Source organism: Roseateles puraquae (assembly GCF_002205845.1).
GTDB classification, from domain to species: Bacteria; Pseudomonadota; Gammaproteobacteria; order Burkholderiales; family Burkholderiaceae_C; genus Pelomonas; species Pelomonas puraquae.
The window spans coordinates 280,295-335,285 of record NZ_NISI01000003.1; the positions used below are offsets into that span (position 1 = coordinate 280,295).

Annotated in this window: 54 protein-coding genes (2 of these 54 cut by a window edge); 32 read left to right on the forward strand and 22 right to left on the reverse strand. The window is 69.7% G+C overall.

The annotated features are described in order from the left end of the window. Both CDO81_RS11185 and CDO81_RS11190 read left to right on the forward strand, forming a co-directional pair. Positions 1 to 697: the 3' portion of an AraC family transcriptional regulator gene (locus CDO81_RS11185; protein WP_088483284.1), read on the forward strand. 167 nt of this gene lie to the left of the window's left edge; 697 of the gene's 864 nt are visible here — the last part of the coding sequence; its start codon lies off the left edge, out of view; the stop codon is at positions 695 to 697. Between the two features lie 120 nt (positions 698 to 817). Further along, positions 818 to 1,768 carry a DNAJC11 domain-containing protein gene (locus tag CDO81_RS11190; protein WP_144397215.1) on the forward strand — a complete coding sequence of 317 codons (951 nt, stop codon included), beginning with the start codon at positions 818 to 820 and terminating at the stop codon, positions 1,766 to 1,768. Between the two features lie 27 nt (positions 1,769 to 1,795). On the opposite strand, the gene CDO81_RS11195 is transcribed toward CDO81_RS11190, so the two are convergent. Then, positions 1,796 to 2,572 (reverse strand): substrate-binding periplasmic protein, encoded by a 777-nt coding sequence (locus CDO81_RS11195; protein WP_088483286.1) that lies wholly within the window; start codon positions 2,570 to 2,572, stop codon positions 1,796 to 1,798. A 57-nt stretch (positions 2,573 to 2,629) separates the two neighbouring features. Here CDO81_RS11195 and nadA point away from each other — a divergent pair, with 57 nt between their 5' ends. Both nadA and CDO81_RS11205 read left to right on the forward strand, forming a co-directional pair. Further along, positions 2,630 to 3,730, forward strand: a complete 1,101-nt coding sequence (nadA, locus tag CDO81_RS11200) for a quinolinate synthase NadA (protein WP_088483287.1) — start codon at positions 2,630 to 2,632, stop codon at positions 3,728 to 3,730. Positions 3,731 to 3,802: 72 nt separating this feature from the next. Next, complete coding sequence (locus CDO81_RS11205; RefSeq protein ID WP_088483288.1) at positions 3,803 to 4,096, forward strand: late competence development ComFB family protein; 294 nt, start codon at positions 3,803 to 3,805, stop codon at positions 4,094 to 4,096. Between the two features lie 15 nt (positions 4,097 to 4,111). Here CDO81_RS11205 and nadB read toward each other — a convergent pair whose 3' ends face one another. Then, on the reverse strand, positions 4,112 to 5,725 hold the full coding sequence (gene nadB, locus CDO81_RS11210) for an L-aspartate oxidase (RefSeq protein ID WP_088483289.1): 1,614 nt from the start codon (positions 5,723 to 5,725) through the stop codon (positions 4,112 to 4,114). Positions 5,726 to 5,837: 112 nt separating this feature from the next. Here nadB and CDO81_RS11215 point away from each other — a divergent pair, with 112 nt between their 5' ends. After that, a complete protein-coding gene (locus CDO81_RS11215) occupies positions 5,838 to 7,859 on the forward strand; it encodes a S9 family peptidase (protein WP_158218245.1) in 2,022 nt (673 codons plus the stop codon). On the opposite strand, the gene CDO81_RS11220 is transcribed toward CDO81_RS11215, so the two are convergent. Further along, complete coding sequence (locus CDO81_RS11220; RefSeq protein ID WP_088483291.1) at positions 7,850 to 8,731, reverse strand: sterol desaturase family protein; 882 nt, start codon at positions 8,729 to 8,731, stop codon at positions 7,850 to 7,852. The genes CDO81_RS11215 and CDO81_RS11220 overlap by 10 nt on opposite strands. Before the next feature lie 127 nt (positions 8,732 to 8,858). Here CDO81_RS11220 and CDO81_RS11225 point away from each other — a divergent pair, with 127 nt between their 5' ends. Together CDO81_RS11225 and CDO81_RS11230 are read left to right on the forward strand one after the other, a co-directional pair. Further along, positions 8,859 to 9,845: an AraC family transcriptional regulator gene (locus tag CDO81_RS11225; RefSeq protein WP_088483292.1), complete on the forward strand. Its 987-nt coding sequence runs from the start codon at positions 8,859 to 8,861 to the stop codon at positions 9,843 to 9,845. Then, the gene (locus tag CDO81_RS11230; RefSeq protein WP_088483293.1) at positions 9,842 to 10,825 is read left to right on the forward strand and encodes a DUF2804 domain-containing protein; all 984 of its coding nucleotides are present in this window, start codon (positions 9,842 to 9,844) and stop codon (positions 10,823 to 10,825) included. Before CDO81_RS11225 ends, CDO81_RS11230 begins: the two co-directional genes overlap by 4 nt. Here the strand turns inward: CDO81_RS11230 and CDO81_RS11235 are convergent. From CDO81_RS11235 to CDO81_RS11260, 6 genes are all read right to left on the reverse strand, one after another. Next, complete coding sequence (locus tag CDO81_RS11235) at positions 10,766 to 11,932, reverse strand: PepSY-associated TM helix domain-containing protein (protein ID WP_088483357.1); 1,167 nt, start codon at positions 11,930 to 11,932, stop codon at positions 10,766 to 10,768. The two genes, CDO81_RS11230 and CDO81_RS11235, sit on opposite strands and share 60 nt — an antisense overlap. 13 nt (positions 11,933 to 11,945) lie before the next feature. Then, the gene (locus CDO81_RS11240) at positions 11,946 to 14,069 is read right to left on the reverse strand and encodes a TonB-dependent siderophore receptor (RefSeq protein WP_088483294.1); all 2,124 of its coding nucleotides are present in this window, start codon (positions 14,067 to 14,069) and stop codon (positions 11,946 to 11,948) included. 31 nt (positions 14,070 to 14,100) lie between these two features. Next, positions 14,101 to 14,322, reverse strand: coding sequence for a hypothetical protein (locus CDO81_RS11245; protein WP_241516957.1), 222 nt, complete (start codon positions 14,320 to 14,322; stop codon positions 14,101 to 14,103). A 135-nt stretch (positions 14,323 to 14,457) separates the two neighbouring features. Then, positions 14,458 to 17,052 (reverse strand): ATP-dependent chaperone ClpB, encoded by a 2,595-nt coding sequence (clpB, locus tag CDO81_RS11250; RefSeq protein WP_088483295.1) that lies wholly within the window; start codon positions 17,050 to 17,052, stop codon positions 14,458 to 14,460. 59 nt (positions 17,053 to 17,111) lie between these two features. Further along, positions 17,112 to 17,477 carry a fluoride efflux transporter CrcB gene (gene crcB, locus CDO81_RS11255; RefSeq protein WP_088483296.1) on the reverse strand — a complete coding sequence of 122 codons (366 nt, stop codon included), beginning with the start codon at positions 17,475 to 17,477 and terminating at the stop codon, positions 17,112 to 17,114. After that, entirely contained in the window at positions 17,474 to 17,947 is a 474-nt protein-coding gene (locus tag CDO81_RS11260; protein ID WP_088483297.1) for a molybdenum cofactor biosynthesis protein MoaE, read from the reverse strand. Before CDO81_RS11260 ends, crcB begins: the two co-directional genes overlap by 4 nt. A 114-nt stretch (positions 17,948 to 18,061) precedes the next feature. Between CDO81_RS11260 and CDO81_RS11265 the strand changes: the two genes are divergently transcribed. From CDO81_RS11265 to CDO81_RS11300, 8 genes are all read left to right on the forward strand, one after another. Continuing rightward, positions 18,062 to 19,090, forward strand: a complete 1,029-nt coding sequence (locus tag CDO81_RS11265; protein WP_088483298.1) for an SPFH domain-containing protein — start codon at positions 18,062 to 18,064, stop codon at positions 19,088 to 19,090. 134 nt (positions 19,091 to 19,224) lie between these two features. After that, complete coding sequence (locus CDO81_RS11270) at positions 19,225 to 20,814, forward strand: DUF4178 domain-containing protein (RefSeq protein WP_088483299.1); 1,590 nt, start codon at positions 19,225 to 19,227, stop codon at positions 20,812 to 20,814. A 12-nt stretch (positions 20,815 to 20,826) separates the two neighbouring features. Then, positions 20,827 to 21,048 carry a DUF350 domain-containing protein gene (locus tag CDO81_RS11275; RefSeq protein WP_088483300.1) on the forward strand — a complete coding sequence of 74 codons (222 nt, stop codon included), beginning with the start codon at positions 20,827 to 20,829 and terminating at the stop codon, positions 21,046 to 21,048. Between the two features lie 129 nt (positions 21,049 to 21,177). Continuing rightward, on the forward strand, positions 21,178 to 22,521 hold the full coding sequence (locus CDO81_RS11280) for a M48 family metallopeptidase (protein ID WP_088483301.1): 1,344 nt from the start codon (positions 21,178 to 21,180) through the stop codon (positions 22,519 to 22,521). A 9-nt stretch (positions 22,522 to 22,530) separates the two neighbouring features. Beyond that, on the forward strand, positions 22,531 to 22,875 hold the full coding sequence (locus CDO81_RS11285) for a YciI family protein (RefSeq protein WP_088483302.1): 345 nt from the start codon (positions 22,531 to 22,533) through the stop codon (positions 22,873 to 22,875). Between the two features lie 10 nt (positions 22,876 to 22,885). Beyond that, complete coding sequence (locus tag CDO81_RS11290; RefSeq protein ID WP_088483303.1) at positions 22,886 to 23,851, forward strand: TolB family protein; 966 nt, start codon at positions 22,886 to 22,888, stop codon at positions 23,849 to 23,851. After that, complete coding sequence (locus CDO81_RS11295; RefSeq protein WP_088483304.1) at positions 23,848 to 25,407, forward strand: polyamine aminopropyltransferase; 1,560 nt, start codon at positions 23,848 to 23,850, stop codon at positions 25,405 to 25,407. The genes CDO81_RS11290 and CDO81_RS11295 overlap by 4 nt, the downstream gene beginning before the upstream one ends. Beyond that, positions 25,407 to 26,954, forward strand: coding sequence for a flavin monoamine oxidase family protein (locus tag CDO81_RS11300; RefSeq protein WP_241516958.1), 1,548 nt, complete (start codon positions 25,407 to 25,409; stop codon positions 26,952 to 26,954). Before CDO81_RS11295 ends, CDO81_RS11300 begins: the two co-directional genes overlap by 1 nt. On the opposite strand, the gene speD is transcribed toward CDO81_RS11300, so the two are convergent. The 6 genes from speD to CDO81_RS11330 are packed head-to-tail and all read right to left on the reverse strand — an operon-like array spanning position 26,944 to position 32,743. Next, positions 26,944 to 27,309, reverse strand: coding sequence for an adenosylmethionine decarboxylase (gene speD, locus CDO81_RS11305; RefSeq protein WP_088483306.1), 366 nt, complete (start codon positions 27,307 to 27,309; stop codon positions 26,944 to 26,946). The genes CDO81_RS11300 and speD overlap by 11 nt on opposite strands. 4 nt (positions 27,310 to 27,313) lie before the next feature. Next, positions 27,314 to 27,565: a molybdopterin converting factor subunit 1 gene (gene moaD / locus CDO81_RS11310; protein WP_088483359.1), complete on the reverse strand. Its 252-nt coding sequence runs from the start codon at positions 27,563 to 27,565 to the stop codon at positions 27,314 to 27,316. Between the two features lie 2 nt (positions 27,566 to 27,567). Beyond that, positions 27,568 to 28,776, reverse strand: coding sequence for a molybdopterin molybdotransferase MoeA (locus tag CDO81_RS11315; RefSeq protein WP_088483307.1), 1,209 nt, complete (start codon positions 28,774 to 28,776; stop codon positions 27,568 to 27,570). Then, positions 28,769 to 30,160, reverse strand: coding sequence for a threonine synthase (thrC, locus tag CDO81_RS11320; protein WP_088483308.1), 1,392 nt, complete (start codon positions 30,158 to 30,160; stop codon positions 28,769 to 28,771). Before thrC ends, CDO81_RS11315 begins: the two co-directional genes overlap by 8 nt. Positions 30,161 to 30,164: 4 nt before the next feature. Beyond that, positions 30,165 to 31,484, reverse strand: coding sequence for a homoserine dehydrogenase (locus tag CDO81_RS11325; RefSeq protein ID WP_088483309.1), 1,320 nt, complete (start codon positions 31,482 to 31,484; stop codon positions 30,165 to 30,167). 32 nt (positions 31,485 to 31,516) lie between these two features. Next, entirely contained in the window at positions 31,517 to 32,743 is a 1,227-nt protein-coding gene (locus CDO81_RS11330; protein WP_088483310.1) for a pyridoxal phosphate-dependent aminotransferase, read from the reverse strand. A 132-nt stretch (positions 32,744 to 32,875) separates the two neighbouring features. On the opposite strand from CDO81_RS11330, the gene CDO81_RS11335 reads away from it, so the two are divergent. The 4 genes from CDO81_RS11335 (at position 32,876) to CDO81_RS11350 (ending at position 36,054) form a co-directional block, all read left to right on the forward strand. Then, on the forward strand, positions 32,876 to 33,250 hold the full coding sequence (locus CDO81_RS11335) for an Mth938-like domain-containing protein (RefSeq protein WP_088483311.1): 375 nt from the start codon (positions 32,876 to 32,878) through the stop codon (positions 33,248 to 33,250). A 136-nt stretch (positions 33,251 to 33,386) separates the two neighbouring features. Next, a complete protein-coding gene (locus CDO81_RS11340) occupies positions 33,387 to 33,866 on the forward strand; it encodes a peroxiredoxin (RefSeq protein ID WP_088483312.1) in 480 nt (159 codons plus the stop codon). Positions 33,867 to 34,042: 176 nt separating this feature from the next. Beyond that, entirely contained in the window at positions 34,043 to 35,719 is a 1,677-nt protein-coding gene (locus CDO81_RS11345) for a PhoH family protein (RefSeq protein WP_088483313.1), read from the forward strand. A gap of 14 nt (positions 35,720 to 35,733) precedes the next feature. Continuing rightward, on the forward strand, positions 35,734 to 36,054 hold the full coding sequence (locus tag CDO81_RS11350; RefSeq protein WP_088483360.1) for a high-potential iron-sulfur protein: 321 nt from the start codon (positions 35,734 to 35,736) through the stop codon (positions 36,052 to 36,054). Positions 36,055 to 36,100: 46 nt separating this feature from the next. Here CDO81_RS11350 and CDO81_RS11355 read toward each other — a convergent pair whose 3' ends face one another. Continuing rightward, a complete protein-coding gene (locus CDO81_RS11355) occupies positions 36,101 to 37,474 on the reverse strand; it encodes a patatin-like phospholipase family protein (protein WP_241516959.1) in 1,374 nt (457 codons plus the stop codon). Between the two features lie 89 nt (positions 37,475 to 37,563). Next, positions 37,564 to 38,274, reverse strand: a complete 711-nt coding sequence (locus CDO81_RS11360; protein WP_088483315.1) for a PEP-CTERM sorting domain-containing protein — start codon at positions 38,272 to 38,274, stop codon at positions 37,564 to 37,566. 188 nt (positions 38,275 to 38,462) lie between these two features. Here CDO81_RS11360 and dinB point away from each other — a divergent pair, with 188 nt between their 5' ends. The 3 genes from dinB to CDO81_RS11375 are packed head-to-tail and all read left to right on the forward strand — an operon-like array spanning position 38,463 to position 42,143. Beyond that, positions 38,463 to 39,671 (forward strand): DNA polymerase IV, encoded by a 1,209-nt coding sequence (gene dinB, locus CDO81_RS11365; RefSeq protein ID WP_088483316.1) that lies wholly within the window; start codon positions 38,463 to 38,465, stop codon positions 39,669 to 39,671. Between the two features lie 23 nt (positions 39,672 to 39,694). Next, positions 39,695 to 40,321: a flavin reductase family protein gene (locus CDO81_RS11370; protein ID WP_088483361.1), complete on the forward strand. Its 627-nt coding sequence runs from the start codon at positions 39,695 to 39,697 to the stop codon at positions 40,319 to 40,321. Positions 40,322 to 40,346: 25 nt separating this feature from the next. Then, positions 40,347 to 42,143 carry an amidase gene (locus tag CDO81_RS11375; RefSeq protein ID WP_088483317.1) on the forward strand — a complete coding sequence of 599 codons (1,797 nt, stop codon included), beginning with the start codon at positions 40,347 to 40,349 and terminating at the stop codon, positions 42,141 to 42,143. A gap of 3 nt (positions 42,144 to 42,146) precedes the next feature. Here the strand turns inward: CDO81_RS11375 and CDO81_RS11380 are convergent, their stop codons facing one another. Continuing rightward, positions 42,147 to 42,527 (reverse strand): DUF2237 family protein, encoded by a 381-nt coding sequence (locus CDO81_RS11380; RefSeq protein WP_088483318.1) that lies wholly within the window; start codon positions 42,525 to 42,527, stop codon positions 42,147 to 42,149. Positions 42,528 to 42,614: 87 nt separating this feature from the next. On the opposite strand from CDO81_RS11380, the gene CDO81_RS11385 reads away from it, so the two are divergent. The 9 genes from CDO81_RS11385 (at position 42,615) to CDO81_RS11420 (ending at position 51,225) form a co-directional block, all read left to right on the forward strand. Beyond that, the gene (locus CDO81_RS11385; RefSeq protein ID WP_088483362.1) at positions 42,615 to 44,918 is read left to right on the forward strand and encodes an ATP-dependent DNA helicase; all 2,304 of its coding nucleotides are present in this window, start codon (positions 42,615 to 42,617) and stop codon (positions 44,916 to 44,918) included. Between the two features lie 83 nt (positions 44,919 to 45,001). Continuing rightward, entirely contained in the window at positions 45,002 to 45,409 is a 408-nt protein-coding gene (locus CDO81_RS28065; protein ID WP_158218246.1) for a DUF6249 domain-containing protein, read from the forward strand. Beyond that, a complete protein-coding gene (locus CDO81_RS28070; protein WP_158218247.1) occupies positions 45,406 to 45,951 on the forward strand; it encodes an RNA polymerase sigma factor in 546 nt (181 codons plus the stop codon). Before CDO81_RS28065 ends, CDO81_RS28070 begins: the two co-directional genes overlap by 4 nt. Continuing rightward, positions 45,948 to 46,286, forward strand: a complete 339-nt coding sequence (locus CDO81_RS11395; RefSeq protein ID WP_088483320.1) for a hypothetical protein — start codon at positions 45,948 to 45,950, stop codon at positions 46,284 to 46,286. Before CDO81_RS28070 ends, CDO81_RS11395 begins: the two co-directional genes overlap by 4 nt. 142 nt (positions 46,287 to 46,428) lie before the next feature. Beyond that, on the forward strand, positions 46,429 to 47,220 hold the full coding sequence (locus CDO81_RS11400) for a tetratricopeptide repeat protein (RefSeq protein ID WP_158218248.1): 792 nt from the start codon (positions 46,429 to 46,431) through the stop codon (positions 47,218 to 47,220). Between the two features lie 38 nt (positions 47,221 to 47,258). Then, the gene (locus CDO81_RS11405; RefSeq protein ID WP_088483322.1) at positions 47,259 to 48,176 is read left to right on the forward strand and encodes a LysR substrate-binding domain-containing protein; all 918 of its coding nucleotides are present in this window, start codon (positions 47,259 to 47,261) and stop codon (positions 48,174 to 48,176) included. A 69-nt stretch (positions 48,177 to 48,245) separates the two neighbouring features. Beyond that, a complete protein-coding gene (locus tag CDO81_RS11410) occupies positions 48,246 to 49,400 on the forward strand; it encodes an alpha-hydroxy acid oxidase (RefSeq protein ID WP_088483323.1) in 1,155 nt (384 codons plus the stop codon). Between the two features lie 201 nt (positions 49,401 to 49,601). Further along, positions 49,602 to 49,967 (forward strand): YciI family protein, encoded by a 366-nt coding sequence (locus CDO81_RS11415; protein WP_088483324.1) that lies wholly within the window; start codon positions 49,602 to 49,604, stop codon positions 49,965 to 49,967. A 52-nt stretch (positions 49,968 to 50,019) separates the two neighbouring features. Beyond that, on the forward strand, positions 50,020 to 51,225 hold the full coding sequence (locus CDO81_RS11420) for an RNA polymerase sigma factor (protein ID WP_088483325.1): 1,206 nt from the start codon (positions 50,020 to 50,022) through the stop codon (positions 51,223 to 51,225). Between the two features lie 28 nt (positions 51,226 to 51,253). Here CDO81_RS11420 and CDO81_RS11425 read toward each other — a convergent pair whose 3' ends face one another. From CDO81_RS11425 to CDO81_RS11440, 4 genes are read right to left on the reverse strand one after another with little or no spacing between them, the layout of a single operon-like run. Next, positions 51,254 to 51,784, reverse strand: coding sequence for a GNAT family N-acetyltransferase (locus tag CDO81_RS11425; RefSeq protein WP_088483326.1), 531 nt, complete (start codon positions 51,782 to 51,784; stop codon positions 51,254 to 51,256). Positions 51,785 to 51,815: 31 nt separating this feature from the next. Then, entirely contained in the window at positions 51,816 to 52,379 is a 564-nt protein-coding gene (locus CDO81_RS11430) for an Lcl domain-containing protein (protein ID WP_088483327.1), read from the reverse strand. A gap of 14 nt (positions 52,380 to 52,393) precedes the next feature. Next, a complete protein-coding gene (locus CDO81_RS11435) occupies positions 52,394 to 53,740 on the reverse strand; it encodes a hypothetical protein (RefSeq protein WP_088483328.1) in 1,347 nt (448 codons plus the stop codon). Beyond that, entirely contained in the window at positions 53,737 to 54,534 is a 798-nt protein-coding gene (locus CDO81_RS11440; protein ID WP_088483329.1) for a phosphodiester glycosidase family protein, read from the reverse strand. Before CDO81_RS11440 ends, CDO81_RS11435 begins: the two co-directional genes overlap by 4 nt. A 120-nt stretch (positions 54,535 to 54,654) precedes the next feature. Between CDO81_RS11440 and CDO81_RS11445 the strand changes: the two genes are divergently transcribed. Next, positions 54,655 to 54,991, forward strand: the 5' portion of a protein-coding gene (locus CDO81_RS11445; protein ID WP_088483330.1) for a YceI family protein. The gene runs 236 nt beyond the window's last position; 337 of the gene's 573 nt are visible here — the first part of the coding sequence; it begins with the start codon at positions 54,655 to 54,657; its stop codon lies off the right edge, out of view.

The window sequence follows — 54,991 nt, forward strand, 5'->3', positions numbered from 1 at the left end:
CCACCACCACGCCTGGGCCCAGCTGGTGTTTTCTTTCAGTGGCGCGGTGCGGGTGGGCACGCCGCGGTCGACCTACATCGTGCCGCCATCGCGGGCGGTGTGGATTCCGGCGCGGCTGGAGCACGCCGTCACCGCCATCGAACGGGCCGATCTGCGGACGCTTTACGTGCAGGCCGACCTGCTCCCGGGCGAGGCCTGGCATCACCCCCGGGTGCTGGAGGTGTCGCCCCTGCTGCGCGAGCTCGTGCTGGCCTTGCCGACCGATGCCGACCCCTGTCCGCCCGAGGCGCCCGACGACGAGGCCCGGCGGCATGGCGTCGAGGCGCTGGTGGTGCATGAACTGCGCCGCGCCCGCGCCCTGCCGCTGGGCGTGGCCTTGCCGCATGATGCACGGCTGCGCCGCCTCTGCGAGGCCATGCTGCGCGACCCGGGCCGCCACGCCGGCCTGGACGCCTGGGCCGCCGAGGCCGGTGCCAGCCCGCGCACGCTGAACCGTCTGTTCCGGGAGGAACTCGGGACCAGCTTCCTGCAGTGGCGCTCGCAACTGCTGCTGGCGCACGCGGTCACGCTCGCCGCCCGTGGCCGGCCGATGGGGCATATCGCCGCCGAGCTGGGCTATGCCAGTGCGAGCGCGTTCTCCGCGATGGTCACGCGCACCGTGGGCATGCCACCCAGCCGCTTCTTTGCGGAAGCCTGAGCCAAGGCCCCTGCCCGTCACGCGCGGTTACGAGTTGAGGCCGACCTGCGTCTGGCGAAGCACCGCCACGACGCGTTGAGCGAACGTACGATGCCTCAAACGACAACAAGGACAAGCACCATGCAACGCCGCCACCTGACCCTGGGCCTCTTCAGCAGCCTCACCGCGGGCCTGCTCTCCACGCTGGCGCTGCCGGCCCGTGCGGACGATGAAGGCGACTTCGTCATCCTGCGCGCGCGCTACGGGACCGAGAACCGCCATGTCGACGTCACCGGCCGGCTGCGCGACCTGGCCCGCCAGGACCGCCGCTTCAAGCTGACCAACGACCTCTTCGGCATCGACCCCGACCCCGGCCGCACCAAGACCCTGCGCATCTTCGCGCGCGACCGCTACGGCCGTGAGCAACAGTTCGAGTACCGCGAGTACGACTGGGTGGACGGCGCGCAGTTCATCGGCTGGGGCCGGGGCAACTGGGGCGACGAAGGCGGCCCCGGCGGCTGGCATGGCAGCCGCGACGACCGGCACGACGACGGCAACTACGTGATCCTGTACGCGACCTACGGCGCCAGTGGCCGCGATGTGGACGTGACCGACCGCCTGCGCGACCTGGCCCGGCGCGACCAGCGGCTGCGGCTGACCAACGAGCTGTTTGGCGTGGACCCCTACCCCGGCCAGACCAAGATCCTGCGCATCTTCACGCGCGAGCGTGGCGGCCAGGAGCGCACCTTCGAGTACCGGGAGTACCAGACCATCGACGGCAACCAGTTCGTCGGCTGGGGTCGCGGCGATTGGGGTCGGGGCAGCGACCGCGGCCCGGTGCGACCGGGCCCCGGTGGGCGCTTCGTCATCGAAAGCGCCAGCTACGGCAGCGGCAACCGCTGGGTGGACGTCACCCAGGCCGTGCGTGCCCAGGTGCGGGGCGACCGCCTCGACCTGCCCGTGAGCAACGACCGCTTCGGTGTGGACCCGGCCCCGGGCGAGCGCAAGACGCTCAGCGTCACCTACCGCTTCGGCAACGAGCCGAGCAACACGGTGCGGGTGAGCGAGCGCGACACGCTGCGGCTGCCCTAAGCGAAGCAGCCCGGCCGGCGAAGCGGCTCAGCCGGCCAGCAGCCGCTTCATCGGCGGCTGCTTGACGACCCGCTGCAGCACCTGCAACAGCAGGTCCAGCGGCCAGGCGGACCGAGGCGACACGCAAGCGTAGGTCGGCATCCGGGCGACGCGCTGGCGAACATGCAGACGCTCGGCCTCCGGCCGGGCCGCGTTGTAATGCGCCAGCACGCGCCGGTCGCAGACGGCCGCTTCGGTGCGGCCCAGGCGAAGCTTTTCCAGCATGTGCCAGGGGCTGGGCGCGTCCTCACGCCGCAGCGCGCCGACATCAAAGCCAGACTGCAGGCTGTCGTACCGATAGCCCAGCACCGTGCCCACGCGCAGGCCGCGCTGGGCCGGCAGTTCCAGGGGCGGGCCGGGTTCGCGCGTGACCAGTACGTCCTCCAGCACCAGCAGCGCCGGCCCCAGCCGCCCGGGCGGCCCCTCGGGGCCATACCAGGTGGGGCTGATGAGGCAGTGCAGGTCCACCTCGCCGTCGTGGATGGCGGCATCGATGCGCTGGCTGGGCAGCTTTACCAGCACCGCCCGCGCAGGGGCAGCCTGCGCGACGAGGTGGATGAGGTCCAGCATCAGGCCCGACACGGGCTCGCCCTGGGCCCGCACGACATAAGGCGGCACCCAGCTGTCGCTGACGGCGAAGCGCAGCGTGTCAGGCAGCGTCTTAGACAGCGCCCAGGTCGCCTGGGGCTGCAGGAGCGGCAGACCCGCCGCTGAAGCCGCCAGCGCTCGCCCGATGAAACGCCGCCGTCGCTCGTCCTGAACCATGCCCGCAGTGTAGGCATGGCGCCCCTGGGGGCGATGCCATGGCGATACGATGCCGCCATGGATCAAGTGAGCTTCGACTACCCCCGCCAGGATGCGGAAGGCGCCACGTGCACCGCCCACGCCTGGGCCAAGGTGCCGGCCCCGCTGACAACGGCGCAGCGGCAGGACCTCGCCACCCGTGCGGCCGATCTGCTCAAGCAGCACAACGCCGTGCTGGTGGCGCATTACTACGTCGACGGCGCCCTGCAGGATCTCGCCCTGGCCACCGGCGGCATCGTGTCGGACTCCCTCGAGATGGCCCGCTTCGGCCGCGACCATGCCGCGCAGACGCTGGTGGTCGCCGGCGTTCGCTTCATGGGCGAGACCGCCAAGATCCTGAGCCCCGAGAAGCGCGTGCTGATGCCCGACCTCGACGCCACCTGCTCGCTCGACCTGGGCTGCCCGGCCGACGACTTCGCCCGCTTCTGCGATGCCCACCCCGACCGCCAGGTCGTCGTCTACGCCAACACCAGCGCCGCGGTGAAGGCGCGAGCCGACTGGATGGTGACCAGTTCCTGCGCGCTGGACATCGTGTCTGACCTGCATGCCAAGGGCCAGAAGATCCTCTGGGCACCCGACCGTCACCTGGGCCGCTACATCCAGGAGCAGACCGGTGCCGACATGCTGATGTGGAACGGCGCCTGCATCGTGCACGACGAGTTCAAGGGGCTGGAGCTGCAACTGCTGCGCGAGCAACACCCCGGCGCCCTGGTGCTGGTGCACCCGGAGTCGCCCGAATCAGTGGTCGAGCAGGCCGACGTGGTGGGCTCCACCTCCGCGCTGATCAAGGCCGTGGTCGAGGGCAGTGCGCCGGCCTATATCGTCGCGACCGACAACGGCATTCTGCACCGCATGCGCCAGCTCGCCCCGGGCAAGACGCTGATCGAGGCCCCCACCGCCGGCAACAGTGCCACCTGCAAGAGCTGCGCGCACTGCCCCTGGATGGCCATGAACGGCCTGGCCAACCTGGTGGACTGCCTGCAAGGCGGCCAGCCCGAGATCCACGTCGACGAGGCCACCCGCGTGAAGGCCGAGCGCTGCATCACCCGCATGCTGGACTTCACCGCCGCCAGAAAGTCACAGGCGTCCGGGATGACCCCCGGCATCGGGGCCGCTTGATCTGGGACAGTCCTGCTGGCGCCCGCACGGCGCTATAAGACACGCATCGCTCCCGCCACGAAAGGCCGCACCATGTCCGCCGACTTCAGCTCCCTGTACAACCACCATGAACGCGAAGTCTTCGCCGCCGTGATGGCGGCGGCCAAGGACTATCCGGAGATCGCCACCAGCAACGACCTCCTTTGCGACGTTGCCTGCGTGGCGCTCAACCGCCTGCAGCCGCGCTACATCCGGCACGAGGTGGATTTCAGCTTCTACCTGACCGAGCACGAGCGCCACGAGATCGACAACGCGATTGCCGAGGCGGTGGGCTATGCCTTCAACTTCGTCGAGGCACGCACGGCTCTGCGGGCGCGCAGCAACTGACCGGCTTGACGGGCCTCAGCGGCGCCGCCGCTCGCTGATCAGCACGGTCGGAAAACTCACCGGCAAGGTTTGCGGGTAGTCGCGGCTGTAGTGCAGGCCGCGGCTCTCGTGGCGCATCAGCGCAGAGCGCACGATGAGTTCCGCGCAGTCGACCAGGTTGCGCAGCTCCAGCAGGTCTCGGGTCACGCGGAAGTTGGCGTAGTAGTCATCGATCTCGCCGCGCAACAGCTCGATGCGGTGCAGCGCCCGCTCCAACCGCTTGGTGGTGCGCACGATGCCGACGTAGTTCCACATCAAGAGGCGCAGCTCGTCCCAGTTGTGAGCGATGACGACCTGCTCGTCGGCGTTCTCGACCTGGCTCTCGTCCCAGGCTGGCAGCGGCGCAGGAGCCTGCACCGGGTGGCTGAGGATGTCGGCGGCGCAGGTCTGCCCAAGCACGACGCATTCAAGCAGCGAATTGCTCGCCAGACGGTTGGCGCCGTGCAGGCCGGTGTAACCCGTCTCGCCCACCGCATACAGCCCCGGCAGGTCGCAGCGGCCCATCAGGTCGGTCACCGCGCCGCCGCAGGTGAAGTGCACGGCCGGCACCACGGGGATCGGCTGGCGCGCGATGTCGATGCCCAGCTTCAGGCAGCGCGCATGGATGGTCGGGAAATGCTCGATCAGGAAGGCCTCGCCCAGGTGAGTGGCGTCCAGCCACACATGGTCCAGGCCGTGCTTCTTCATCTCGAAGTCGATGGCGCGGGCGACGATGTCACGCGGCGCGAGCTCCATGCGCTCGTCGTGCGCCGCCATGAAGCGGGTGCCATCGGGCAGCTTCAGATGCCCACCCTCCCCACGCAGCGCCTCCGTGATCAGGAAGCTGCGCTCCTGCGGGTGGTACAGGCAGGTCGGGTGGAACTGGATGAACTCCATGTTCGCCACCCGGCAGCCGGCCCGCCAGGCCATGGCGATGCCGTCGCCCGTGGAGGTGTCGGGGTTGGTGGTGTAGCGGTAGACCTTGCCCGCGCCGCCCGTGGCAAGCACCACGGCGCGCGCGGGCAGGGTCTCCACGCGCTGGGCGTCGATGTCCAGCGCATAGACGCCGTAGACCCGGGGCACGCCCTTGTCCACGTCTTCACGCTGCACATGGCGCGAGGTGATCAGGTCCAGCGCCATCCAGCGCTCGCGCAGCGTGATGTTGGGATGGCGGCGTGCCACGGCCAGCAGTTGGTCATGGATGGCCTTGCCGGTGGCATCGGCCGCATGCGCGATGCGCCGCACCGCGTGGCCACCTTCGCGTGTCAGGTGCAGGCCCATGGGGCCGGTGTCGTCAGGCGTGAACGGCACGCCCTGCTCCACCAGCCAGCCCACCGCCGCCGCGCTGCGCTCGGCGATGAAGCGGGCGGTGGCCTCGTCCACCAGGCCCGCGCCGGCCTCCTGGGTGTCGCGCACATGGCTCTCGATGGAATCGTCGCTGCCGAGCACGCCGACGATGCCGCCCTGGGCCCAGGCGGTCGCGGCTTCGGTGAGCTCACGCTTGGCCAGGATGACGACCGGCACCGTGTCGGCCAGGTGCAGGGCAACCGTCAGGCCGGCCAGGCCGGCACCGATGATCACGACGGGAGCTTCTTGAGGGGCAGCAGTCATGGGCCGCGATTGTCCTGCAGGCATGAAGCACCCGGCGCGAGGTGAGGATTGCCCTGAGGGAGGGGCTTGCCCGCCTGGGCGCGAGCCCTATGCTGCCGCGCCTGGAGGAGACATGAACCCATTGACGTGCTGGGCCCGTCGGGCCGCGAACGCCGCCGCCATCGCCATCACCCTGGCCACCTCGCTGGCCGCCCCTGCGCAGGCGGCGCCACCACCCGCCGAGCTGTTCTTCAAGGACGCCGACATCATCGAGGCCGTGCTGTCGCCTTCGGGCCGCCGGCTGGCCATCACCTCGGCCAAGGGCGCCACGCGGGTGGGGCTGGTGGTGATCGACATGGGCCCAGGCGGCCAGATGCAGCGTCTGGCCCAGTTCAGCGATGGCGACGTCTTCCAGGTGCGGTGGGTCAACGACGAGCGGCTGATCTTCGGCGTGACGGATCTGTCGGAAGGCAGCGGCCGCCCCCAGGGCGCGCCCGGCCTCTTCAGCGTCGCCACCGACGGCAAGCCGATGCGCCAGTGGGTTCGCCGCATGGGCAAGCCCTTCATCAGCAATGGGGGCGACGATCGCATCCTGGACTGGAATCACTTCGTGCTGCGCGTGCCCGCCCCGCAGCCCGGCCAGCCGAACGAGGAAGTGCTGATCGCCGAGTACGGGCTGGGCGAAGTGCACACGCTCACGCCCCTCTGGCTCAACACCCGCACCGGCCGCACGCGCAGCGTGAGCTTCGACCAGCCCCGTAACACGGTGGGCTGGCTGACCGACGAGAACGCCGAGCCGCGCGTGGCCATCACCATGGAAAAAGGCCGCCGGGGCGCCTGGTGGCGTGCGCCCGGCAGCAAGGACTGGGTGCAGCTCTACGACGCCGACCAGTTCAAGCTGCCCTTCCAGCCGGTGTCGGTCGACAACGCCGGCAACCTCTACGTGACCCGCACCGAAGGCCCGCATCGGCTGCACGTCCTGACGCGCTATGACTTCGCCGCCCAGGCGCCCGAGCCCAAGCCGCTGGTCGTCACACCGGGCTTCGATTTCAGCGGCGAGCTGCTGTCCGAGGGCAGCCGCACGGCGCTGGGCGTGCGTGTGCAAGTGGACGGCGAGGCCACCGTCTGGTTCGACGACGCCATGAAAGCCTTGCAGCAACAGGCCGATCGCCTCTTGCCCGGCGCCGTGAACCGGATCAGCTGCCGCCGCTGCGGCCAGCCCGACATGGTGGCCCTGGTGCGCAGCAGCAGCGACCGCGACCCAGGCCGGCTGTTGTACTACCAGGCCAAGCCCGCCGAGGGCGAGAAACCCTGGACCTCGCTTGGCCGCATGCGGCCGGACGTGAAGCCCGAACAGATGGCCACCATGGAGCTGGCCCGCGTGCCGGCGCGCGACGGCCTGGAGCTGCCGGTCTGGGTGACCCGATCTCCCAACGCCAAGGGTCCGCTGCCCGCGGTTGTGCTGGTGCATGGCGGCCCCTGGATACGCGGCGGCACCTGGCGCTGGCACCCGATGGCGCAGTTCCTGGCGTCGCGCGGCTATGTCGTCATCGAGCCCGAGTTTCGCGGCAGCACCGGCTACGGCGACACACACTTCAAGGCCGGCTTCAAGCAATGGGGCCAGGCCATGCAGGACGACGTGGCCGATGCGCTGCGCTGGGCGCAGCAACAGGGCCTGGCCAGCGACAAGGCCTGCATCGCCGGCGCCAGCTATGGCGGCTACAGCACGCTGATGGGGCTGGCCCGGGACGGCGACCTCTACCGCTGCGGCGTCGCCTGGATCGCCGTGACGGACCTGGACCTGCTGTTGCGCGGCTCCTGGTGGGTGCGGGACGACACCACCAGCCTGGCTCGCCAGTACGCCCTGCCCGAGATGATCGGCGACCCCGACAAGGACGCCGCCCTCATTGCGGCCCACTCACCCGTGAAGCTCGCGGCCCGCATCAAGGCGCCGGTGCTGCTGGCCTTCGGCGAGGACGACCGCCGCGTGCCGCTGGCCCACGGCAAGCGCATGCGCGAGGCGCTGCAGGCCGCTGGCAATGACCCGGTGTGGGTGACCTACCCCGGCGAAGGCCATGGCTTTGCGGTGATCAAGAACCGCGTCGACTTCGCGCAGCGCCTGGAGGCGTTCCTGGCACGCCACCTTCAGCCCTGATCGCGAAAGCCGTTGCCATGCCGGCGCCAGTCCGGCGGCATCCACAGGTGGGCCAGGCGCAGGCGCCAGGACGTCTCGGCCGCCATGTCGCGGAACATGGCGCGCCATTCATGCGCGTTCAGCCAGAACAGGTTGTGCGTCGGGAACGGATGCTCCAGGCCGTAGTCCACCGCCTCCTGCTCGGGCTCGAAGCTGCCGAACAGGCGGTCAAACACGATCAGCGTGCCGCCGAAATTGCGGTCGATGTATTGCGGGTTGCGCCCATGGTGGGCTCGGTGGTGTGACGGTGTGTTGAAGATGAACTCGAACCACGCCGGCATCCGGTCGATCCAGGTGGTGTGCACGAAGAACTGGTAGGCCAGGTTCAACGACAGCGCGAACAGCACCCAGCGCGGCTCGAAGCCGAGCCACACCGCCGGCAGGTAGAACAGCCAGTTGCCCGCCAGCGCATAGAACCAGCTTTGCCGCAGCGCCGTGCCGAAGTTCATGTGCTCCGACCCGTGATGCACGACATGCGCGCACCAGAACCATCGAATGCGGTGGCTGGCGCGATGAAAGCCGTAGTACAGCAACTCCACCAGCAGGAAGAGACCAAGGAAGCGCCAGGGGCTGATGTCGATCGTGAAGAGGCGGTGCTCGTACACCCAGCCCAGGGCCGGCAGCACCAGCGCGGCCAGCAGCAGCAGGTCCACGGCCAGGTAGCTGCCGCCGCTGTTGAGGCTGTCGAAGGTGTCCCGCCAGTCGAACACCCGCGTGCGGCGAAACCGCCAGGCTTCCAGCGCCAGGCAGACACCAAAGACCGGCGACAGCAGCAGCAGCGTCAGGTCGCGCCAGTCGAAGTGGCGCTGGTAAAGGTCAATGAGCGCATCCATCGCCGGATGGTGCGCCGGCTGGCCGGCGAAATCTTGACCTGAGGGGCCGCGTTTTTGACAGATCACGCCATGCTGCGGGTCATCACCCAGCGAGCTGCGACAGCGCAGACGGCATGATGACCAGCCCATGGATGAGACCCGCGTCGCCGCCAGCTATGTGCAGTTGCTCTTCGAGCACATGGCAGCCCTCGGACGCGCCGACGCCCTGGGCCCGCCGCCTGCACCGAGCGAGACCTTCGTCGCACTCAAGCGCTGGCAGGCCCTGCTGGCCCAGGCGCGCGACCTCGACCCCGGCCCGAAGGCCACCTTCGCCCTGCGACTGGCACGCGGCATCGCGCCGCGGCATTTCGGCGTGGTGGGCTTTGCGGCGCTGGCCTGCAACACCTTGGCGCAAGCCCTACAGCGGCTCGAGCGCTATCACCGCTCGGTCTACGACGTGAACATCGTCCAGGTGCGCTCCAGCGCCGACGGCCTCAGCATCGAATGGGGCGTCGAGCGCGGCCGGCCGGGCGCGCTGGTGGACGAAACCGCGATCGCGGCCCTTGTGCAACTGGCGCGCGCCTTCACCGGCGAGGCGGTGCGCGCCCGGGCTGTGGACTTCGTCAACCCGCGGCCAGCGGATCTGCGGCCCTACGAGGACTTCTTTGGCGGCACCGTCCGCTTCGGCCAGCCAGTCACCCGGGTGGTGCTCGCCACGCGTGACCTGGCCCTGCCCATGCGAGGCGCCGACCCGGCCCTGCTGGCCCTGCTCGATGCGCAGGCCGAGGCGTTGTTGCAGTCGGTCGCGGCCGTCAGCGGCCCGGTCGCGGTCTGGCGCCAGGCCTTGGTCGGACTGATCCGCAGCGGCCGCACGCAGCTCGCCGACCTCGCCCAGGCGCTACAGATGAGCCCCCGCAGCCTGCAACGGCGCCTCGCCGAACACGGCCACAGCTTCCAGACCCTGCTGGGCCAGACCCGGCAGCAACTGGCAGAGGCCTATCTCCGCGATGGCAGCGTCGAGCTGGCCGAGGTGGCCCTGCTGCTGGGCTACTCCGAGCAGAGCGCCTTCACCCGCGCCTTTCGGCAATGGACAGGCCAGGCACCGCTGCAATGGCGCCGGCAGCAAGCCTCATGACGCCCGCGCCTGCGCAACTGGTCAGCCACGGCCTGCCCGCCCACGGCCGCTACGTCGGCCGCATCGCACGGCTGGACTGGTCCGGGTTGCGCCCGCGCCCAGGCTGGCTGTGGCGATGCCTGCATCACAAGCGTTGGCAGTACGTGGGCTTGGGGCATGACGAGCTCTTCCTGGCTGTGGCCATCGTGGACATCGGCTGGGCCAGCTCAGCCTTCGCTTATCTCTTCGACCGCCGCCGGGGCCGGCTGCTTGCCGACTGGACGCAGGACGGCCTGCCGGGCCTGCAATGCGGCGTGTCGGACGAACCCCTGGCCGGTGCCCACGCGTGGTTCCGGGGGCCGGGTGCCCGCCTGTCGCTGACCCACACGCCAGACGATTTGCTGGCGTTGCAGGTCGAGACCCCCGGCCTGCAGATCGAGGCCTGGCTGGACCTGCACGCCATGCCACCGCCGCTGCTGGCCGTCGGCCCGATCAGCGGCGGCCTCGCGCACGCCACCCAGAAGACCACCGCCGTACCCGTGCGTGGTTGGGCCCAGGCGGGCGGTGAGCGCTTCGCGCTGGACGGCGCCTGGGGCGCGCTAGACGCCTCCAACGGCCTGCTGGCCCGCAACACCGATTGGCGCTGGGCCAGCGCGCATGCGCCGGGCATCGGCTTCAACCTGCAGCAGGGCTACTTCGGCGGGCAGGAGAACGTGCTGTGGCTGGACGAGCAACCGATTGCCCTGGGCACGGCGCAGTTCGAGTTCGACCCCCACCAGCCGCTGGGGCCGTGGCGGGTGTCGACGGACGACGGGATGCTGGACCTCGTCTTCACGCCGGAAGGCGCTCGCCATGCGAACAAGAACCTGGGCGTGGCGATGAGCCGATACGTGCAGCCGGTGGGTGTGTTCGACGGTTGGGTACGCGCGGCGCCGGGGGTGTCAGCGCGGCGTGTCCATCGCCTGTTGGGCGTCACCGAGGACCATGCGTCGCGCTGGTGAGCCCGCTGCCCCGCGCTTCTTCAGCCACAAGTACAGGCCGCTGCCAAGCACGACGATCGTGGCGATGTCCAGCAAGGCCCAGAGGATCTTCATCGGCAGGCCGCCGTAGTCGCCGAAATGCAGGGGCTGCGAGAGCAGCAGCGCGTCCAGGTACCACGGCAACTCCGGTGCTGCAGTCACCCGCGCAGTACGCGCATCCACGAGCACCGGCACCATCAGCTTGGCGGTCAACGGCGTGTCGCCCCGCATGAAGAAGGTGGTGTGGTGCGGGCTGGAGAAGGTGGTTCCGGGGAAGGCGATGAAGTACAGATGCTTGCCCGGCGCTGCGGCCTGGGCGGCTTGCAGTGCTTGCTGCAGCGGCGCTCGGCCTGACTCCGGCACCAGCGGCTGGCCCTGGTAGGGCCGCACGAGTTCGCCAACATGCTCGACCTGCCAGTACTTGACCAGCAGGTCAGCGCCCGTGTTGATGACGCCAGTCGCGCCCACGACGAAGCACCACACCAGTGTCACGATGCCGATCAGGTTGTGCAGGTCCAGCCAGCGGGTGCGGGCCGAGCGGTCGTGGCGCACGGTGCCGAAGTCCAGCTTGCGCATGAACGGCGCATACAGCACCACGCCGGATACCAGCGCCACCAGCAGCAGCAAGCCCATGAAGCCTAGAAAGAGCTTGCCGGGCAGACCGGCGAACAGGTCCACGTGCAGGCGGAACATCAGGTCCATGAAGCCCTCGCCCACGCGGTACTCACCCACCACCTGCCCGGTGCGCGCATCGACCATGACGGACTTGTAGTCGTCGGTCGGCGCGGGTGTGGGCGTGAGCGTGGCCCACCACAGGCGCTCATCGTCGTCGGACTTGCCCATGAACTGCACGATGCGGTCGGGGTAGCGGGCGCGAGCAGCGGCCATCACCTCGTCGGCGCTGGCGCGTCGCGTCTCCAGCTCGGCCTGCAGGGGCGGTGCCTCGATCTCGGTGCCGGTCAGATGGCCGATCTCGTGATGGAAGATCAGCGGCAGGCCCGTCAGGCACAGCAGCAGCATGAACAGTGTGCAGACCAGGCTGCTCCACTTGTGCAGCCAGGCCCACAGCCGGATGGTGCGCGGCGTCAGCGTCACGGCGGCCTCAGAGCTTGTAGTCCAGTGTCACGGACACATTGCGCGGCTCGCCGTAGATGGCGCCATAGGCCAGACCACCAACGTACTTCTTGTCGAACAGGTTGTTCACGTTCAGGCGCAGCGTGGCGGCTGGTGAGACCTCATACGCCGCGAAGGCGTTCGCCACGAGATAGGCGTCCTGCTTGGGACCGCCGGTCTTGCTCACCTCCGACTGCCAGCGCCCGCCCACGCCCAGGTGCAGGGCAGGCAATGCGGGCAGGCGGCTGTCGACACGGAAGTTGACGGTATTGCGCGGCACCCATTCGTAGATGTCCTGGCCATCGGGGCCGGTGAGCTTGAGGTGGGTGTAGCCCAGGGTCAGCTTGGCGTTCTTGCCCAGGCGGCCCGTGGCCTCGGCCTCGAAGCCGCGCGACTTCACGTCCTTGCCTTCGTACCAGGACTGACCGTCCAGCGAGGTCCCCGTGCCCGTGATGACGCCACCGTAGGTCGCCAGCCCCTGCTGCCGCGCCGTGAAGACGGCAAAGGTCGTCAGCAGCGCGCGATCCAGCCATTCGGCCTTCACACCCGCCTCGGCGTTGACGCCTTTCATAGGGGCGAGGTACTCGCCCTTCTTGTCGGTCTGGTCCTGGTTCTGGAAGATGTCGGAGTACGACACATAGCCCGTCACGGCGGGCGAGAAGGCATACGTCAAGCCCACATAGGGGCTGACCTCCCGGGTGTCAGGGTAGACGGTGTTGGTCGCGGCATTGCCGTAGATGGAAGCGCCGCTGCGTGCCAGCCGCACCGCGTTCATGCCGAGGATGCCCTTGAGCTCGTCCGTCAGGCTGATCTGCGATGCGGCGTATAGACGAGTGAGCTTCTGCTCGCCGCGGGTGCTCGGCTGGCGTGAACCCCAGGTGGGCTCGGTGTACACATCGCCGCCATACGGGAAGGCTGGCAAGGCGTCGCCCATGTGATCCTGCACCGGGAAGATGTTCACGGCCGTCTTCTCGCGCGACTGGCTCACGCCCAGCAGCAACCGGTGCCGACGGCCGAAAGCGGTGAAGTCGCCGCTCAGGTTGGCGTCCAGCACCCGGTGGTCGGTGTCACCTTCGCTGCGGTAGGGCCAGCCGATAACGCCGGTGTTGTCGGCATTCAGCACACCGGTGGGCGAGTAGGCGTACAGCAGCCGCGTCGACTCGTCGCCATGCCGCGTGTTGTAGGTCAGCTTGGCCTCCCACCCCTCGGCCAACTGGTGGGCGTATTCGATGAAGGCGTTGTAGGACCGGGTGTTCCAGTAGGTCCAGCGCTGCGAGGTGGACGAGCCGACGGGGAAGTCGGCCTGGGTGCCGTCGGCACGCCGCAGCGTGAGCGAGCCCCACATCGGCGAGTCCTGCTTCGAGTCCACGGCCGTGAGGCCCAACGTCAGCACGCCGCGGCTGCCGATCTGGCCGTCGACCACGCCATAGACCGAGGTGCGCTTGTCATGCAAGTCGCGCAGGTAGGAGTCCTTGTCCTCATGCGCCACCACCAGCCGGCCCGCCCAGGCCCCGTCCTCGGTCAGCACCTTGTTGAGGTCGAGCGCGGCTCGCTTCTTGCCCCAGGCGCCCAGGGTCAGGTTGAACTCGCCGTTGTCCTGGTTCAGTGGACGCTTGCGGATGTAGTTGATCGTGCCTGACGCATTGCCCACGCCGGTGAGCAAGCCGTTGGCGCCGCGGATCAGCTCGATGCGGTCGAACAGGAAGGTGTCTTCACGGCCGACGACCGTTCCCCAGGCGTTGGTCATGCCCAGGCCGTCGACCTGGGTCAGCTGGATGTCGAAGCCGCGGGCATTGAAGGTGGCGCGGTTGGTCTCGTACTGCTCGACGTTGATGCCGGTGGCCAGGCCGAGCGCTTCGTTGCTGCCGGTCAGGCCGAAGTTGGCCATGTCCTCGCCGTCGATGTTGCTGATGGTCTGCGGCGTCTCCTTGACGTCCATCGCCAGGCCGGTCGCGCCCTTCGAGACACGGTTGGCCCGCTTGCCGGTGACCACGACGGTCTGCAGGCTGGCGGCTTGAGGTGATTCGGCGGGCGTTGCAGCGGTCTGTGCGCGGGCGGGCAGGCTGGCGGCCGCCAGTGCGCAGGCGGTCAGGAGAAAGGCGGGAGGCGTCATCAGGCAGGTGGATGTGAATACGAAGGGACGATCAGCGGCGCAGGACGCACCGGGCAACGACGAGCAGCGGCACACCCAGCGCGAGCCACGACCAGGTGTCGCCCCAGCCGTCGGACACCAGGGCCGAGACCAGTCCCGTGGCGCTCAGCAGTCCGAGCGCCACGGGCCAGCCCCACAGCCGCCCGGGCGTGTGACGGGCGGATGCTGGCGACAGCTGTGGGCTGCGGTTCGACCGTTCGTGCGAGCTCGTCATGCCATCAAATACAAATGAGAACGATTCGCATTCTATACACAAGACAATAAAAACCGCCCTGCCTTGCGGTCAGGGCGGCTGCAGCGGCCTCGGGTGGCGTGTCTGGACGCTCGGCGGGCGCGCCCGCCGGCGGCCTCAGTGCACCACGCGGCCGAAGGAGAACTCGCCGTCGGCGATCTGCACCGGGATCACGTCCTTGGGCCCGAACTTGCCCTCCAGGATCAACTTGGACAACGGGTTCTCCACCCGCTGCTGGATGGCGCGCTTCAGCGGCCGGGCGCCGAAGACCGGGTCGAAGCCGACCTTGGCCAGTTCGTCCAGCGCCTCCTCGCTGACGTAGAGCTTCATCTCCATCTTCTCCAGGCGCGCTTCCAGCTGACGCAGCTGGATCTTGGCGATGGACTTGATGTGCTCTGCGCCCAGGGCGTGGAAGATCACGGTCTCGTCGATGCGGTTCAGGAACTCGGGCCGGAAGTGGCTCTTGACCTCGCCCCACACCGCGTCGCGGATCACGTCCTCGCCCTGCCCCGCCAGCGCCATGATGTGCTGGCTGCCCAGGTTGGACGTCATCACGATGACCGTGTTCTTGAAGTCGACCGTGCGCCCCTGTCCGTCCGTCAGGCGGCCATCGTCCAGCACCTGCAGCAGCACGTTGAACACGTCCGGGTGGGCCTTCTCCACCTCGTCGAGCAGCAGCACCGAGTAGGGCTTGCGGCGCACGGCTTCGGTCAGAGTGCCGCCTTCCTCGTAGCCCACATACCCCGGCGGCGCGCCGATCAGACGGCTCACCGAGTGCTTCTCCATGAACTCGCTCATGTCGATGCGCACCATGTGGTCCTCGCTGTCGAACAGGAAGCCCGCCAGCGCCTTGCACAGCTCGGTCTTGCCCACGCCGGTGGGGCCGAGGAACAGGAAGCTGCCCAGCGGCCGGTTGGGGTCGGAGAGGCCCGCGCGCGAACGGCGGATGGCGTCGGACACGGCCTGGATGGCTTCGTCCTGGCCCACCACGCGCTCATGCAGCTTGGTTTCCATCTGGAGCAGCTTCTCGCGCTCGCCCTGCATCAGCTTGGACACCGGGATGCCCGTGGCACGCGCCACGACCTCAGCGATCTCCTCGGCACCCACCAGCGTGCGCAGCAGCTGCGGCCGGTCCGGGTTGCCGGCCTTGCCCGCTTCCTTGGCCTGGGCTTCCTTCAGCTGCTTCTCCAGCTCCGGCAGACGCCCGTACTGCAGTTCGGCCACCTTGTTGAAGTCGCCCTTGCGCTTGAGCTCCTCGATCTGCTGGCGGATGCGGTCGATCTCTTCCTTGACGTGCGCCGAGCCCTGGGCCTGCGCCTTCTCGGCCGTCCAGATCTCTTCCAGGTCTTCGTACTCGCGCTGGAGCTTCTGCAGCTCTTCCTCGATGAGCGCAAAGCGCTTCTGCGAGCCCTCGTCCTTTTCCTTGCGCACGGCCTCGCGCTCGATCTTGAGCTGGATCATGCGGCGGTCGAGCCGGTCCATGGCCTCGGGCTTGGAGTCGATCTCGATCTTGATCTTGGCCGCGGCCTCGTCGATCAGATCGATGGCCTTGTCGGGCAGGAAACGGTCGGTGATGTAGCGGTGGCTCAGCTCGGCCGCGGCGACGATGGCCGGGTCGGTGATCTCCACGCCGTGGTGCACCTCGTACTTCTCCTGCAGGCCGCGCAGGATGGCAATCGTGGCCTCCACGCTGGGCTCGTCGACCAGCACCTTCTGGAAGCGGCGCTCCAGCGCGGCGTCCTTCTCCACGTACTTGCGGTATTCATCCAGCGTGGTCGCGCCGATGCAGTGCAGCTCGCCGCGCGCCAGGGCCGGCTTGAGCATGTTGCCCGCGTCGATGGCGCCCTCGGCCTTGCCAGCGCCCACCATGGTGTGGATCTCGTCGATGAAGAGGATGGTCTGGCCCTCGTCCTGCGCCACTTCCTTCAGCACGCCCTTCAGGCGCTCCTCGAAGTCGCCGCGGTACTTGGCGCCGGCCAGCAGCAGGGCCATGTCGAGCACCAGCACGCGCTTGTTCTTGAGCGAGTCGGGCACCTCGCCGTTGACGATGCGCTGCGCCAGGCCCTCGACGATGGCCGTCTTGCCCACGCCGGGCTCGCCGATGAGCACGGGGTTGTTCTTGCTGCGCCGCTGCAGCACCTGGATGGCGCGGCGGATCTCCTCGTCACGGCCGATGACGGGGTCGAGCTTGCCCTGCCGCGCGCGGTCCGTCAGGTCGAGGGTGTACTTCTTGAGCGCCTCACGCTGGCCCTCGGCCTCGGCGTTATCGACCGTCTGGCCACCGCGCACGGCTTCGATGGCGGCCTCCAGGGCCTTGCGGGTCAGGCCGTGGCCGCGCACGACGCCGGCCAGGTCGGTCTTGGCGTCGGCCAGGGCCAGCAGGAACATCTCGCTGGCGATGAACTGGTCGCCGCGCTTGGTGGCTTCCTTCTCGGCCGCCTGCAGCAGGGCGACGAGGTCACGCCCGGCCTGCACGGTCTGCCCGGCACCACTGACCTGCGGCAAGCCGGCCATCAGGCCGTCGAGCGCCGTCTTCAGGCCCTGCGCCTTGACACCGGCGCGCTCCAGCAGCGCACGCGGCCCGTCGTCCTGGGCCAGCATGGCCGACAGCACGTGGACGGGCTCGATGTAGGGGTTGTCACGCGCCAGGGCCAGGCTCTGGGCCTCGCCAAGCGCCTCTTGGAAACGGGTGGTGAACTTGTCGGCACGCATGGAATGAATCCTCCGGTTGCGAAGCCAAGTGGGCGCCTTTCAGCGCTTTTCAAGTTGACTCAAATCAAGGCCTGCACCAGCTTCATGCCCGCCCAGGCCGCCAGCAGCGAGCCCAGCACGTGGCTGACCGTGTGGGCCAGCGCCATGCCGAACTCCCCATGCCGCAGCAGCGCCAGCGACTCGCCCGAGAACGACGAAAACGTGGTCAGCCCGCCCAGAAAGCCCGTCACGAGCAGCAGCTTCAACAGGTCGTTGGGCTGGCGGCCAAACCACTCCAGCGCCATGCCGATCAGAAACCCGCCCACCACGTTCACCAGCAGCGTGCCCAGCGGAAAGCCCGCCCAGCGGGTGTTGAACAGCAGGCCTGCCTGCCAGCGAGCGAGCGCGCCGAGCGCCGCACCGACCGAGATCACCAGCGCATTCATGCCGCGTTCCCCGCGGTGATGCCCCAGCGCGCCAGGGCGGCGTCATCGGCCTCGCGGGCGTCCACCCAATGGGCGCCGTCGGGCGTGAATTCCTTCTTCCAGAACGGCGCCTGGGTCTTGAGATAGTCCATCAGGAACTCACAGGCCTGGAAGGCCTGGCCCCGGTGGGCACTGGCCACCAGCACGAGCACGATCTGCTCGCGCGCCTGCAGCAGCCCGACGCGGTGGATGACCCGCGCCGCCCGGATGTCGAAACGGGCGAACGCCTCGTCCACCATCGCCTCGATGGCCGCCTCCGTCATGCCGGGGTAATGCTCGAGCTCCATCTGAGACACGGCCGCCCCGCTGCTGCGCTCGCGTACCGTGCCGACGAACGCCACGACGGCGCCAATACCGCCGTCCCCCATTCGCAGGGCTGCCGTTTCGGCGCCCAGGTCGAAATCTGCTGATTGGATGCACACTCTGGCCATGTCACGGATTCTCACCTTGGGCGGCGGTGAGATTCACCTGTTTTGGCGTCGATCTGCCCACAAGCCGCCGCATACTGGGCGCCGTTCATTTCTCACGCTGCCAGGAATTTCGACATGGCCCTGATGGATTTCATCAAGAAACAGTTCATAGACGTCATCCAGTGGACGGAGGACGGCGATGGCACGCTGGCCTGGCGCTTCCCGATGGCGGGCATGGAAATCCAGAACGGCGGCCAGCTGGTGGTGCGCGAGAGCCAGGTGGCGGTGTTCGTGAACGAGGGTCAGGTGGCCGACGTCTTCGGCCCCGGCACCCACAAGCTGACCACCCAGACGCTGCCCGTCCTGACCTACCTCAAGAACTGGGACAAGCTCTTCGAGTCGCCGTTCAAGAGCGACGTCTACTTCTTCAGCACCCGCCAGCAGATCGACCAGCGCTGGGGCACGAGCCAGCCCGTGTCCATCCGTGACAAGGACTTCGGCGCGGTGCGCATCCGCGCTTTCGGCAACTACGCCTACCGCATCAAGGATGCCAAGGTCTTCCACAGCCAGATCTCAGGCACCCGGGAGCGCTACACCGCCGCCGAGTTGGACGGGCAGCTGCGTGGCCTGATGCTGCAGCACATCAGCGATGCCGTCGCGAGCAGCGGCACCGCCTTCCTTGACCTCGCCGCCAACCAGATCGAGTTTGCGGCCGCCCTCAAGAACGCCACCGCGCCGTCGTTCGACGCCCTCGGCCTGGAGTTGCTGTCGGTGACGATGCAGAACGTGTCGCTGCCCGAAGAGCTGCAGAAGATCCTCGACCAGCGCATCGGCATGGGCATCATCGGCCAGAACATGGGCCAGTTCATGCAGTACCAGACCGCGCAGGCCATCCCCGAGCTGGCCAAGGGCGCAGGCTCGGGCAGCGGCATCGCGGGTGAAGCCGTCGGCCTGGGGGCCGGCGTGGCCTTGGGCCAGACCCTGGCCCAAACGCTGGGTCAAGGCCTGGCCGGCGTCGGCACGGCCGCCCCGGCCCCGGCCGCGAGCAAGCCGGACGACATCGTGGCCCTGCTGGAAAAGCTCGGCGACCTCAAGGCCAAGGGCATCCTGACCGACGAGGAATTCGCCGCCAAGAAGGCTGACCTCCTGAAAAAGCTTGGCTAGACATTGGCCCACCCCCTACCGGCTTGTGCCGGCCCCCTCCAGGGGGCGCCGTCAGTGGCCCGGCAAAGCCGGTTCCACGGCGGCCGCTGGGCCGCTACCTAAGCTGCCTGCGTTGATCCAGCTGAACTTCCCCAATGGCTGAGGCAACGGCCCAGCGAAAGTGGCGCGCGGCGTGCCCGAATTGCGGCGCGCCGGTCGAGTTCGCCAGCGCAGCCTCGGCCAGCGCCGTCTGCAGCTTCTGCCGCAGCACGCTGCTGCGCGATGGCGACACGCTGAGCCGCATCGGCCAAAGCGCCGAGATCTTTGATGACTACTCGCCCCTGCAACTCGGCGCCACCGGGCGCTGGATGGGCCAGGGCTTTGCGGTGGTCGGCCGCGTGCAGCGTGGCTCGGAGCTGGGCAACTGGAACGAATGGCACCTGCTCTTCGATGCCGGTGAGCACGAGCGCGTGGGCTGGCTCAGTGAAGACAACGGCCAGTTCGTCCTCGGCCTGGAGGCGCCTCTCACCGAGACGCCCCCGCCCGAACCTCAGCTCGGCGCCCCGCTGACCCTGGCTGGCCAGCGCTGGCAGGTGGCCGCGGTGGTGCAGGCCGCCCTGCGGGCTGCCGAAGGCGAACTGCCCCGGGTGCCCAGGGCGGGTCGAATCGTCGAACTGCGCAATGCGCAGGACGAAGTCGGCAGCCTGGAGTACCGGGACGGCGAGCCGCCGGTCTGGTCGGTCGGCCGCGGTGTGCAGTTGGCCGACCTGGCGTTGCAGGGCCTGCGCACCACGGCCGAGGGCGAATCCGTCGCCGAGGCCAAGTTCAAGGGCCGGGCGCTGGCCTGCCCCAACTGCGGCGCCTCGCTGGAACCCAAACTCGCCGAATCGCGCAGCATGAGCTGCGGCCAATGCCACGCGGTGGTGGAACTGCCCGCGGGCGATGCCAAGGCCGTGGCCTTTGCCGCGCAGGACCGCGGGCTGCCGCCGCTCATCCCGATCGGCCGTACCGGCACCCTCGCGTTCGCGGGCGAGAAGCCCCTGCCCTGGCAGGTGGTGGGTTACCAGGAGCGTTGCGACATCCCCGAGGACGCCGACGACGAACAGAGCTTCTGGCGCGAGTACCTGCTCTACAACCGCCTGAGCGGCTTCGCCTTCCTGGTGGACACCCGCGAGGGCTGGAGCCTCGTGCGCACCCTGACCGGCGCGCCGCAGCCGGTGCGCGGCGGCGTGCAATGGCAGGGCCGGGCCTATTCGCAGCGCTGGGTCTACGGCGCCAAAACCACCCATGTGCTCGGCGAGTTCTACTGGCCCGTGCGCCTGGAGGACCGCGTGCAGGTGACCGACTTCAGCACCAGCGATGGCCGCTACCTGCTCAGTCGCGAACAGCAGGGCCCGGAAGTCACCTGGAGTGGCGGGCAGACACTGGCGGCCGACGAGGTGCGCAAGGCCTTCAACCTGGTCGCCCCGAACCTGCCCTTCGCCCGCGACGCTTCGGCCTTCAAGAACAACACCGGCACGCTGCTGCGCAACATCGTGATCGCGCTGTTCCTGATCGTGCTGCTGGTGGCGCTGATGCGGGCCTGCTCGGGCGACGACTGCCAGCGCTACAAGGACAGCTTCGGTGAGAACAGCACCGAGTACCAGCAATGCCGCAGCAGCGCGCGCAGCGGCGGGGGCTACTACGGCGGCTCCAGCGGCGGCAGCTACGGCGGCTACAGCAGCGGTGGCGGCGGCCACAAGTAAACGGAGAACCCCATGACCATCGATTGGCTCAAGCCTGAAGTCATCCTCGGCTCGACGATGTACGCCGTCATCGGCGTCGTCATCTTCTGGGTGTCGTTCATCATCGTCGACAAGATCACGCCCTACAAACTCTGGGAAGAACTCGTCGAGCACAAGAACGTCGCGCTGGCCATCGTGGTGGGGGCGATGTGCATCTCCATCGGCAACATCGTCGCGGCAGCCATTCACGGCTGAGCAGCGCGGCTGCGGGTCATCGTGCCCGGTGGCAGCCCATGCACCGCGGCGTGCAGGCTGTCCGCATGCCTCTGGCGGGGCCGGCGCGGGCTCGACACCATCGCGCCGCTTCAAGCTCCGGAGAACCCCATGACCTCTCGCCGCTGGGTGGCTGCAGCCGCCCTCGCCTTCGCTTTCAGCCTGCACGTCGGCCCGGCACAGGCGGCTGACGCCGAGTCCCAGGCCGCCAAGGCCGACGCCACCGCCCAGGCCTCGGGATTCAAGATCCGCCCCGTCGACGACGCCTGGCGCGCCGCACTGCCCCGCAATGCCGAGGCCGCCACGCAGGCCTACCTGGACCGCCTGCCAGCCGACGTGCAGGCGAAATCGGCTGCCTACTGGGAGGGCGGCTACTGGATGCAGCTCTGGAACCTGCTGCTCGGACTGGTGCTGGCGGCCGTGTTCCTGGCCGGCCGCCGTGCGGCCCGGGTGCGCGACTGGGCGGCCCGCGTCGGTCGTGGCCCCTTGAGGCGCGACATGCTGTTTGCAGGCACCTACCTGGCCCTGAGCGAGCTCATCAGCCTGCCGCTGACCTTCTATCAGGGCTGGTGGCGCGAGCAGGCCTACGGCATGTCGACGCAGACCGTGCCGGCCTGGGTCGGCGAATGGCTGATGTCCACGGCCATCTCGCTCGTCATTGGCGCCCTAGTGCTGGGCGGCCTGTACGCGCTGATCCGCCGCGCGGGCGCGCGCTGGTGGATCTGGGGCGCCGTGGGCGGCATGGGGCTGACAACGCTCCTGGTGGCGCTGAGCCCGGTGTTCATCGAGCCGCTGTTCAACACCTACAAGCCGGTGGAAGACGGGCCACTCAAGCGCGCAGTGCTGCAGATGGCGCACGCGGTGAGCGTGCCCGTCGACAACGTGTACGTGTTCGACGCCTCGCGTCAGACCACCCGCATCAGCGCCAACGTCTCGGGCCTGTTCGGCACCGCAGCCGTACGGCTGAACGACAACCTGCTGCGCCGCACGTCGGAGCCCGAGGTACGGGCCGTCATGGGGCATGAGCTGGGCCACTACGTGATGAACCACATCCCCAAGACCCTGCTCATGCTGACGCTGGTGCTGCTGGTCGGGTTCTACCTGGCGCAAGCCGCCATGAGCTGGCTGCTGGTGCGCTTCGCTGCGGCCACCGGCATCCGCCAGGTCGATGACGTCGCCGGGCTGCCGATGCTGCTGGCGGTGTTCTCGCTGTTCTTCACGCTGACCACGCCGGTCAACAACACGATCACCCGCGTGCAGGAGACCGAGGCAGACCGCTTCGGGCTGGCCTTATCGCGCGAGCCGCACGGCTTTGCCGAAGCGCAGCTGCGGCTGGTGGAATATCGCAAGGCCGACCCGGGTCGGCTGGAAGAGTTCGTGTTCTTCCACCACCCGAGCACCCGCCAGCGCATCCTGGACGCGATGCGCTATCGCGAGGCCATGAACCTGCCTTGAACCCAACCCATGCCTGACCACGACTTCGCCGCCCTGACCGCCAACGCCCACGAAGACTGGACCCTCTTCGCGGTGCGCTTTCACGACAAGCCCGGAGCCGGCGAGCTGCGTCGACAGCTGCTGCAGGCGCATCTCGAATGGGTGGCTGCCCACCAGGACGTGGTGCGCGTGGCGGGTTCGCTGCGAGATACCCCTGACGGCACCCCGGTCGGCGGCTTGTGGGTCATCCGGGCGCGAGACAAGGCGGCCGTCGAGGCCCTGATCGCCACCGATCCCTTCACCACCGGCGGCCTGCGCGCGGGCTGGGACATCCACTACTGCAGCAAGGCCCTGCCGCAGCCGGTGTCCTTCTAGACTGCGGGCCATGCTGCAGACCCTGACCCGCCGCGCCCTGATGGGCGCCGGCATCGCCACCTTCGCCGCGTTGCCGCCCGCCCTCGCCGCCGACTCGCGGCCGGACGTGGCCATCGTGACCGCCCAGCTGGACCTCGCCGCCGGACGGGTCACCGACGTCACCAACATCACGCCCGGCCAAGGGGCCAACTTCCAGCCCTCGTTCACCCGGGACGGCAAGGCCATCCTGTTCGCGTCGGACCGCAGCGGCTCCAACAACGTCTACCGGCACGACCTCGCCACCGGCGAGACCCAGGCGCTGACCGCCACGCCGCACAACCTCTACTCGCCCACGCCCCTGCCCGACGGCAGCGGCTTCTCTGCCATTCGCGTGGTCGATGCGGACCCGGCCTACGGCATCGAGCGCAAGCAGCCGTCGCTGTGGCGCTTCGGCTGGGACGGCCAGGAAATCGGCCCGGTCGTGCCGGTGATGCGCGTGGGCTACCACGCCTGGGTGGACGAGCATCGGCTGGCCCTCTTCATCGTCGACGACGTGCCCGAGCGCAACGCCCACCGTGCGGTGCTGTTCGACCGCCGCACCGCCGTAAGCACGCCCCTGACCGACAAACCCGGCCGCTCACTCGGCCGCACGGCCGACGGCCGCCGCGCGCTGTTCGTGGACCAGACCGACCCGGCCCACTGGCGTCTGTGCGCCCAGGCCGCCGGCGACACCCAGGCGCAGGTGCTGGCGGAAACGCCCGTCGGCCCCGCGGGCGAGAAGGACCCGCAACGCAGCCAGTACTTCGCGGCCTTGCCCGACGGCTCCGTGATCATGGCGCGCGGCACGTTGCTGCTGCGCTGGAGTGGCAAGGCCGGCGCCGGCTTCGAGCCGCTGGCTGACCTGCCCCAGGTCGGCGGCGTCATCCGCAACATTGCCGCCAGCCCCGACGGCTCACGCCTCGCGTTCTCCGTCACGCTCGCGGCGCCCAAGCCGTGAGCGACACGCACAGCCCACCCTCGCGCGCCTCGCTGGCCGAGCTGCTGCTGCTGGCCAGCGTCTTCGTCATTGCGGCCTGCGGCCTGGTCTACGAGCTCGCGGCCGGCGCGCTGGCGAGCTATCTGCTCGGCGACTCGGTACTGCAGTTCTCCACCGTGATCGGCGTCTACCTGTTCGCGATGGGCCTGGGCTCCTGGCTGTCGCGCTTCGTGGAGCGGCAACTGGTGGGCGTCTTCCTGCAGGTGGAGTTGCTGGTGGGCGTCATCGGCGGCCTGATGCCGGCGGCCCTGTTTGCCGTGCACAGCCTGCTGCCACCCGGCGAGGGCGCGCCCTTCCGCGTGCTGCTGTACGGGCTGGTGCTGCTGGTGGGCACGCTGGTGGGGCTGGAGATTCCGCTGGTGATGCGCATCCTGAAGCGGCACTTCAGCGCTCGCTACGGGCTGAAAGACCTGGTCTCGCAGGTACTCACCTTCGACTACCTCGGGGCCCTGCTGGTGGCCCTGGCCTTCCCGCTGGTGCTGGTGCCTCAGCTGGGGCTGGTGCGCACCGGCGTCGCCTTCGGCCTGCTCAACGTGGGCGTGGCGGTCTGGGCCCTGTGGCTCTTCAGGGCCGACCTGCGCGCCCTGCCGTCGCATGTGGCGGCCTGCGTGCTGTCCGCCCTGCTGCTGCTGGCTGCGCTGCTGGGCGCCGACCACCTCACCACCTGGGCCGAGGACCGGTTCTACGGCGAACACATCGTCTTCAAGCAAAGCAGCGTCTACCAGCGCATCGTCGTGACCGACGGGCATGCGGGCACGCGGCTGTTCCTGAACGGCAATCTGCAGTTCCACTCCAAGGACGAGTACCGCTATCACGAAGCCCTGGTGCAGCCGGCGATGGCCGCCCACGGCGCCCCGAAGCGGGTGCTGGTGCTGGGCGGCGGCGACGGCATGGCGGTGCGTGAAATCCTGAAGTACCCGAGCGTCGAGCAGGTCACCCTGGTGGAGCTGGACCCGCTGATGACCTCCCTGTTCCGCGACAACCCCAAGCTGGCCGCCCTCAACGCGCATGCGCTGTCCAGCCCCAAGCTGCGCATCGTCAATGCCGACGCCTTCGGGTGGCTCGAGCAGCAGACCGAGGTGTTCGACGTCATCGTCATCGACTTCCCCGACCCCTCCAACTTCGCGCTGGGCAAGCTCTACACCGCCAGCTTCTACGACCTGGTGGACCAGCACCTGAGCGCTGGCGGCTACGCCGTCGTGCAGACCACCTCGCCGCTGATTGCACGTCGCAGCTTCTGGACGGTGGTGGCCACCGTCGAATCCACCGGCCTCACCGCCACGCCCTATCACGCGCATGTGCCGAGCTTCGGCGAATGGGGCTTCGTGCTGGCCTCACGCCGGCCCTTCCGGCTGCCGACCCAATTCCCGCCCGGACTGCGCTTCGTCAGCGCGAGCAGCCTGCCGGCCCTGCTGGACTTCCCGCCCGACATGGCGCGCGTGCCCGCCGAGGTGAACCGCCTGTCGAACCAGGTGCTGGTGCAGACCTTCGAAGAGGAATGGGGCAAGGTGCACTGATGCTGAAGCGGCGCGAGGTTCTGCTGGCGAGCCTGGCCATGGCGGGCTGCAGCCACGAGGCGCCGGCACCGCAAGGCGGCTGGGTGGGCACGCACCCGGAGCGAGGCCACCGCCTGCGCGGTGCGCTGCCGGCAGCCAACGGTCCGCTGAAGCAGACCGGCGTCCTCATTGTTGGCAGTGGCATCGCGGGTCTGGCCTGCGCGCGGGCCTTGATGCAGCGCGGCGTGGACGACGTGGCATTGCTCGACCTGGAGGACCAATCGGGCGGCAACAGCCGCGGCCACCGCCTGGCGGGCTCACCCTGCCCGCTGGGCGCCCACTACCTGCCCGTGCCGGGGCCCGAGGCCCGCGAGGTGTTGGCGCTGCTGCACGAGCTGGGCCTGGCCACGCACCGCCTGGGCCGCACCGAATGGGACGAACGCCATCTCTGCCACAGCCCACAGGAACGGCTGTTCTTCGACGGCGCCTGGCATGACGGCCTCCTGCCCCCGGCCGACGGCGCGGCGGGCCTGGCCCAATACCGCAGGTTCGGCGACCTCGTCGCGCAGCTGCAGCGGGACCTGGGCTTCGCGATACCCACGCACCGCGCGCCGTGGACGGCCGAGCATGCGCGCCTGGACCGGCAGACCTTCGCCGCCTGGCTCGATGGCCAGGGCCTGACCGACACCCGCCTGCGCTGGTACCTGGACTACTGCTGCCGCGACGACTTCGGCGCCGATGCAGCCACCGTGTCGGCCTGGGCCGGCCTGCACTACTTCGCCAGCCGGCACGGCTTTCACGCGCCCGGCGACGAGACAGCCGAACGTGAACCGGTGCTGACCTGGCCCGAAGGCAACGGCTGGCTGTCGGCCCGCCTGGCGCAACCGCTGCAGGACCGGCTGCACCTCGGCCGCACGGTGCTGCGCGTGACCGAGGGGCGCCAGGGCGTGGAAGCGCTGGCCTGGAACGAGGCCACCCAGGCCCCCGAGCGCTGGGCGGCGCGCGCCGTCGTCATGGCCACGCCGCTGTTCGTGTCGGCCCGGCTGCTGGCTGAGCCGCCCGCCGCGCTGCGCGCGCTCCAGCAGCCCCATGCGCCCTGGCTGACGGCCAACGTGCTGCTGCGCGAACCGCTGCTCATGCGACCGGGCGCCCCACCGTCCTGGGACAACGTGCGCTACGGCTCCGCGGCGCTGGGCTACGTGGACGCACGCCACCAGGACCTGGACCCGACACCCCGACCACCGCTGCTGACCGCCTACCTCGCACTGCCGCAGGCGCAACGATCCGCCCTGCTGCGACAGCCCTGGCAGCACTGGGCCGGCCTGGTGCTGGACGACCTGGCCGGCACCCACCCTGACCTGCCCGCCAAGGTCGAACGCATCGACCTGTGTCGCTTCGGCCATGCGATGAGCATCCCGGTGCCCGGCCTGCGCGGCTCTGCGGCACTGGCAGCGCTGAACGAGCAGCGCGGCCGCGTGGTGTTCGCCCACAGCGACCTGGCCGGCTATTCGGTCTTCGAGGAGGCCTACACGGCCGGCGTGCTGGCGGCCCGGCGCCTCAGCCTCTGAGCCACTGCTGGCGGCTGACCGTGCCTGGGGCGAAGGCGGCGATGAGGGCGTCCAGCAGCGCCCGCGCCTTCATGCTGTTGTCGCCGCCGTAATTGCAGACGTAGACATCCAGCGTCACCGCGCCCAGCTCGGGCCACGTGTGCACGGCCACGTGCGACTCGGCCAGCAGCACCACGCCCGTGATGCCGCTTTGGCCATCGGCCGGGCCGAAGCGGTGCATCAGCTCGGCCACGCCGCTGAGGCCGGCCGTGCGCACCGCATCACCACAGGCAACGGCCAGTGCGGCGGTGTCCGTCATCAACAGCCGCCCTGGGTCGACACCGCGCAGGTCCGCGGTGAGGTGCAGGCCCTTCATCGATTCATCCGCCGGTGACCGGCGGGAAGAAGGCGAGTTCATCGCCCTCGGCCAGCACCACGCTCTCGGCGGCCATCTTCTGGTTGACGGCGGCACGCACCGCGCGGCTGCGGGCCAGCGCTTCGGCATGCGCGCCGCCGCGCGCCATGAGTGCATCGCGGGCGTCGCCGACCGTGCTGCCCGAAGGCAGCGTCAACGAGTCGGTCTCACCCAGCTTTTCGCGCAGCGAGGCAAAGAAGCGCAGCGTCACGGTCAGGCTCATGCCAGCAGCTCCGAGAACGGGACGAAGCGCACGGCATCCCCCTTGGCAAAGGCATGGCCGGCCGGGTTGTCCAGCAAGCCATCCGCCCAGAACGCCGAGGTCAACACGCCGCTGCTCTGATTGCCGAACAGGGCCAGGCCGCTGGCTTCGTCGAGGCGAACGCGCAGGAACTCGCGCCGCTTGTCGGGCTTGGGCCAGTCGAAGCCGGCCGGGATCAGGTAGCCGCGCGGCGCCAGCCGGGCCGCGCCCTGCAGCTTGAGCAGGAAAGGCCGCACCAGCACGAGGAAGGTCACCAGGCTGGACACCGGGTTGCCCGGCAGGCCGATGAAGTGGGCTGCCCCCACACGACCATACGCGAAAGGCTTGCCGGGCTTGATCGCAATCGCCCACAGGTCCAGCTGCCCCTCGGCCTGCACGGCGGGCTTGAGGTGGTCTTCCTCGCCCACGGAGACACCGCCGGAGGTGACGATCACGTCAGCCTTCGAGGCAGCCTCGCGCAGCGCGGCGCGGGTGGCGTCGAGCTTGTCGGGCACGATGCCCAGGTCGATGACCTCACAGCCCAGGCCTTCGAGCAAGGCCCGCAGCGTGAAGCGGTTGGAGTTGTAGATGGCACCCGGCGGCAGCGGCTCGCCGGGCATGACGAGTTCGTCGCCCGTCGAGAACAGGGCAACACGCGGCCGGCGGGCCACCGTGAGTTCGGCGGCGCCGGCCGTGGCCGCCAGGCCCAGCGCGACCGCGTCGAGCCGCGTGCCGGCGGGCAGCACGACGCTGCCGGCCCTCACGTCCTCGCCGCGCAGCCGCACATGCTGGCCCACCCGCACCGGCTGGGTCACGCGCACGCGGCCCTCCACGAGCTCGGTGTGCTCCTGCATGACGACCGTGTCCGCCCCCGGCGGCACCTGGGCGCCGGTGAAGATGCGGGCGGCTTCGCCCACCGCGAGCGGCTGCGGCAGGCTGCCAGCCGGGATGCGCTGCGTGACCGGGAGTTCGCGCTCCACGTCGGCGGCGCGCAGTGCATAGCCGTCCATCGCCGAGTTGTCGGCGGGCGGCACATCGACCGGGGAGACCAGGTCAGCCGACAGCACGCGGCCGCGCGCGGCGGTGGTGGGCAGCGTCTCAACGTCGGCGAGGGGCTGGACCTGCGCCAGCAGCGTGGCCAGCGCGTCGTCCAGAGGTGTCAGGGCAGGTTTCTTGGCATCAGACATGGGCGTGAATGTAGGCCTTCACGGCGCCCACATCCGGCGCCATGACTTTCACGCGCTTCGGGAGTTGCTCGATGCCTTCCAGGCCCGCAGGCCGCGGCGGCTCGGTCCCCAAGGCCTCGACGATGGTCGCGGCGAACTTGGCCGGCAACGCCGTCTCCAGCACCAGCATCGGCACGGCCGGGTCGCGCTGCTCCAGCGCCACCTTCAGCCCGTCGGCCGTGTGCGGGTCAATGACCACGCCATGCTCGGCGTGGCAGCGGCGGATGGTCGCCACGCGGTCGGCGTGCGTGCTGCGGCCGGAGCTGAAGCCGAAGCGGGCAATCGCCGCGTGCTCGTCGGCCGTCAGCTGGAAGCCGGCGGACGTGAAGGCCTGCATCACGCGGGCGGCGTCGCGACCCAGCAGGTCGAACACGAAGCGTTCGAAGTTGCTCGCCTTGGAGATGTCCATCGACGGGCTGGAGGTCTCGTGCGTGTCCGCCGTGCCGCGCGGCTTGTAGGCGCCGGTGCGGAAGAACTCGTCGAGCACGTCGTTCTCGTTCGTGGCCACGACGAGCTTGTCGACGGGCAAGCCCATCATGCGCGCCACATGGCCTGCGCAGACGTTGCCAAAGTTGCCTGACGGGACCGTGAAGCTGACCTTCTCGCCGTTGGTCTTGGTCGCTTGGAAGTAGCCCGCAAAGTAGTACACCACCTGCGCCAGCAGCCGCGCCCAGTTGATGGAGTTGACCGTGCCGATGCGGTGCTCGCGCTTGAAGACGAGGTCGTTGGACACCGCCTTGACGATGTCCTGGCAGTCGTCGAACACGCCTTCGATGGCGATGTTGTGGATGTTGGCGTCCTGCAGGCTGAACATCTGCGCCTGCTGGAAGGGGCTCATCCGGCCATGGGGGCTGAGCATGAAGACGCGCACACCCTGCTTGCCGCGCATGGCGTACTCGGCCGCGCTGCCGGTGTCGCCTGACGTGGCGCCGAGGATGTTCAGTGTTTCGCCACGCCGGCCGAGTTCGTACTCGAACAGCGCGCCGAGCAGCTGCATGGCCATGTCCTTGAAGGCCAGCGTCGGGCCGTTGGACAGGCCCTCCAGCGCCAGACCTTCACCGAGCCAGGTCAGCGGGGTGATCTCCTTCGTACCAAAGACCTCAGGCGTGTAGACGCGGCACGTGATGGCGCGCAGGTCGTCGGCCGGAATGTCGTCGATGTACAGCGACAGGATCTCGAACGCGAGATCGGCATAGGCCAGGCCGCGCCAGCGGGTGAGCGTGGCGTCGTCGACCTGGGGGTAGGCCTTGGGCAGGTAGAGGCCGCCATCGGGGGCGAGGCCTTCGAGGAGGATGTCGGAGAAGCCGCGCTCGGCCTGATCGCCACGGGTGGAGATGTACTTCATCGGATCAGGCCAACTCTTCCTTGCGGAGCTTCACGATGGGCGCGAGCACGGTGGGCAGGCCCTGCATCTTGGCCAGGGCCTCGTTCATGCGGCCCTCGACGGTGTCGTGGGTCAGGATGATGAGGTCGGTCTGGCGCTCGCCGTCGGCGGACTCGCGCTGCAGCACGGCGTCGATGGAGATGTCGTGCTCGGCCAGGATGGTGGTGATGCGCGACAGCACGCCGGCCTGGTCGGCCACGACCAGGCGCAGGTAGAAGGCGGTCTTCACGTCGGCCATCGACAGCACCGGCGTGTTGCTCATCGCATCCGGCTGGAAGGCCAGGTGGGGCACGCGGTGGTCGGGGTCGGCAGTCGCCAGGCGGGTGACGTCGACCAGGTCGGCCACCACGGCCGACGCCGTGGGCTCGGCGCCAGCGCCCTTGCCGTAGTAGAGCGTGGTGCCGACCGCATCGGCCTGCACGACGACGGCGTTCATCGCGCCCTCGACGTTGGCGATCAAACGCGAGGCTGGGATGAGCGTCGGGTGCACGCGCAGCTCGAAACCATTCTCCCGGCGCCGCGTGATGCCCAGCAGCTTGATGCGGTAGCCCAGCTGCTCGGCGTACTTGATGTCAGTGGCCTGCAGGCTGGAGATGCCTTCCACATGCGCCTTGTCGAACTGCACCGGCACGCCGAAGGCGATGGCGCTCATGATGGTGAGCTTGTGGGCGGCATCCACGCCTTCGATGTCGAAGGTGGGGTCGCTCTCGGCATAGCCCAGGCGCTGGGCTTCCTTCAGCACGGTGGCGAAGTCCAGGCCCTTGCTCCGCATCTCGGAGAGGATGAAGTTGGTGGTGCCGTTGATGATGCCGGCGATCCACTCGATGCGATTGGCCGTCAGGCCTTCGCGCAGCGCCTTGATGATGGGAATGCCGCCGGCCACGGCCGCCTCGAAGGCCACGGTGACGCCCTTCTCGCGGGCCGCTGCGAAGATTTCGCTGCCGTGCAGCGCCAGCAGCGCCTTGTTGGCCGTGACGACGTGCTTGCCGTTGGCAATCGCCTTGAGCACCAGCGAGCGCGCGGGCTCGATGCCGCCGATCAACTCCACGACGATGTCGATGTCGGGGTTGTCCACCAGCTGCTGCGGGTCGGCGACGCAGGGCACGCCGTCACCCACGATGGCCTGGAAGGCCTTGGCGCGCTCGGCATTGCGGGCGGCCACCATCGCGATCTCGATGCCCCGGCCGGCGCGGCCGCGAATCTCGGCCTGGTTGCGCTGCAAGACGTGGAAGGTGCCGGCACCGACGGTGCCGAGGCCGATCAGGCCGACTTGGATGGGCTTCATTGCAGGGCTCTCGGGATCAGGGAACAGGGAAATCAGGCGGAATGCCGGCGGCGGTAGCCCGCCAGGAAGCGCTCGATGCGGCCGATGGCCTCGCGCAGGTCGTCGACGTTGGGCAGGAAGACGAGGCGGAAGTGGTCGTGCTCGGGCCAGTTGAAGCCGGTGCCTTGCACGATCAGCACCTTCTCTTCGGCCAGCAGCTCGTAGGCGAACTGCTGGTCGTCGGCGATCGGGTAGACCTTGGGGTCCAGCCGCGGGAACATGTACAGCGCCGCCTTGGGCTTGACCACGCTCACGCCCGGGATCTGGCTGAGCAGCTCATAGGCGAGGTCGCGCTGGTGGCAGAGCCGCCCGGTCGGGGCCACCAGGTCCTTGATGCTCTGGTAGCCGCCCAGTGCCGTCTGGATGGCCAGCTGACCCGGCGTGTTGGAGCACAGGCGCAGCGAGGCCAGCATGTTCAGGCCCTCGATGTAGTCGCGGGCATGGCGCTTCTCGCCGCTGACGACCATCCAGCCGGCGCGGTAGCCGCAGGCACGGTAGTTCTTGGACAGGCCGTTGAAGGTGATGACCAGCACGTCATCGGCCAGCGAGGCCAGCGCGGTGTGCGTATGGCCGTCGTACAGCGTCTTGTCGTAGATCTCGTCGGCGAACACGACGAGCTGGTGGCGGCGCGCCAGCTCCAGGATGCCCAGCAGCAGGTCGTTCGGGTAGAGCGCGCCGGTCGGGTTGTTCGGGTTGCAGACCATGATGCCGCGGGTGCGCGGCGTGATCTTGGACTCGATGTCCGCCAGATCGGGCAGCCAGCCGGCGGCCTCGTCGCACAGGTAGTGCACCGGCCGGCCGCCGGAGAGGCCGACGACCGCCGTGTACAGCGGGAAGTCGGGCGCCGGGATCAGGATCTCGTCGCCGTCATTGACCAGCGCGTTGATGGCCATCTGGATCAGCTCGGACGCGCCATTGCCGAGGTAGACGTCGTCCACCGTCACGCCCTTGACGCCCTGCTGCTGGGTGTAGTGCACCACCGCCTTGCGGGGGGCGAACAGGCCCTTGCTGTCGGTGTAGCCACCGGCGTCGCCCAGGTTGCGGATCATGTCCTGCACGATCTCGTCAGGGGGCGTCAGGCCGAACACGGCCGTGTTGCCGATGTTCAGCTTCATGATCTTCTGGCCCTCCTCCTCCATCTGGCGGGCCTTGTCCAACACCGGGCCACGGATGTCGTAGCTGACGCTGGCGAGCTTGCTGGACTTGGCGATGGGCTTCAAACGGGGCTCCGGGGCAGCTTTTTGCTGCAGTGCAGGATGGGTCGGACGGGGATCTCGGAGTTTAAGCAAGGCCCAGGCACGCGGCCTGCCGATCTGGGCGACACTCGCGCCGGTTTCCAGCGCCGATTTCCGATGAAGTTCCAGCTCGACGAGCCGCAGGGCGGCAACAGCATTTCCCGTCACGACGCCCAGGGCGTCTGGGTCAACGGGCAGCCCCATACCGCCAGCGTGCTGGTGCCCTGGAAGGGCGCCGTGGCCCCCTGGGCGCCTTCGCGCTTCGAGGAACTTCGACCCGCGGATTTCGAAGCGATCAAGGCGCTGAACCCCGAGCTGGTGGTCTTTGGCAGCGGAGCGCGGCTGCGGTTTCCGAGCCCGGCCCTGTGGCGCGGGCTGGTGGAGGCACGCATCGGATTCGAGGTGATGGACCTGGCAGCCGCCTGCCGCACCTACAACGTGCTGGCCAGCGAAGGCCGCAACGTTCTGGCGGCTCTCTTGATCGAGGGATGAGGCCGGCCGCCGGGAAGGCGGGCCGAGGCTTTATAATCACGGGCTATTGCCTGCGGGCGCCCGCGTGAATTGCTTCTGTTCTCAGGGCAAGCTCACGAACCGGGGACCCCGTGAGCCCAACTTGCCGCACCCCCCAATGACGCCTGCGCTCAACAAACCCCTGCCGGAAATTGAGGCTCAAGCCACCGGCGGCGTGAAGTTCACTGCCAACGCCTTCCTGGGCAAGTCGGTCGTGCTGTACTTCTACCCGAAAGACAACACACCGGGTTGTACCACCGAGGCAATGCAATTCCGCGATCGCCACAAGGACTTCGTGAAAGCCGGCGCAGTTGTGCTGGGTGTTTCGCGTGACAACATGGCCTCGCACGAGAAGTTCAAGCAAGCGCTGGAACTGCCGTTCGAGCTGATCGCCGACACCGAAGAAAAGCTCTGCCACATGTTCGGCGTGGTCAAGAACAAGATCATGTACGGCAAGAAGGTCAAGGGCATCGAGCGCTCGACCTTCCTGATCAGCCCCACGGGCATCCTGGTGGGCGAGTGGCGCGGCATCAAGGTCGCCGGCCACGTCGACGAAGTGCTCAAGGCGGTCAAGGGCCTCAAGAAGGAAGCCGCCTGACGGTCTCCCATCGGGTTCATCCCTGACACGGCGGCGCCCGCCGGCATGTGCATAATCAAGCCATGCCCCGGGTCGAATCCTCGCCTCAGACTTCAAAAGCCGCGCTCATCCTGCGCGGCTTTTTGCTTTCTGCGCGCTGGATGTCGTGGGGCCCACCCCCTGCCGCCTAGCCGTACATGCCACTGCCCAAGCCTCCTGCACAACGCGCCAGCCGCCTCGACGCCACCGACTACTCGGCCAACCTGACTCCCAGCAAACCCCGTGCCGTGCCGCCCAGCGTGGCACCCGCCAAGCCGGCCGCCTCGCCGGCCGCAGCCCCCACCGCCGAGGTGCTGCGCCTGCCCACCCCCGCCGCGACGCCGGCACCTGCGGCCAAAACCGGCCTGCCCACCAAATCGGCCAGCAAGGCCCCCGCCAAGACGGCAGCACCCAAGCGCAGCCGCAAGCCGGCCGAAGCACCCAAGCTGTTCGTGCTGGACACCAACGTGCTGATGCACGACCCGATGTCGCTGTTCCGCTTCGAGGAGCACGACGTCTTCCTGCCCATGATCACGCTGGAGGAACTGGACGGGCACAAGAAGGGCATGACCGAGGTCGCCCGCAACGTGCGCCAGGTCAGCCGCGAGCTGGACCAACTCGCCGCCAGCCTCAAGAGCAGCAGCATCGAGGAGATGGGCAAGGGCCTGCCCCTGGCGGCCACCGGCCACCGCGAGGCCGAGGGCAAGCTGTTCTTCCAGACCCAGCTGATCGACACGCCCCTGCCCCAGGGCCTGCCGCAGGGCAAGGCGGACAACCAGATCCTCGGCGTCGTGCAGGCGCTCAAGGGCCTGCACCCGGGCCGGGAGGTGGTGCTGGTGTCCAAGGACATCAACATGCGCATCAAGGCCCGCGCCCTGGGCCTGCCTGCGGAGGACTACCGCAACGACAAGACGCTGGAAGACTCCGACCTGCTCTACACCGGCGTGCAGGCGCTGCCCAGCGACTTCTGGGAGCGCCATGGCAAGACCATGGAGAGCTGGCAGCAGGGCAACACGACGTTCTACCGGATCAGCGGGCCGCTCGTGCCCACGCTGCTGGTCAACGAGCTCGTCTACCTCGAAGCCCCCGGCGCCACGCCGCTGTATGCCAAGGTCACCGAGATCACCGGCAAGACGGCGGTGCTCAAGACGCTGAAGGACTACGGCCACCAGAAGAACGCCGTCTGGGGCGTGACGGCCCGCAATCGCGAACAGAACTTCGCGCTGAACCTGCTGATGGACCCGGAATGCGACTTCGTCACGCTCACCGGCACCGCCGGCACCGGCAAGACGCTGATGACGCTGGCCGCCGGCCTGTCGCAGGTGCTGGATGACCGCCGCTACAGCGAGATCATCGTCACCCGCGTGACCGTGCCCGTCGGCGAGGACATCGGCTTCCTGCCCGGCACGGAGGAAGAGAAGATGGGCCCCTGGATGGGTGCGCTGGACGACAACCTCGAAGTGCTGGCCAAGGGCGACTCTTCCGCCGGCGAATGGGGCCGTGCCGCCACCAACGACCTGGTGCGCAGCAAGATCAAGATCAAGAGCTTGAACTTCATGCGCGGGCGGACCTTCCTGAACAAGTTCGTCATCATCGACGAGGCGCAGAACCTGACGCCCAAGCAGATGAAGACCCTGATCACCCGTGCCGGCCCCGGCACCAAGATCGTCTGCCTGGGCAACCTCGCACAGATCGACACGCCCTACCTCACCGAGGGCAGCTCGGGCCTCACGTTTGCGGTGGACCGCTTCAAGGGCTGGGCCCACAGCGGCCATGTCACGCTGGCCCGCGGCGAGCGCTCGCGCTTAGCGGACTTCGCCTCCGAAGTGCTCTGACCCGGGAGATGCCCATGGCCCCGCCCTCCCCTGCCACCTCGCTCCTGCGCCGGCGTCTGCTGCAAACGCTGCCGCTCTGGGGCACGGGGCTTGCCCGCGCGCAGTCCCAGCCCCTGCTGGACGAGGGAGACGACGAGGCCAAGGCCGTGGGCTACCACGCCGACGCCAGCAAGGTCGACGCCAAGAAGTTCCCCAAGTACGCCAAGGGCCAGACGTGCGCCAACTGCCAGCTCTACGCGGCGGATGGCGGCAAGCCCTCAGGCGGCTGCGCGCTCTTCTACGGCAAGGACGTGCTGGCCAAGGGCTGGTGCAACGCCTGGGAAAAGAAGGTCTGACGCCAACCGGGCGCCGTCGCGACGTCCCTCTCGCTCGCCCGGCGGGTCATTCCCCGCGGCGCATCTGCGTCGAGAAGCGCTGCACGCCCGCATCCCGCAACACCGCCAGCCGACCGGCCTCGATCAGCCGGTCGATCTGGTCGGCCGGCAGCTTCAAGCGCGTCGGGATGGCGTTCAGCGCAGCCTCGTCCGCCTCGGGCAGGTCGGCAAAACTGATCTGCGTGACCGCAAACCGCAGGTCTTCACAGCGCCAGTCGGGGTTCTTGGCCCGCAGGGCCGCCTTGCGCTCTTCCGGCAGTGAGCAGCGCCAGGTGACCAGGTCTCGCTCCCAGGCACGCATCATCGGCACGAAGTAGGCGTAGCTCATGCGCATGGTGCTTTCGATGGCGGTGTCGACCGCGCCGGTGGCGATGTCCACACCCGAGGGCCCGGCCAGTTCGCGCCCCCAGTCGGCGCTCGGCCCTTGGCCCGCGTCGACCACGATGAACAGCAGCCGGCGCAGGTTGGCTGCGTCGTGCTCGCTGATCGGCCCATAAGGCGTGTCCAGCAGCACGCGGCTTTGCAGGATGCTGACCAGGCCCAGGTTGTCGCTGATACCGCCGTCCACCAGCTTCAGGTAGCGGCCGGTGCGCGGGTCGCGGAAGTCCTGCAGCGCGCGCTTGAGCGCCAGGCGCAGCCGGTGCAGGTCGTCGCGCTCCGCACCCTGGCGCGTCAGCCCCGGGGGCAGCGGCCCGTTGCAGGCGGCCGGAAACTTCTCCAGCACCACGGGCGCAAAGAACAGCGGCACGGCCATCGAAGCGGCCACCGCCTCTGACACCGGGAAGCTCGCCAGATCACTGCAGATGGCATCGAACGCCCGCTCATGGAAGGGGAAGGCCAGGCGGTATTGCGCGTTGGTGGCGTTGATCCACACGGCCGGCCGCTCGCGCTTGAGCATGTCGGCGAAGGTCGCGCCCTTGAAGACGTCGCGGTCCAGCCAGTCGTTCAGGTTGCTGCGGTCGTTCAAGCCACCGGCCAGCAAGCGCATCAGGTTGGTCGGGTTGATCAGGCTGAAGCGCAGGCCGGCCTCGCCGTCGCGCAGCAGCACCTTGTCCCGAAAGCCTCGCAGCCCGTCGGCGCCGTGCAGCCCGAAGTAGGCCGCCGTGATGGAGCCGCCGGACACACTGGTGATGAAGGTGACTTCATCCAGCAGATGTCGTGGGCCTGCCGACGGTTGCTCGCGCAGGCCCTCCAGCACCCCGTAGGCGAAGGCCGCTGCCCGCAGGCCCCCGCCGCTGAAGCTCAAAGCGACCGCGGTTTGCGGCGTGTCGGCCCGCGGCGCCCGTTGCAGGGGCTCGGCGACGGCAGGCTGGTTGCGCGGCGGGTTCAGCGGTGAACCCGCGCAGCCTGCCAGGGCCAGGCACAGCAGAGAGATCGACAACAAGCGCATCGTGCGGCAAGGCGAAGTGGCGGCCGGCGCATTCTGCCGATGCCGCAGGGCCTGGCGCCCGCGCCGGGCTGAGCTGTGGCTTAAGCCTGACGGCGGCGCACGGCCAGCAGACCGAGCGCCAGGCCCGCCAGCGCCAGGCTGCCCGGCTCGGGCACGGTCACCACATCCGCCGCCGGAGCGAAGGTGGAGAAGATGCCGGAGATGTGTTGCACGGGAACATCCGCCACATCCATGATCCCGCTGAGGTCATAGTTCGTCGCGTCGGTATCGAGGAACATGAAGTACGAGGTCTCCCCGGCCGCCAGACCCACCAGCGCCCCCGTATCGTCGGTGGTCCTGAAGGTGAAGTTGAAGTAGCTGGACTGCGAGCCGCCGAAGCGGTTCGCCGAAACCGGTGCCCGATCGCCGGTCGAATCGGAGCGCCAATTGACGAGGTACTGGCTGGTGTAGATCTCGCCCAGCCGGAATGACCCCAGCGCGTCCGACGAGTTGGCGCTACTGCTGACCTGCCAATAGAAGTCCAGCGTGCCGTCCACCGCGCGGATGACCCGGGACTCGATGGTGCCCGACACCGTGCCGGAGCTCGCCACGAAACTGAAGTTGTTGATCAGCGTGTCGATCACCGTGCCAGCAAGTTGCGGCTCGGCGGCGACGGTCGTGCCCGTTGGCAGAGCCACGATCGTGTTGACCGGCAACAGCGCCGCCTGGGCTCCGGGGCTGGCAGCCAGGGTCAGCCAGGTCAGGCCGGTGGCCAGGAGAGATCGCGCCAAAGACGATGAACGACGCAGCATGTCAGCCTCCTCAAAAGTGCATGTGCTCGCCAAGATATGAGGCCCGTCCGCATCGTGCGCCCCCTAACTCGCACAGTTCCCCCAGACCTGCGGGGGTGAGCGACTGCAAAACTTAGGGCCTCACCCCCGCGTCCAAGCCGGCTGCCGCTGCTGCCAGGGGCTGACGCCACTCGCCGGACAATGTCCGCATGCCGCTGCCAGACCGCTGGATCGCTCACCTCGACATGGACGCCTTCTACGCCTCCGTCGAGTTGCTGCGCTACCCGCAGCTCAAGGGCGAGGCGGTGGTCATCGGCGGCCGACGGGCTGACGCGCCCCGCCAGCTGGAAGACGGCAGTTGGCAGTACGCCCGGCTGCGCCACTACACGGGACGCGGCGTCGTCACCACCAGCACCTATGCCGCGCGGGACCTGGGCGTGTTCTCGGCCATGGGGCTGATGAAGGCCGCCCTGCGCGCGCCCGATGCGGTCCTGCTGCCGGCCGACTTCGACAGCTACCGCAAGTACTCGCGCCTCTTCAAGGCGGCGGTGGCCGAGGTGGCGCCGGTCATCGAGGACCGCGGCATCGACGAGATCTACATCGACCTGACCGACGTGCCCGGCGTGCGGGACGCGGTGGGCCACGACCCGCTGGGCGGCGTGAAGGCCGTGGCGCGCGAGATCAAGAACTCGGTCTGGCGCGCCACGGGCCTGACCTGCTCCATCGGCATCACGCCCAACAAGCTGCTCAGCAAGATCGCCAGCGAGCTGGACAAACCCGACGGCATCACCGTGCTGACCCTGGACGACATACCCGGCAGCATCTGGCCGCTGGCGGTGCGCAAGATCAACGGCATCGGACCCAAGGCGGGCGACAAGCTCGTCAAGCTCGGCCTGCACACGGTGGGCGACATCGCCGCGGCCGACCCGGCGTGGCTGGTGGCGCAGTTTGGCCAGAGCTATGGCGAGTGGCTGCACAACGCCGCCCACGGGCGCGATGCCCGGCCGGTGGTCACGCACAGCGAGCCGGTGTCGGTGAGCCGCGAGACGACCTTCGAGCGCGACCTGCATGCGGTGCACGACAAGGCGCTGCTCGGGCAGATCATGGACGAGCTCTGCGACCGACTGTCGCAAGACCTGGCGCGCAAGCGCTATGCCGGCAAGACGGTGGGCATCAAGCTGCGCTTCGAGGGCTTCGTGACCGTCACGCGGGACCAGACGCTCAAGGCGCCGATCGCCAGCGCCGCTGACATCCGTCGCGCCGTGGGCCTGTGCCTGAAGCGCGTCAAGTTCGACAAGCGGCTGCGCCTGATGGGCGTGCGCGTGGGCAACCTCGTGCATGCGAGCGAGGTGCCGCCGCCAGCAACCGCAGGCGTGCGCGGAGAAACGCCGCCCCGTGAGAATCTGTCGCTGTTCTGACCCGCCAGCCCTTGCTGCCCCGCATGACCGCGACTGCCGACATCCACAGCTACCAACCGCGCCAGGGCCACGGCCTGCCGCACGATCCGTTCAACGCCATCGTGGGCCCCCGCCCCATCGGCTGGATCGGCAGTCACGACGGCGCCGGCCACCGCAATCTCGCGCCCTACAGCTTCTTCAACGCCTTCAACTACGTGCCGCCCATCGTGGGCTTTGCCAGCATCGGCGCGAAAGACACTCTGCGCAATGTGCAGGCCACCGGCGAATTCACCTGGAACCTGGTCACCCGCGAGCTGGCCGAGCGCATGAACGCCAGCTGCGCGGCGGTGCCGCCGGAGGTGGACGAGTTCGCGCTGGCCGGCCTCACGCCGCTGGCCTCGCAGCAGGTCACGGCGCCGCGCGTGGCCGAGTCGCCGGTGAGCTTTGAATGCCGCGTCACCCAGATCGTGCAGCTGACCACGGCTGCGGGCGCCACCGTGCCCACGTGGCTGGTGCTGGGCGAAGTGGTGGCGGTGCACATTGCCCGCCGCTTGCTGGTGAACGGCGTTTACGACACGGCCGCGGCTCGCCCAATGCTGCGCGGCGGCGGCCCGGCCGACTATTTCGAGATCGCGCCCGAGCTGCGCTTCCAGATGCATCGCCCCACCTGAGTCCCGTCACGGAGATCGCCACGCCATGTCTTCCCGTCGTCGCTTCCTCGCCCGGGCCCCGGCCGGCCTGATCGGTGCCACCGCCCTGGCCAGCGCCCAGCCCCCCAGCGCGGCGCCTACAGCCACGCCCGGTGCGCCACCCACCTTCGGCACCGCGCCGCCGGTGGGCCCCGAGATCACGCCCACGACGATTGCCGAGGCCGAGAAGCTGATGCGGGTCAGCTTCAGCGAGACCGAGCGGCAGATGATCGCTGCCAACTGGCGCAACAGCCTCGCCGGCCTGGCCGACCGGCGCGACGGGCCGCGTCGCATCGCGCTGCCCGAGACCCTGGCACCGGCCACGCAGTGGGACCCGGCGCTGGGCCGCAGCGTCGGGCCGGCGCGCAACCGCTTCGTGCGTTCGGCTGGCCCGGTGCCGGCGCTGCCAGCCGACGAGGCCGACATCGCCTTTGCGCCGGTCAGCCTGCTGTCGCGCTGGATCGAGACCCGGGCGCTGACGTCCGAGCGGCTCACGCGCATCTATCTGTCGCGCATCGAGCGGCTGGACGGCCGCCTGCGCTCGGTCATCACGCTGACCGCCGACCACGCACTCGCCCAGGCCCGCCAGGCCGACCGCGAGATCGCCGCCGGCCGCTACCGCGGCCCGCTGCACGGCATGCCGTACGGCGTGAAAGACCTGCTCGACACCGCCGGCATCCCGACCACCTATGGCGCCGAGCCTTTCCGGCAGCGGGTGCCCCAGCGCGATGCGGCCGTGGTGAAGCGCCTGAACGCCGCCGGCGCCGTGATGCTGGCCAAGCTCAGCCTGGGGGCGCTGGCCATGAATGATGTCTGGTTCGGCGGCCAGACCATGAACCCCTGGCTGCCCGAAGAAGGCGCCTCCGGCTCCAGCGCCGGCTCAGGCGCTGCCACCGCCGCGGGCCTGGTGGCCTTTGCCATCGGCAGCGAGACCGGCGGCAGCATCATCAGCCCGAGCATGCGCTGTGGCGTGACGGGCCTGCGGCCCACCTTCGGCCGGGTACCGCGCACCGGGGCGATGACGCTGTGCTGGTCCCTCGACAAGCTCGGCCCCATGACCCGCAGCGTCGAGGACGCGATGCTGGTGCTGCAGGCGATCAGCGGCCCCGACACCGGCGACGTCAGCTCGCGGCCAAGCAAGCTGCAGTTCGACGCGCGCGCCTCGGTCAAGGGGCTGCGCGTAGGCTATGTGCCCGGCTGGCTGGATGAGGCGCCCGCCATCGACATCGACCGGCAGGCGCTCGACATGGTGCGCCGCCTTGGCATGCAGCCGGTCCCCATCCAGCTGCCAGCCTGGCCCTATGACAGCCTCAACCTCATCCTGTTTGCCGAGGCCGCCGCTGCCTTCGAGGAGCTGACCCTCAGCCATGGCGTGGACCAGTTGCGCATGCAGACACCCGATTCCTGGCCCAACTTCTTCCGCATGTCGCGCTTCCTGTCGGCGGTGGACTTCGTGCAGGCGGACCGCCTGCGCCGCCGGGTGGCGCAGGAGATGGCGCGCCTCATGTCAGAGGTCGACCTGCTGCTCGTGCCCTCGCTGCGCGAGGAGATGCTCACCATCACCAACCACACCGGCCACCCCAGCCTCACGCTGCGCACCGGCTTCACGTCGGTCAGCGAAGCCCGCAGCGACTGGGCGCCCGACGCTGCCCGGCCGGTAGCCAAGTTCTCCCCGCCGCGGCGTGTGCCGCACGGCGTGACGCTCATCGGCCGGCTGTTCGACGAGGGCCTGCTGGCCCAGGTCGGGCTGGCGATGGAAAAGGCGGCGGGCGTGTCGGCGGAACGACCGCCGGGCTTCTTCTAAGGTCTAAGGGCCGGCTTCCCGCGGCGCCAGCGCGCTGGCCTGCAGCGTCGCCAGCGGAATGAGGCGCAGCACCAGCGCATGCGTGGCCTCCAGCACCACGGGTGGCGCCACGCCTGCCTCGTGCGCCTCCAGCCAGCGGCTGGCGCACAGGCACCAGCGGTCGCCCGGTCGCAGGCCGGCAAAACGCCACTGCGGCCGCGGCGTGACCAGGTCGTTGCCGCGCGCCCGCGAGAAGGCCAGGAACTCCGCCGTCACCCGCGCGCAGACGAGGTGGGTGCCGCGGTCGTGCTCATCGGCCGAGCAGCAGCCGTCCCGCAGGAAACCGGTGAGCGGGTCGAAGGAGCAGGCCTGCAGGGCCGTGCCCAGTACATTCATCGCCGTCATGTGCCTGATGCCTGTTGATTTGCACCGTATCTTGCCCCCGGCCCCAAGCCCATGGGGCCGCAAGGCAATGGCAGCGCACCCTTGTTGATGAGCGACTGGACCTACACCGTCTCGGTGCGCAGCCTGTGCGAGTTCACCGCCAAGCGCGGCGACCTCGACCGCCGCTTCACGCCCTCGGCCACCGCGCTGGAAGGCCAGGCCGGGCAGATGGCCGTCTACGCACGCCGCTCGCCGGGCTACGAGACCGAGCTGCCCCTCGAAGGCCAGTGGGGCTCGCTGCGCGTGCGCGGCCGGGCCGATGGCTATGAGGCCGATGTCAACCGGCTGGAGGAGATCAAGACCATCCGCGGGCCGGTGGAGCGCGTGCCGGACAACCGGCGCGCGCTGCACTGGGCGCAGCTCGAAACCTACGGCGCCCTCATCGCGGCTGACCGGGGCCTGGCCGAGCTGGAGCTCGCCCTGGTCTATGTCGACGCCGACACCCAGCAGGAAACCGTGCTGCGGCAGACCCACGCCGCCGCGGCCCTGCAGCAAGCGTTCGAGGCACGCTGCCAGGCCTTCGAGGCCTGGGCCCGGCAGGAAGCGGAGCATCGACAGGCGCGCGACACGGGCCTGGCCGCCCTGCCCTTCCCCCTCGGCGAACTGCGCCCCGGGCAGCGACTGCTGGCGGAGGCGGTGTACCGCGCAGCCAGCGCAGGGCGTTGCCTGCTGGCCCAGGCCCCCACCGGCATCGGCAAGACGCTCGGCACCCTCTACCCGCTGCTGCGCGCCATGCCCGGCCAGCAGCTCGACAAGGTCGGGTACATGACCTGCAAGGGCACCGGCCGCATCACCGCGCAGGAAGCCCTGCACGCGCTGCGCGAGCACACGCCGGGCCGCGCGCTGCGGGTGTTGACCCTGGTGGCCAAGGAGCAGGCCTGCGAGCACCCGACGCTGGCCTGCCACGGCGACGCCTGCCCGCTGGCCCGGGGCTTCTACGACAAGCTGCCCGCCGCACGCACCGAGGCCGTGGCCGCCGGCTGGCTCGATGCCCCCACGCAGCGCCGCATCGCGCTGCAGCACGGCCTGTGCCCCTACTACCTCGGCCAGGAGCTGCTGCGCTGGGCGGACGTGGTGGTCGGCGACGTCCACCATGCGTTCGACCCCCACGGCCAGCTCTACGGCCTGGCGCAGTCGCAGGGCTGGAAACTCGCGCTGCTGGTGGACGAAGCCCACAACCTGATCGACCGCACCCGCGACATGTACAGCACCTCGCTGAGCCTGGCCCGGGTGCGCGAGGTGGTGGCCGAGGCACCTGCGCCGCTGCGCGCGCCACTGCGCCGTCTGGCGGTCGAGCTGGCCGATCTCGTGCGCGCCCAGCCGGCGGACTACCAGCCGCTCAAGGAGATCCCCGACGACCTCGCCGACGCGCTGCAGCGGGTCAACGCCGCGCTGGCCGAGCATGTGCAGAACCACCCGCTGGATGTCGGCCCCCTGCTGCAGTTCTATTTCGAGGTACTGGGTCTGCAGCGGCTGCTGGACCGCTTCGATGCGCATTCGGTGTGTGACCTGCAACGCAGCGCCGTGGCGCCGACGGTTGCGACCACGGGGGGCAACCTGTCGCTGCTGGAAGACGAATCCGAGGACGCTCGGCTGTCGGTGCGCAACATCGTGCCGGGCCACTTCCTGAAGGAGCGCTTCGAGGGCTTGCACAGCGTCACGCTGTTCTCGGCCACCCTCGGCCCACCCGACTATCCGCGCCAGCTGCTCGGCCTGCCCGACAACACCGCCTGGATCGACGTGCCCGCCCCCTTCCCGCCCGAGCACCTGACCGTGCGCGTAGCCCACCACCTCTCCACGCGCTACGAGCACCGCAGCGCGACCCTGGACGCGCTGGTCGATCTGCTGGCCACGCAGTTCCGCCAGCACCCGGGCAACTACCTCGCCTTCTTCAGCAGCTTCGACTACCTCGACAAGGCCGCCGCACGGCTGGCCCTGCGCCACCCCGAGCTGCCGCAATGGAGCCAGTCGCGCGCCATGGGCGACGGCGCGCGACGGGCCTTCCTGGATCGCTTCGTGCCTGACGGCCGCGGTATTGGCTTCGCCGTGCTGGGCGGCGCCTTCGCCGAGGGCGTGGACCTGCCGGGCACGCGACTCATCGGCGCCTTCATCGCCACCCTGGGCCTGCCGCCGGTATCGCCGCTGCAAGACCTCGTGCGGGAACGGCTGGACAGCCTCTTCGGCGCCGAACACGGGTATGCCGACCTGGTGCCCGGGCTGCAGAAGGTGGTGCAGGCCGCCGGCCGCGTGCTGCGCTCGGCCGACGACCGCGGCTGGGTCTGGCTGCTGGACCGGCGCTATGCGCGGCCGGACGTGCGCGCGCTGCTGCCGGCCTGGTGGGTCATCGATTGAAGTTTTTCTCGCGCGGCTGAATCCAAATCGATCGGCCAGCCGCTCCAAGGCTGTATCCACCATCCACACCGCAGGAGCTGTCCATGTTCGAGAACTTCCATTCCTGGCTGCCGCTGATGATCCCCATCCTGGCCTTGATGATTCCCATCGTGGCCATCCTCGCGCACTACTTCGGGCGCGCGCACAGCGAACGCCAGCGCCACGAAACCATCCGCGAGATTGCGCGGGCCGGGCTGCCCATCCCGCCCGAGCTGCTGGCGGACGCCCAAGACAGCGACTGGCACCGCGCCCGCCGCGAGGCCGCCAACCCGAACCGGCTGCTGGTGCCGGCCTTCATCAACATCGCGGTGGGCCTGGGCCTGATGGGCATGTTCTCGCTGATGATGCCTGGCGCCTGGCTGTGGAGCATCGGCCTGCTGCCGCTGTTCATCGGATGTGCGCTGGCCCTGTACTGGGCGGTGGAACGCCGGCAGCAACCGCCGCAGCCGTGACCTTCGGCGACGCTGCCGCCACCGAACGCCGGCTGGTGGCCCTGGCGGCCGGCGGTGACCGGGCGGCATTTGCGGCCCTGGTACAGGCCCACCAGGGCTACCTGCGCAAGCTGCTCGGCCGCATCTGCCGGGGCGACCAGGGCCGGGCCGACGACCTCGCGCAGGAGGCCTTTCTGCGCGCCTGGCGAGCACTGCCAGGCTTTCGCGGGGAGGCCCGGTTTCGGACCTGGCTCACGCGGCTGGCCTATTCCGCGCTGTCGGCCGAGCGCCCAGGCCTGCCGTCGGCCGATGATGCCGAAGCCCTGCCCGACGCCGAGGCCCACCTCAGCCACGGCGCCGATTGGCACATCGACCTCGACCGCGCCCTCGCCACGCTCAGCGAGGCCCAGCGCCATGCGGTGCTGCTGTGCTACGGCGCCGACCTCAGCCACGCGGAAGCGGCCCAGGTGCTGGGCTGGCCGCTCGGCACCGTCAAGACCCAGGTCCTGCGAGCCAAGGCACGGCTGCGAGAACAGCTTCAAGCCTGGGAGAACACGCCATGAACGACATGCCTGATTCGACCGAACCCGACATCGACACCGATCCCCTGGCGCAGGCCCTGCGCCAGCAATGGCAGGCCGGCGCCGAGCCTGACGACGCCGGCTTCAGCCTTCACGTGATGGCGGTGCTGCCGGAGCGCGTCAGCCCCAGCCAGCGCCGCCGGGCCCGGGCCATGCGCTGGCTGCACTGGGCCAGCATCACACTGGCGGGCTGGGGCGCTGCCAGCCTGATGGCGGGTGAGCTCGGCCTGCCGCTGGAGCAACGGCTGTTTGCCGGCGGGGCGCTCCTGGTGTTGCTGATCCTGTGGACCGTGCCCAACCGCTGGCTGCGGCCTTGAAACGAATGGAAACAATCAACCGCGTGAGGGAAGTCCCTTGGCTTCCCGCATGGCGGGAAAACCGCAGCCCGGCCCCCTCCTGCGGGGTCGGCAAGGCGGCAACAGTCACCGACAATCTAGGGATAGCTGTCGTCTGACCCGGATGAAGTCTCCCGCCGCCTCCGACTCCGTACCGAGCGCTGTAGCGCTCACATCGCCGCCCGTCGACCCGTTCGAGCACGGGCTGGCGCTGTTCCATGCCACGCCGCCCGACTACGCCCGCGCCGTGGGCTGGTTCCGCGCCGCGGCGGAAAGCGGCCACGGCGACGGCATGGCCATGCTCGGCCTGTGCCTGCTGGAGGGCCTGGGTGTGCCGGCCGATGCGGTTCAGGCCCGCGAGTTGTTTCGCAAGTCGGCCGCCCGCCGCAGCGCCATCGGGCGCTTCCAGCTAGGCCGCGTGCTGATGACAGGCCGCGGCGGCCCGGCCGATGAATCCGGTGGGCTCACCGCCTATGTGGCCGCGGCCTCCATGGGACATGCCGAAGCCACGTTCAACCTGGCCAACTGCCTGTTTGCCGGCGTGGGTTGCCTGCCGGACCGCCTGGCGGCCAAGGCCCTGTACCTGCGCGCCCGCAACCTGGGCTGCACCTTGCGCGCCCAAGGCGTGCTGGTGCGCCGCCGCGAGCTGAAGATCGTGCGCGTGCTGGCCCAACGATTTGCCGACCCCAACCGCCTGTTCTTCCTCGTGCAGGAGCGCCAGCAGGAGCTGGCCCTGGTGCACGCCGTCGCCCAGCCCAAGGCGGCTGCGGCGGGGCCGGTTCGCACCGGCAAGCCGCGCCGCCTGCGCAATGCCGGGCGCGTGGCGGCCGGGGTGATGGCCGCCATGGCCGGCACCCTCGGTCAATACCTGCGCCCGTCCTCGCGCGACGCCGGCCCCACCACGCTGAGCTTCTGACGACCGCGGGGGGGGCATGCGGTCGCTAGGATGCCGGCATGCCGCCGCGCCCCATCCGCCTGCCGTCGCTCGACGCCCTGCTCGCCTTCGAGGCGGTGGCGCGCGCCGGCAGCTTCGAGGCTGCTGCCGACGAACTCGCGCTGACGGCCAGTGCGGTTGCCAAGCGCGTGGCCGGCCTGGAGGAGCGGCTGGACCAGCCCCTCTTCCTGCGCCAACCGGCCCGCGGCCTCACGCTCACGCCCGCCGGTCATGAATACCTGCCGCAGGTGCGCCAAGCCCTGGCCCTGCTGCAGGCCATGCCCCTGCACCAGCGCAACCCCGCGGTGCGGGAGCGCCTGCGCGTGAGCTCCACGCCCACGTTCGCGCGGCAATTGCTGGTGCCGGCCCTGCCCGGCTTCACGGCCGCCCACCCGCAGGTCGAGCTGGAGCTGACCCTGTCGGTGCCGCTGCTGGCCGAGGGCGACGCGGGCGCTGACGTCGAGATCCGCCACGGCGCCGTGCCCGAGGACCTGAGCGCCGCGCAAGTGCTGCTGCACGACCGCCTCACACCGCTGGCCGCACCCGCCTTGCTCGCACGCCATGCACCGCTGACTCAGCCCGCCGACCTGCTCAGCCTGCCGCTGCTGCGAACGCCGCTGCAGCCCTGGTCGCCCTGGCTGCGTGCCGCCGGCCTGGCCGACGCCGCCGAACCCGACGAGGGCCCGCGCTTCGTCGACCTCGGCCTCACGCTGGCGGCTGCCCTGGCAGGCCAAGGCGTGGCGCTGGCCCGGCTCAGCCTGGCCCGGCATGAACTGGCCGACGGGCGCCTGGTGCAGCCCTTCCCGCTGACGGTGCCCGCCGAGCGGGCGTACGGCCTGGTCTGCCACCGGCCCAGCCCGGCGGCAGAGGCCTTCGCCGGCTGGCTGCAGGCGCACTGCCGCGCGGTCGAGGCGGAAAACTCTTCCGCCGCCCCCTGAGGTTTTTTCCGGCGCGCGCGGCGCCCGGGCGGCCTAGCATTGCGGCCTGTCACTGCCCAAGCTCGCGCCATGCCCGTCATCACCTGCATCGAAGACCTGCGTCAACTCGCCGAGAAGCGCGTGCCGCGCATGTTCTACGACTACGCCGACTCCGGCTCCTGGACCGAGACGACCTACCGCGCCAACGAAAGCGACTTCCAGGCCATCAAGCTGCGCCAGCGCGTGGCCGTCAACATGGAGGGCCGCAGCACCGCGGTGCAGATGGTGGGCCAGGCCGCGAAGATGCCGGTGGCCATCGCCCCCGTGGGCCTGACCGGCATGCAGCATGCCGACGGCGAGGTCCACGCCGCCCGCGCGGCCGAGAAGTTCGGCATCCCGTTCACGCTGTCCACGATGAGCATCTGCTCCATCGAGGACATCGCGGAGAACACCTCGTCGCCGTTCTGGTTCCAGCTCTACATGATGCGTGACCGCGACGCCATGGCCCGCATGATCCAGCGCTGCAAGGCGGCCAAGTGCTCGGCCCTGGTGTTGACGCTGGACCTGCAGGTGATCGGCCAGCGCCACAAGGACCTGAAGAACGGCCTGACCGCCCCGCCGCGGCCCACCGTGCGCAACATCCTGAACCTCATGACCAAGCCGCGCTGGTGCCTGGGCATGGCCGGCACGCGCCGCCACACCTTCCGCAACCTCGTGGGCCATGTGAAGGGCGTGAGTGACATGCGGTCCCTGTCGGCCTGGACGAACGAGCAGTTCGACCCGCGCCTGTCCTGGGCCGACATCGCGTGGGTGAAGGAACAGTGGGGCGGCAAGCTCATCCTCAAGGGCATCATGGACGTCGAAGACGCGCGCCTAGCCGTGAAGGCGGGGGCCGATGCCCTCGTCGTCAGCAACCACGGTGGCCGCCAGCTCGACGGCGCGCCCAGCAGCGTCCACGCCCTGCCCGCCATCGTGGCGGAGGTGGGGTCGCAGATCGAAGTCTGGATGGACGGCGGCATCCGCTCGGGCCAGGACGTGCTCAAGGCCTGGGCCCTGGGCGCACGCGGCACCATGATCGGCCGCGCGATGGTCTATGGCCTGGGGGCGATGGGCGAGGACGGCGTGACCAAGGCACTGCAGATCCTGCACAAGGAGCTCGACGTGACCATGGCCTTCTGCGGCCACACCCAGCTGGCGAACGTGACACGCGACATCCTCGTGCCCGGGACCTACCCGACTGCCTGAGCGACGCCCCCGCGTCAGGCGGGCCCCATCCGGGAGAGCGTCCTTGCGCGCCGGGAGGCGCGCGGGCGGCGGTGCATGCGGCCCGAGGCCGAGGTGCGGCGTATATTTTTTGATGCCGCTGTCGATTCGGCGCTCCGCCGCGCATCACCCTGTCAGGAACGCGCACGGTGCGCGGGCCGCCAAGGAGCCAAGGAGAACCGCATGCAATTCATGATCGCCTTCAAAGAGACCACCACCGAAGTCGCCCGCCGCGACGACCCCGCCGCCGCGCCCGCCTATTGGGGCGCGTGGGGTGCCTACATCGGGGCCCTGCAGCAAAGCGGCATCGTGGTCAGCGGCAACGGCCTGCAGCCGCCGCGCACGGCCACCCACGTGCGCGTGGAAGGCGGCAAACGCCAGGTGCAGGACGGCCCGTTTGCAGACACGCACGAGCACCTGGGTGGCTACTTCATCGTCGAAACGGCCAGCCTGGACGAGGCCTTGGAATGGGCAGCGCGCGCCCCCTGCGCCTCGGCGGGCAGCGTCGAAGTGCGGCCGGTGCTGCCGCCGATGAACGCGGCGGCATGAAGACGGCCCGGGGTCGCCGCGCGGCGGCGAGCCGCCGCCGGACTGTGCGCCTGTGAAGGACGTCGCAGCCGCGGCGGCGGCCGAGCGTGTCGCCCGAGAAAGCTATGGCCGCCTCGTGGCGCGCCTGGCATGGCAATGGCGGGACCTTGCCGCGGCGGAGGATGCGCTGGCCGAGGCCTTCGCCGCCGCGCTGCGTCACTGGCCCGAACAGGGGGTGCCCGAAGCACCCGAGGCCTGGCTGGCCGCCGCAGCCCAGCGCCGCCTGCTGCACCACGCCCGGCACACCCGACTCACGCAGGACCCGCGCGTCACCGCGCTGCTCGACGATGCCGAGCTCGAGGCACCCGAACGCGAGGCCGTGCCCGACGCGCGGTTGCAGCTGATGTTCGTCTGCGCTCATCCGGCCATCGCGGCCAACGTCCATGCGCCGCTGATGCTGCAGGCCGTCCTCGGGCTGGACGCCAAAGTCATCGCCAGCGCCTTCCTCGTCTCGCCCACGGCGATGGCTCAGCGCCTGGTGCGCGGCAAGGCCAGGATCCGCGATGCCGGCTTGCGCTTCGAGGCCCCGGAGGCCCGTGAGTTGCCCGCGCGCCTGGCAGCGGTGCTGGAGGCCATCTATGCCGCCTACACCCTGGGCCGCCATACGCTGGACAGCCCGGCTGACGACCTGCGCGAGGAAGCCCTCTTCCTGGCCCGCCTGACCACGCAGCTGCTGCCCGGCCAGGCCGAAGCCTGGGGGCTGCTGGCCCTGCTGTTGCACGCCGAGGCACGCCGCGGCGCCCAGTTCGACGCCGCTGGGCGCTTCGTGCCGCTGCAGGCGCAGGACCCGGCGGGCTGGCGCGGCGACCTGATCCAGGAAGCGGAGTCAGCGCTCTGGACAGCCGCCGGCCTTCGCCAGCCGGGCCCGTTCCAGATCGAGGCCGCCATCCAGTCGGCCCATGCCCAGCGTCGCGCCACGGGGCAGACACCCTGGCGCGCCATCGCGCAGCTGTACGCCGTGCTGGTGGAGCACCATGCCAACCTTGGCGCGCGCGTTGGCCAGGCGGTGGCCCTGGCCGAGGCTGGCGAGGCGGACGCCGCCCTGGCGCTGCTGGACGCCCTGCCGCCAGAGGCCGCCCGCTACGCCCCTTTCTGGGTGGCGCGGGCCCATGTGCTCGGCTTGATCGGCGGGCCTGGCCGGCAAGCCGCCCTGCAGCGCGCCATCGGCCTGACCGATGATCCGCGGCTGCGCGATTTCCTGGTCGCTCAGCTGCCCTGAAGCCCAGGGCTACCCAGACGGTTCAGCCTCACGCCATGTGATCCGCCCGGCACTCGAAGTGCAGCCGGTCGTGCCACACACCCCCGAGCAGAAAACTCCGTGTGGAACGGCCGAACTCCCGAAACCCGTTGCGCTGCAGCACTTTGATGGAGGCCTCGTTGCCCACCCGCGCCACCGCCTCCAGCCGGACCAGGCCGAGCTCCCCGAAGGCCTTGGCCAACACCTGGCGCACGGCCTGCGTCGCATAGCCTCGCCCGCCGGCCGACTCGGCCATGCGGTAACCGAGTTCGGCCATCTGGAAATGCGTGCGGCGAACGCCCACGAGGTTCACTCGCCCGACGAGTTCACCTGCATCGTTGCGCACCAGGAACTGGTAGCCCTTGTCCTGCGCGGCCTCTTGCAGCGCCACCTCGATGGCCTGGCGCACGCCATCGGCCGAGTAGTAGGCCGGCGGGCGCGCATTGATGCGGGCTTCGAAGTAGGCGCGGTTGTCGGTCTCGAAGCGCAGGAGTTCGTCGGCGATGTCGAGGCTGGGCGGGATCAGGTGGACGGCAGGCATGGTTCGGATTGAACCAGCCTTTCCAACGCCTTCACTTCAGGCTGCGCACCAGGCGCAGCGGCAGCCGCTCCCGGCGCGGCATGTCGCTGCGCGCCTCGCCCGTGCGGGCATCGACGGCCCAGCCGACCTGGGGAACGAGGCGGTCGGTATGGGTCTCGGTGGCGCCCTTTTGCACGTTGCGGTAGGCGTAGGGGTTCACCGCCTCGCTGTCGATGCGCACCGTGCTGCTCCAGTACCAGCCAGCCGGCGCTGCCGGGGCCAGCGTGGCGGCATGGGTCGCATGGGCCAGCCGGTCGCTGAACTGCTTGAGCTCCTGCACCCGCGGCACGCGCCAGCCACGGCCGGACGTCTCGCTGCGGGCCCGGGCCATGGCCAGCGCTTCGGCCAGGGTGAACAGCGCGGGCTCGCCCTGGCAGCCGCGGCCGTCCCAGCGCATGCCCTCCACGCAGCGGGCCCAGGCGTGGCCTGCGGCGGTGTCCAGCAATTCCTGGCCGTCGGGGCTGGGCGTCAGGCTGGGCGGCGCTTCGGCGGCCTGGGCGCCGAGCGGAGCGGCGGTCAACAACAGCACGGCAAGGGCAGCAAGAGCGATGTGCATGCCCCGATGCTGCCTCAGCGCCCGGCTGCCGTCACCAGGGCCAACGCTTCCGCGGGTGTCACCGGGCCAGGGCCAGGCACCTCCACCACCACCAGGTAGCCCGCCAGATCGGCCCGCGTGCCGGCGGCGGCATAGGCCTGCGCGAGGCGCAGGTGCCGGCTGGCCAGCAGGCGGCCCGATGCGGCATCCCAGTCTTCGTTGGCAATCAGGCAGCCCTGCTGGGGCGTGCCGGGGAAGTAGGCGCTGCCGGCGTAGTAGGCCGGGTTGATCGTGGTGCCGTGGATGAGCAGTTCATCGCGCCCGGCGCGCCCGGCCAGCCAGGCTTCCTTGAACGGCGAGTAGCCCTGCCAGCTCGGGGGCAGGAAGCTGTCGTAAAGCGCGGCGCTCCAGTCGGCGGCCGGCTTGCTCTCGACATGCTCGAACTCCGCTGGGCTCGCTTCGATGGGCAACTTGCTCTGCAGATAGGGCGTGGGGCCGATGTTGGGGTTGGTCGCGGTGCCAGCGCCGACGATGGTGAACACGCCCTGCGGCGTGTTGCCGTTGGTGAGGGTGCCCGGCAGGCCGGTGCGAGCCAGCGCCAGTTGCGGCACGGCCAGCAACTGACCGGCGCCCTCTCGCACGAAGCGGCCGTCGGCGCCCCGCACCAGGGCCAGGCCCATGGCCTGCCGGCCGGGGCGCTGCAGGCTGTAGATCACCGCAAAGCCGGGCCGAAGCGGTGCGGCGAGCAGGTCAGCCAGCGGGGGCTGCGGCAAGGCCGGGTCGCGCAGCCGGGCCATCAGTGCGATGAGCCGGGCGTCGTCGGCCCACGATGGGAAACGCTGCTCCATCACCGCTTGCAGGCGCGGCGTGGCGGAGGCATCGGCCTGCAGCACCGTGTAGGCGGCGATTGCGAACGGCTTGCTCGCCGTGAGCTGCGGCAGCAGGGGCCAGAGCAGCGGCGCGGCCTCGCTCGGGTAGAGCGTGTGCGCCGCAGTCAGCACGGCGCGCTGGAACTCGGGGTCGCGGTCCGCCAGCGTTGGCAGCGCCTCAAGCAGCAAGGGGCGCGCGGCGTCGATCTCGGCGTTGTACTGCGCCACCAGGTCGAACAGGCGCGGCAGCGCGCCATCCCGCGCGGGCCCGGCGGGCATGGCCAGCCGCGCGCGGATGTCGGCCAGCGCCGCCTCGCGCAAGGCGCGCTCGCCGTCGGTAGAAGTCGCTGGCCAGCTGAAGTCACCGGGCTGGAGCGCCTGCAGCTCGGCGGCGTTGTAGCGCTTCTCAGGCGCCGGTGCGGGCGGCGTGACCGGCGTGACCTGCGAGAGCGGCGCGCAGGCGGACAGCAGCAGGGCCAGGCCCAGGCTGGGCAGGAGTGGGCGTCGTGTCATCGGGGAAAGAAATGCAGCGCGTTGGCCACGCGGCGCAGCGCGGGCTCGTTGAAGGGGCGCGGCAATCGCGAGCTGCCGGAGACCAGCAGCGTCGACGAGCCGCCGCCGTCCAGGTTGAAGGCTTGCCAGGCGCCGAGGTCCCGCAGCAACTGGGCCGTCTGCGAGAGCGTCAGCCCGGCCACGTCACCGCGGCGCCCGGCGGCCAGGAGGAGCAGCAGCGTCCGGCCTGAGGCGTCGAGCCCGACGGCCGTGCGCGGATGCGTGCGGGCGCACAGGTAGGCACAGAGGGTGTCGTCCTCGGCAGTGCGGGGCTCACCATCACGCACCAGCCAGGGCGTGCCGCTGACCGCCAGCTGCCAGCCGGGCTCGGGCGTGACGGGTGCCTGCAGCAGGATGACGCAACGCAGCGCGCAGGCCAGCACCGGGTCCGCCACGGCGGGTGCGGGCTGCAGCAGCTCGGGCCAGGGCTGGCCCGCCGACACCGTGAGGCCGCGCGGGCGGAAATCGCGGTCGAAGAAGGAAGCATTGACGCTGGCCAGCGCCCCTTGGCCGCTGGCCATGGCCTCCACGGTCTGCCCGGCTTCGGTGGGTGGCGACAACACCGGCCGCACCTGCGCCAGATCGACTTGCAGGGCCTGCACCTCGCTGCCCGGCCACGGCGACCACGCCCGGTAGCGCAGGCCCGGTGCCAGGGCTTGCCAGCCATCGGTCGGTGCAGGGACGCTGGCGCAGCCGGCCAGCAGCAGGGGCAGCAGCAGCCAGGTGAGGCACAGGCGCAGGAAGGCGGCACGCATGCTGACGATACTAACGGCGCCCTGGGCCCCGGCAAGTGACTTGCCGCGCCGCGCCTGTCGAAACTCGGCCGGTCCGTTCGTCGTCCCTGGGTCCGACCGACTTCCTGAAAGCCCCGCCCGATGAAAGCCCTGCCCCTGCTCCTCGCCGCCCTGACCGCCTCCATCGCCGGCGCCGCCCCGACGACCTACGAGATCGACCCCACGCACACCTATCCCAGCTTCGAAGCCGACCACATGGGCCTGTCCTACTGGCGCGGCAAGCTCAACAAGAACAGCGGGCGCGTCGTCTACGACAAGGCCGATGGCAGTGGCAGCGTGGAGGTGACGATGGACCTCGCCAGCATCGACTTCGGCCTGGACGCGATGAACGCCTGGGCGCGCGGGCCCTACTTCTTCGACCTGGAGAAGAACAGCCCCACGGCCACCTACAAGGGCCGCTTCGAGGGTGCCCACGGCG

Excerpts from the sequence above, each read along its gene's own strand:
- CDO81_RS11190 (WP_144397215.1), top strand. The coding sequence starts at position 818 with ATGCAACGCCGCCACCTGACCCTGGGCCTCTTCAGCAGCCTCACCGCG.
- CDO81_RS11195 (WP_088483286.1), bottom strand. The coding sequence starts at position 2,572 with ATGGTTCAGGACGAGCGACGGCGGCGTTTCATCGGGCGAGCGCTGGCG.
- nadA (WP_088483287.1), top strand. The coding sequence starts at position 2,630 with ATGGATCAAGTGAGCTTCGACTACCCCCGCCAGGATGCGGAAGGCGCC.
- CDO81_RS11205 (WP_088483288.1), top strand. The coding sequence starts at position 3,803 with ATGTCCGCCGACTTCAGCTCCCTGTACAACCACCATGAACGCGAAGTC.
- nadB (WP_088483289.1), bottom strand. The coding sequence starts at position 5,725 with ATGACTGCTGCCCCTCAAGAAGCTCCCGTCGTGATCATCGGTGCCGGC.
- CDO81_RS11215 (WP_158218245.1), top strand. The coding sequence starts at position 5,838 with ATGAACCCATTGACGTGCTGGGCCCGTCGGGCCGCGAACGCCGCCGCC.
- CDO81_RS11220 (WP_088483291.1), bottom strand. The coding sequence starts at position 8,731 with ATGGATGCGCTCATTGACCTTTACCAGCGCCACTTCGACTGGCGCGAC.
- CDO81_RS11225 (WP_088483292.1), top strand. The coding sequence starts at position 8,859 with ATGGATGAGACCCGCGTCGCCGCCAGCTATGTGCAGTTGCTCTTCGAG.
- CDO81_RS11230 (WP_088483293.1), top strand. The coding sequence starts at position 9,842 with ATGACGCCCGCGCCTGCGCAACTGGTCAGCCACGGCCTGCCCGCCCAC.
- CDO81_RS11240 (WP_088483294.1), bottom strand. The coding sequence starts at position 14,069 with ATGACGCCTCCCGCCTTTCTCCTGACCGCCTGCGCACTGGCGGCCGCC.
- CDO81_RS11245 (WP_241516957.1), bottom strand. The coding sequence starts at position 14,322 with ATGACGAGCTCGCACGAACGGTCGAACCGCAGCCCACAGCTGTCGCCA.
- clpB (WP_088483295.1), bottom strand. The coding sequence starts at position 17,052 with ATGCGTGCCGACAAGTTCACCACCCGTTTCCAAGAGGCGCTTGGCGAG.
- crcB (WP_088483296.1), bottom strand. The coding sequence starts at position 17,477 with ATGAATGCGCTGGTGATCTCGGTCGGTGCGGCGCTCGGCGCGCTCGCT.
- CDO81_RS11260 (WP_088483297.1), bottom strand. The coding sequence starts at position 17,947 with ATGGCCAGAGTGTGCATCCAATCAGCAGATTTCGACCTGGGCGCCGAA.
- CDO81_RS11265 (WP_088483298.1), top strand. The coding sequence starts at position 18,062 with ATGGCCCTGATGGATTTCATCAAGAAACAGTTCATAGACGTCATCCAG.
- CDO81_RS11270 (WP_088483299.1), top strand. The coding sequence starts at position 19,225 with ATGGCTGAGGCAACGGCCCAGCGAAAGTGGCGCGCGGCGTGCCCGAAT.
- CDO81_RS11275 (WP_088483300.1), top strand. The coding sequence starts at position 20,827 with ATGACCATCGATTGGCTCAAGCCTGAAGTCATCCTCGGCTCGACGATG.
- CDO81_RS11280 (WP_088483301.1), top strand. The coding sequence starts at position 21,178 with ATGACCTCTCGCCGCTGGGTGGCTGCAGCCGCCCTCGCCTTCGCTTTC.
- CDO81_RS11285 (WP_088483302.1), top strand. The coding sequence starts at position 22,531 with ATGCCTGACCACGACTTCGCCGCCCTGACCGCCAACGCCCACGAAGAC.
- CDO81_RS11290 (WP_088483303.1), top strand. The coding sequence starts at position 22,886 with ATGCTGCAGACCCTGACCCGCCGCGCCCTGATGGGCGCCGGCATCGCC.
- CDO81_RS11300 (WP_241516958.1), top strand. The coding sequence starts at position 25,407 with ATGCTGAAGCGGCGCGAGGTTCTGCTGGCGAGCCTGGCCATGGCGGGC.
- speD (WP_088483306.1), bottom strand. The coding sequence starts at position 27,309 with ATGAAGGGCCTGCACCTCACCGCGGACCTGCGCGGTGTCGACCCAGGG.
- CDO81_RS11315 (WP_088483307.1), bottom strand. The coding sequence starts at position 28,776 with ATGTCTGATGCCAAGAAACCTGCCCTGACACCTCTGGACGACGCGCTG.
- thrC (WP_088483308.1), bottom strand. The coding sequence starts at position 30,160 with ATGAAGTACATCTCCACCCGTGGCGATCAGGCCGAGCGCGGCTTCTCC.
- CDO81_RS11325 (WP_088483309.1), bottom strand. The coding sequence starts at position 31,484 with ATGAAGCCCATCCAAGTCGGCCTGATCGGCCTCGGCACCGTCGGTGCC.
- CDO81_RS11335 (WP_088483311.1), top strand. The coding sequence starts at position 32,876 with ATGAAGTTCCAGCTCGACGAGCCGCAGGGCGGCAACAGCATTTCCCGT.
- CDO81_RS11340 (WP_088483312.1), top strand. The coding sequence starts at position 33,387 with ATGACGCCTGCGCTCAACAAACCCCTGCCGGAAATTGAGGCTCAAGCC.
- CDO81_RS11345 (WP_088483313.1), top strand. The coding sequence starts at position 34,043 with ATGCCACTGCCCAAGCCTCCTGCACAACGCGCCAGCCGCCTCGACGCC.
- CDO81_RS11350 (WP_088483360.1), top strand. The coding sequence starts at position 35,734 with ATGGCCCCGCCCTCCCCTGCCACCTCGCTCCTGCGCCGGCGTCTGCTG.
- CDO81_RS11360 (WP_088483315.1), bottom strand. The coding sequence starts at position 38,274 with ATGCTGCGTCGTTCATCGTCTTTGGCGCGATCTCTCCTGGCCACCGGC.
- dinB (WP_088483316.1), top strand. The coding sequence starts at position 38,463 with ATGCCGCTGCCAGACCGCTGGATCGCTCACCTCGACATGGACGCCTTC.
- CDO81_RS11370 (WP_088483361.1), top strand. The coding sequence starts at position 39,695 with ATGACCGCGACTGCCGACATCCACAGCTACCAACCGCGCCAGGGCCAC.
- CDO81_RS11375 (WP_088483317.1), top strand. The coding sequence starts at position 40,347 with ATGTCTTCCCGTCGTCGCTTCCTCGCCCGGGCCCCGGCCGGCCTGATC.
- CDO81_RS11380 (WP_088483318.1), bottom strand. The coding sequence starts at position 42,527 with ATGACGGCGATGAATGTACTGGGCACGGCCCTGCAGGCCTGCTCCTTC.
- CDO81_RS11385 (WP_088483362.1), top strand. The coding sequence starts at position 42,615 with ATGAGCGACTGGACCTACACCGTCTCGGTGCGCAGCCTGTGCGAGTTC.
- CDO81_RS28065 (WP_158218246.1), top strand. The coding sequence starts at position 45,002 with ATGTTCGAGAACTTCCATTCCTGGCTGCCGCTGATGATCCCCATCCTG.
- CDO81_RS11395 (WP_088483320.1), top strand. The coding sequence starts at position 45,948 with ATGAACGACATGCCTGATTCGACCGAACCCGACATCGACACCGATCCC.
- CDO81_RS11400 (WP_158218248.1), top strand. The coding sequence starts at position 46,429 with ATGAAGTCTCCCGCCGCCTCCGACTCCGTACCGAGCGCTGTAGCGCTC.
- CDO81_RS11405 (WP_088483322.1), top strand. The coding sequence starts at position 47,259 with ATGCCGCCGCGCCCCATCCGCCTGCCGTCGCTCGACGCCCTGCTCGCC.
- CDO81_RS11410 (WP_088483323.1), top strand. The coding sequence starts at position 48,246 with ATGCCCGTCATCACCTGCATCGAAGACCTGCGTCAACTCGCCGAGAAG.
- CDO81_RS11415 (WP_088483324.1), top strand. The coding sequence starts at position 49,602 with ATGCAATTCATGATCGCCTTCAAAGAGACCACCACCGAAGTCGCCCGC.
- CDO81_RS11425 (WP_088483326.1), bottom strand. The coding sequence starts at position 51,784 with ATGCCTGCCGTCCACCTGATCCCGCCCAGCCTCGACATCGCCGACGAA.
- CDO81_RS11430 (WP_088483327.1), bottom strand. The coding sequence starts at position 52,379 with ATGCACATCGCTCTTGCTGCCCTTGCCGTGCTGTTGTTGACCGCCGCT.
- CDO81_RS11435 (WP_088483328.1), bottom strand. The coding sequence starts at position 53,740 with ATGACACGACGCCCACTCCTGCCCAGCCTGGGCCTGGCCCTGCTGCTG.
- CDO81_RS11440 (WP_088483329.1), bottom strand. The coding sequence starts at position 54,534 with ATGCGTGCCGCCTTCCTGCGCCTGTGCCTCACCTGGCTGCTGCTGCCC.